The organism is Rathayibacter sp. AY1F3 (genome assembly GCF_002931975.1).
Lineage (GTDB): Bacteria > Actinomycetota > Actinomycetes > Actinomycetales > Microbacteriaceae > Rathayibacter.
In genome coordinates, this window is record NZ_PSVF01000004.1 from 1 (window position 1) to 57,238 (window position 57,238).

The window sequence follows — 57,238 nt, forward strand, 5'->3', positions numbered from 1 at the left end:
GCGGGGGAGGAGGACGGGGAGTCGGCGCCGGGGAGGAGCGTCAGGACGCGTCCTTCACCATCCCGCGGACCGAGAGCTGGACGACCAGCGGCCGGTGGTCGCTCCCGGCGTCGTCGCGGTCGTCGACGACCTGGTAGCCCGAGACCTCCCAGCGTCCGGAGAAGAGGACGTGGTCGATCGGGGCGCCGAGCGCGGGCGGGACCGAGGACGGCCAGGTGCCCAGGGCGGCGCCGCCCGCGACGGTCCCCGCGTCGCGGCAGCCGCCCAGCGCGGCCGTGCCCGGCAGCCCGGTCCAGTGGTCGACCGTGGAGTTCAGATCGCCGAGGACCACGACGTCCTCCTCCGCGGAGCAGAGCGCGGAGACCGAGAGCAGATCGCTCCGCCACTCCGCGAGGCGCGAGGGGATCGGCGCCATGGTGTGCACCGCGGCGAGGACGGGGCGCTCGGGAGTGTCGGGGCGTGCGACGAGGGACGGCGTCGATCCGGTGACGACCGCGGCGGTGTCGACGCTGTAGCCGCCGAGCGAGGGGGAGAGCAGCAGGGCCGCCCCGTCGTCGGCGCCCGACCCGGCGTAGTGGAGGGTCATCGACATCCCCTGGGCGCTGAGCGCGTTCACGACGTCCTGCGCGTGCGTCTGCGAGACCTCGAGGAGGGCGATGCCGTCGACCTCGCTCTCCCGGGCGAGCGAGGCGATCGTGTCGACGGGCACGCCGTCGTGCAGCACGTTCCAGGTCGCGAGGCGCACGTCGGCGAGGCGGTGGGCGCGCGGAGCGGCGGAGTCGTAGCCCCGCGCTCCCTGCACTCCCGCGAGCACGAGCGCGAAGACGACGCCGAGCGCCGCGAGGGCCAGCGCGAGGCGCCTGACCGGAGCGACGAGGACCGCGATCACGACCAGGACAGCGGCGAGCCCGACGGCCGCCGCGCCCGTCGCGAGCCGGAACGGCACCAGCTGGGCGAAGGGGGCCTCCCGGGCGATCCCGAAGAAGCCGGGCGCCGCGACCACCAGCAGAGCGATCGCCACGATCACCGCCACCGCGGTCTTCACCAGTCTCGTCCCCATCGCCGCCCAGGCTACTAGGGCATCGGAGGGCTCGCAGGCGGCGCGTCTACGATGAGCGCATGCATGTCGACGGGGGCCGTTACGACCTCCACACCCACTCCGTCGTCTCCGACGGCACCGAGGCTCCGGCCGTCCTGGTGCGGGCCGCGGCCGCGGCCGGGCTCGCCGGAGTGGCGCTCACCGACCACGACACGACCGGCGGCTGGGCCGAGGCGCTCGCCGCGGCCGAGGAGGCGGGCATCGACCTGCTGCCCGGCATGGAGCTCTCCTCCCGCGTCGGCTGGGCCAGCGTCCACGTCCTCGCATACCTCGTCGATCCGGCGGATCCGGGGCTCGTGGCCGAGACCGCGCGCATCCGCTCGGCCCGCACGCACCGCGCGGAGGCGATCGTCACCGCGATCGCGGCCGACTACGACCTCACCTGGGACGACGTCCTCGCCCAGACCAGCCCGGGCACCACCATCGGGCGTCCGCACATCGCCGACGCGCTCGTCGCCCGCGGCCTGGCCACCGACCGCTCCGCGGCCTTCGCGGGGATCCTCGACTGGCGCGGCGGCTACTACCGCCCGCACTACGCGCCCGACCCGGTCGACGCCGTGCGCCTGGTCCGCGCGGCGGGCGGGGTCCCGGTCATCGCGCACCCGGCCGCGAGCGCCCGCGGGATCGCGGTCGAGTCGATCCTCCCGCAGCTCGTCGACGCCGGCCTGTTCGGCCTCGAGGTCGAGCACCGCGAGAACACGGCCGACGGCAAGCGCCGCCTGCGCGAGCTCGCCGAGCAGTACTCGCTCGTCACCACGGGCTCGAGCGACTACCACGGCACGGGCAAGCCCAACCGCCTGGGCGAGAACACGACCGCGCGCGCGACCGTCGACGCGATCCGCTCCTCCGCCCGCTGAGTCGCGGAGAGCCGCTGACAGGCGGAGAGCCGCCGGATCACCGTGACCGCTGAGGGGCGGAGAGCCGCTGAGTCGCGTGGGGACACCGCTGAGTCGCGGGAGAGCCGCTGAGACGCCGGGAGCCCGCCCTCCCGCGACGGATCGCGGGGGGACGGGCTCGGGGCGCGGAGGCTCAGGCCTGCGCGTCGGGGCGCGGCGAGCGGCGGCGCGACCGGGTGCGGCGGCGCGGCTCGCTGTTGCCGTCGTGGTGCTCCTTGCTCTCGCTCGAGGGAGCGGGGCCGGTCTGCTGCGGAGCGGTCGAGTCGGCGGAGTCGGAGCGGGTGCGGCGACGCGGCGGCCGGTCGCCCCGCTCGGAGCGCTCGCCGCGGTCGGAGCGCTCGCCCCGGTCCGGGCGCGCGTCGGCCTTCGCCTCGGCGGGGATCGGGGTCGGCTTCAGCCGTCCCTTGGTTCCCGCGGGGATGTCGAGGTCGGTGTAGAGGTGCGGCGACGACGAGTAGGTCTCGACCGGGTCGGGCTGGCCGAACTCCAGCGCCCGGTTGATGAGGGCCCACTTGTGCAGGTCCTCCCAGTCGACGAAGGTCACCGCGATGCCGGTCTTGCCCGCGCGCCCGGTGCGGCCGACGCGGTGCAGGTAGGTCTGGTCGTCGTCCGGGATCGTGTGGTTGATCACGTGGGTGACGTCGTTCACGTCGATGCCGCGCGCGGCGACGTCGGTGGCGATCAGGATGTCCTTCTTGCCGGCCTTGAACGCCGCCATCGCGCGCTCGCGCTGCTCCTGGTTGAGGTCTCCGTGCACGGCCGCCGCGTTGAAGCCGCGGTCGTTGAGCTCCTCGACGATGCGGGCGGCGGCGCGCTTCGTGCGGGTGAAGATGACGGTCTTGCCGCGGCCCTCGGACTGCAGGATGCGCGCGATGACCTCGTCCTTGTCGAGCGAGTGCGCCCGGTAGACGATGTGCTTGATGTTCGCCTGCGTGATGCCCTCGTCGGGGTCGGTCGCGCGGATGTGGATGGGCTTGTTCATGAAGCGGCGCGCGAGCGCGACGATCGCGCCCGGCATCGTCGCCGAGAAGAGCATGGTGTGGCGGGTGGGCGGCGTCTGCGCGAACAGCTTCTCGATGTCCGAGAGGAAGCCCAGGTCGAGCATCTTGTCGGCCTCGTCGAGGACCATCACCTGCACGTTGGCGAGCGAGAGCAGGCGCTGCCCGGCGAGGTCGAGGAGGCGGCCGGGCGTGCCGACGACGATCTGCGCGCCGGCCTTCAGCTGCTCGATCTGGCCCTCGTAGGCCTTGCCGCCGTAGATCGAGACGATCTTGGTCGGCCGATTGGAGGCGGCCAGCTCGATGTCCTCGGTGACCTGCACGGCGAGCTCGCGGGTCGGGACGACGATGAGCGCCTTGACGCCCGGCTCCGGGTCGGTGCCGAGGGCCTGGATGAGGGGGAGGCCGAAGCCGAAGGTCTTGCCGGTGCCGGTCTTGGCCTGGCCGATGATGTCCTGCTTCTGCAGGGCCAGGGGGATCGTCTGCTCCTGGATGGGGAACGGCTCGAGGATGCCCTTGGCGGCGAGTGCGGCGACGATGTCGTCGTCGATGTTCAGATCGGAGAAAGTCACGGAGTGAAGCGCCTGTCGTGTCGAACGGTCTACGCCCCTGTACGACTCCGGGCGCAGGGTCACCGATCCAGCGCCGGTGACATCCCGGCGAGTCTACTGCTCCCGGCCCCGCCGGCCCCGGAACCCCGCTCCTCCGGCGCCCTATGCTGAGGAAATGGCTGCCTGGTTCCGACGTCGACGTCCCCTGCTCGAGGTGCCCCGCCTGACGCCCCGCGGGGAGTCGAGCCAGAAGCGCGACCGCGTCGACCTCGCCGACCTCACCCCCGAGGTGCTGCCCTACCTCGGCCAGGTCGCCTACCTCCAGCTCGCGGTGTTCGAGGTGCTGGCGCGCGCCGTCGCCGAGACCGACGACCTCGCGGACAAGGAGGCCATCTCCTCCGCCGCCGGCACGGCGCTCGCGAAGCACCACGCCGTCGTCGCCGAGCTGCGCCGCCGCGACGTGGAGCCCGGCGAGGCCATGGCGCCGTTCCGCCCCGCGATCGACACCTTCGAGCGGCTCACCCGCGGCGCGGACCTCCACGAGACGCTGCTCTCGGCGTACATCACGGCGGGCCTGCTCGACGACTTCTTCATCCGCCTCACCGGCGGGCTGCCCACCGACGTGGGGCCGCGCATCGCGCAGACGCTCGGCGCGGACACGGGCGTCGACGGCGTGATCGCGATCCTCCGCCGCGAGATCGCCGCGGACGAGCGCCTGGGCTCGCGCCTGGCCGTCTGGGGCCGCCGCCTGGTGGGCGACACCCTCCTCGTGGCGCGCTCCGCGCTGATGGGCTCGGGCAACCACGACTCCGACGAGTCGCGGATCGAGCCGGTGTTCACCGAGCTCATCGCCTCGCACACGCGCCGGATGGACGCGCTGGGGCTCACGGCCTGACGGTTCCCGGCGTCGCACTGCCCCGGAATCCGGAACGACGGAGGCGCGGAAGTCCGAGGACTCCCGCGCCTCCGGCTCGGATCAGGGGGCGACGCGTCCCGAGAGCATCGCCTGCAGGGAGGCCTCGTCGCGGCGGGCGCGGCTGCGCCCGAGCGAGAGGCCGACCGGGACGACGACCACGGCGGTCGCGACGAGGGACAGGACCCAGATCAGGCCGCCGTCCCACGGCAGGCCCGCCCAGGTCAGTGCGACCCAGACGACTGCGGCGACGAGGCCGCCGATCGCCGGGACCAGCACGGAGCCGTGCAGGTGCCGGTGCGGCAGCCCGTAGCGCGCGGCGAGACCGATCAGGACCCCGAACAGGGTGATGAAGAGGAGCTCCACGACGTGTCCGCCCGGGACGCTCTAGGCGACGAAGCCGACGCGGCGCGACTCCTCGGAGCCGACCTCGACGAAGGCGATGGTGGCGGTCGGGACGATGTAGATCTTGCCCTTCTCGTCGCGGAGGCGGAGGACGGCGGTGCCGGCCTCGAGAGCGGTGGTCACCGTCTTCTCGACCTCGGTCACGGACATCGACGACTCGAAGTTGAGCTCGCGCGGGGTGTTGACCATTCCAATACGGATTTCCACCAGCAGTGCCTTTCGGGAGGGGACGAGGGTGTCAGGATACGGGACCGCGCTCGGACGACCGCGCCGGTTTCGCGGTGAGCGGAGCGGGCTGCCGGGGCTCCCGGCGGGGACGGGCGGGAGTGTCGGACCCGGTGGCTACCGTGGTCGTGTGACCGCTCCCGCGACCCCCGCTCCCTCCACCGCAGCCTCCGTCGGCGAGGCGCTCCCGGGCGAGCCCGCGGTCGTGCTGGACGACTCCCAGCGCGCGGTGCTCGCGCTGCCCGAGGGCCGCAGTGCCGCCGTGCTCGGGGCGCCGGGGACGGGCAAGACCACGACGGTCGTCGAGCTGGTCGCCGAGCGCGTCCTCGAGCGGGGGTACCCGCCCGAGTCGGTCGTGGTGCTCGCGGCCAGCCGCACCGCCGCCACCGCCCTGCGCGACGTGCTCGCCCTGCGGCTGGGAGTGCCGACCCGGGGCCCGCTCGCCCGGACCGCGACCTCGCTCGCGTTCGAGGCGGTCACCTCCTCCGCCAAGGAGCGCGGCCTCGAGCGGCCGACCCTCCTGACCGGCGGCGAGCAGGACGCCCTCCTCTCGGAGCTCGTCGAGGGCCACCTCGAGGAGGGGACCGGCCCGCGGTGGCCGGAGGAGTTCAGCCCCGAGGTGCTGCGGCTGCGGACCTTCCGGACCGAGCTCCGCGAGTTCGGGATGCGGGCGACCGAGCACGGGCTCGACTCGGACGCGATCCGCGCCCTCGGGGTCGACGCCGAGCGCGGGGAGTGGAGCGCGGCGGCCGACGTGCTCGACGAGCTGCGCGAGGTGGTCGAGTGGATGGCGCCCCAGGCGGGCACCCGTCTGGACGCGGCGGAGTTCGCGGCCTACGCGGCCGAGGCGATCCGCGCGGGCGAGGGCGGCGAGCGGATCGACGCGCTGCGTCTGGTCGTCGTCGACGACCTCCAGGAGGCGAGCGAGTCGACGCTCGTGCTGCTGCGGGCGCTGACGGAGCGCGGGGTGACCGTGATCGCGCTGGGCGACCCGGACGTGGCGACCAGCGCCTACCGCGGCGCGGCCTCCGACACGCTCGGCCGGTTCGCCGCGAGCATCGGCGCGTCCGACGTCGAGACGCTGGTGCTCGCGCGCGTGCACCGCCACTCGGCCGCGCTGCGGGCGGTCGTGTCGGCGGCCACCGAGCGGATCGGCACCGCGGCGGCCGGCCGGCAGCGGGCGGCGGTCGCGGCTCCGGCCCCCGACGCGGGCCCGGCACCCGTCCTGGTGCTGCACGCCCCGACGGCGGCGCGCGAGGCGGCGACGGTGGCGCGGCTGCTGCGCGAGCGGCGGCTGCGCGACGGAGTGGCGTGGCGGCGGATGGCGGTCGTCGTCCGCTCCGGAGCCGCGGTCCAGCCGCTGGTGAAGGCGCTCGCGGTGGCGGAGGTGCCGACCCGCTCCGTGCTCGCCGGACGGGCGCTGCGCGACGATCACGCGGCCCGGGCGCTGCTCGTGCTGGTCGGCGTCGCGATCGGCGAGCGGCCCCTGGACGCGGAGCTCGCGGCGGAGCTGCTGCTCGGCCCGTTCGGCGGGGTCGACCGGCTGGGGCTGCGCCGGCTCCGGCTCGCACTCCGGGCGGAGGAGCTCGCCGGCGGCGGCATCCGCGCGAGCGACCCGCTGCTGGTCGAGGCCCTCGCCGCGCCCGGCCGATTCGCGACCATCGACTCCGCTCCCGCCCGGCAGGCCGAGCGGCTGGCCGTGACGATCGACCGGGTCCGCCGCCTGCACGAGGAGGGGGGCTCGATCGAGGAGCTGCTGTGGTCGGCGTGGGAGTCCAGCCGCGTCGCGTCCTCCTGGCGCGAGCTCGCCCTCGGCACCGGCCTGACCGCCGCCGAGGCCAACCGCAACCTCGACGGCGTGGTCGCCCTCTTCAGCGCCGCGCGCCGGTTCGTGGAGCGGGCGACCGGGCACTCCGCGGTCGGCTTCGTCACCGAGATCCTCGAGGCGGAGGTCCCCGAGGACACGCTCGCTCCGCGCTCCGTCGAGGACGCGGTCCTCATCGGCACGCCCTCCTCTGTCGTCGGCCTGGAGTTCGACGTCGTGGTGGTGGCGCGGCTGCAGGACGGCGTCTGGCCCAACCTCCGCCAGCGCGGCTCGCTGCTCGATCCGGACGGCCTGCTGCGGCACGCCCGCGGCGAGGGCGGACTGCCGCTCGACGCCCGCAAGGCCACTCTCGACGACGAGCTCCGGATGTTCGCCTTGGCCGCCTCCCGCGCCCGGCGGCAGCTCGTGCTCAGCGCCGTCGCGGGCGAGGACGAGACGCCCTCCCTCTTCTTCCGGCTCACCCCGCCGGACGCGCCGCGGCTCGATCCGGCCTCCGCGGTGCCGCTCACGCTGCGCGGGGCGGTGGCGGCGCTGCGCCGGACCGCCACCACACCGGACTCGACCGAGGCTCCCGCCGCCATCCGAGGGCTCAGCGCCCTGGCGCTCGCGGAGGTCCCCGGCGCCGACCCCTCCTCCTGGTCCGGGGTGCTCGAGCCCTCGACCACGGAGCCGCTCTTCGACGTCGGCGACCCCGAGCGTCCCGTCTCCGTCTCGCCGAGCCGCCTCGAGGCCTTCGAGCGGTCCCCTCTGGACTGGTTCGTCGACGCCGTCTCCGGCTCCACGACGAGCACGGCGATGGGGGTCGGCACCCTCGTGCACTGGGTTCTCGAGAACGCCGAGCGGCCCGATCCGCAGGAGCTGTGGGCGGCTCTCGAGTCGCGGTGGCCCGAGCTGGTCTTCGAGTCGCCCTGGCTGGGGGAGCGGCAGAAGCGCGTCACACGGCGGCTGATCGAGGGCCTCGCGGGCTACCTCGCCGACTTCGAGCGCGGGGGAGGCGTGGTGCTCGGCCGCGAGCAGCAGTTCGAGCTCGACGTCCCGCCCGCCCGGGTGCGGGGCTCGATCGACCGCGTCGAGCGCGCGGCCGACGGCTCCGTCACGATCGTCGATCTCAAGACGGGCCGCAGCACCCCCCGCAAGGACGACATCGCCGAGCACGCGCAGCTGGGCAGCTATCAGCTCGCCGTCGCCGAAGGGGCGATCGAGGCGGCCGACCCGGCCGACGGGGGAGGCGCGAAGCTGCTCTTCGTGGCGACGGGCGTGCGCGGGAAGCCGTACCGCGAGGTGGTCCAGGAGCGCTTCGGCGAGGAGGAGCTGGAGCGGCTGCGCGATCGCGTCCGCGCCGCGGCCCTGGGCATGGCGGCGGCGGGCTTCTCGGGCCTGCTCGACGCGACCCCGTTCTCCCCCGGCGACGCCCTGCGGTACCGCATCCACGCGGTGCCCGAGGTCCCGGGGGACGGACTCCTGGCGATCGACGAGGTCGACGAGACAGAGGACCCGGAGGACTCCGAGGAGCCGGGTCCCGATGCGCCGGCCGATCCTTCCGGCCCCGCCGACCCCGACCCCTCCGCCGTCCTCGAGGAGGAGCTGCCGTGATCGACGCCCTGACCATCGCCGAGCGCCTCGACCTGCGCCCGCCCACCGCCGAGCAGCGCGCCGTCATCGAGGCGCCGCTCGAGCCTGCCCTGGTGGTCGCCGGTGCCGGCAGCGGCAAGACCGAGACGATGGCGAACCGCGTCCTCTGGCTCCTCGCGAACGGCCACGCGGCGCCGTCGGAGGTGCTCGGCCTCACCTTCACCCGCAAGGCGGCGGCCGAGCTCGGCGAGCGCATCGGGCGGAGGATCGACCAGCTCGGCGCGGCGGGCCTGCTCCCGCTCGCGCCCGGGCAGTCGGCGCCCGACCCGTTCGAGGCCGCCACCGTCTCGACCTACAACGCCTTCGCGAACACGATCTTCCGCGACAACGCCGCCCTGATCGGCCGCGAGGGGGACGCGACCGTGCTCTCCGAGGCCTCCGCCTGGCATCTCGCGCGGGGAGTCGTGGCCGACACGGCCGATCCGCGCATCCTCGAGGTGGAGGCGGGGATCGACCGGCTGACCGACCTCGTCGTCTCGCTCGCGCACGACCTCGCCGACAACCTCGCCGATCCGGCCGCGGTCGCCGCGTTCGCCGAGGACTTCCTCCGCCTGGGCGAGCTGCCGCGCGGAGGCAGCGGCTCGGGGCTCTACCGCGAGCTCGAGAAGGCGCTGCAGGCCGTGGGCGCGCTGCCGGTGCTGACGGCGCTCGCCGAGCGGTTCCAGGAGGCGAAGGCCGAGCGCGGCTTCGTCGAGTTCTCGGACCAGGTGGCCCTCGCGCTGCGGATCGTCGACAGGGTGCCGCGGATCGTGGACGAGCACCGCGCGAGGTACCGGGTGGTGCTCCTCGACGAGTACCAGGACACCTCCGTGCTGCAGACCCGCCTCCTCTCGCGGCTCTTCGCCGGGCAGGGAGTGATGGCCGTGGGCGACCCGCACCAGTCGATCTACGGCTGGCGCGGTGCGAGCGCCGAGGGGCTCGGCCGCTTCGGCACCGATTTCGGGGGAGCGGGCCGCTTCTCCCTCAGCACGAGCTGGCGCAACGGCCGCCGCGTGCTGACCGCCGCGAACGCGATCGTGGAGCCGCTGTCGGCGGGGAGCGCGGTCGCGGTCGACACGCTGAGCGCGGGTCCTCAGGCCTCCGAGCACCCGGTCGAGCTCACCTTCCCCGAGACGATCGAGGAGGAGGCGGACGACGTCGCCGCCTGGTTCGCCGGGCGCCTGCGCCAGAACGCCGAGCCGCCGTCGGCCGCGGTGCTCTTCCGGGTGCGCGCGCACATGGACCGCTTCGCCGCCGCGCTGGCGAAGCACGGCGTTCGGTACCACATCCTCGGCATCGGGGGCCTGCTGCGGCAGCCCGAGATCGCCGACCTCGTCGCCGCGCTCACCGTGGTCGAGGACCCGGCCGCCGGCAGCGAGCTCGTCCGCCTCCTGGCCGGCGCCCGCTGGCGTCTGGGCGTCCGCGACCTCAAGGCGCTGCGCGACCTCGCCTCGTGGCTCGCGGCGCGCGACCACGCGCACCGGCTGCTCCCGGAGGAGGTGCGCGAGCGGATGCGCGCGTCCGTCACCGAGGGCGAGGGCGGCTCGATCGTCGAGGCCCTCGACTTCATCGCGGCGCGCCGCCCCGGCGACGACGGGCGGATCGACCACTCCGCGCTCGGCGGGTTCAGCGCCGAGGGCCTGCGGCGCCTGCACGAGGCGGGCACCCTGTTCGCCCGGCTGCGCGCCCGGGCCGGGCTCGACCTCCTCGACTTCGTCACCCTGGTCGAGCAGGAGCTGGGCCTGGACATCGAGGTCGAGGCGAACGAGTCGCGCGGGGACGGCCGCGCCAACCTCGAGGCCTTCCGGGAGGCGGTGGCCGGGTACCTGCAGACGGACGACCGCGGCGCCGGCACCGGCTCCTCCCTCCGCGGATTCCTCCGCTGGCTCGTCCTCGCGGACAAGCGCGACGGCCTGGCCCCGCGACCGGAGGACCCGGAGCCGGGGACGGTGCAGCTGCTGACGATCCACGGCTCCAAGGGTCTGGAGTGGGACCTCGTCGCCGTCCCGCGGATGGTCGACGGCGAGCTCCCCGGCACGCCGGTCGAGGGCTTCCGCGGGTGGGTCAGACTGGGTGCGATGCCCTACGCGTTCCGCGGCGACGCCGCCGAGCTCCCCGATCTCGCCTGGCGCGGCTGCAGCACGCAGAAGGAGGTCGTCGACGCGATCGGAGCGTTCGGCGACACCCTCCGCGAGCGCAACGAGGCGGAGGAGCGGCGTCTCGCCTACGTGGCCGTCACGCGGGCGCGTCACCACCTCCTGCTCAGCGGCTCGTGGTGGGCCGGCCAGGCCAAGCCGCGCGGACCGGGCGTCTTCCTCCGCGACCTCGAGGAGGCCGGCACGATCCCGCCGCTGCCGACCGAGCCCGCGAACGAGGAGAACCCGCTCGAGCGGGCCCCGCGCACGTTCCGCTGGCCCCACGATCCGCTCGGCTCCCGCGGCGACCGGGTTCGCGCCGCCGCCGCCCGGGTCCGCAGCGCCGAGCCCGCTCTGCTCGGGGCGCGCGGCGACGACATCCGCCTGCTGCTCGCCGAGCGGGCGGTGCGGCTGGCCGGGGGCGAGCGCACGCCGCTGCCCACCCGCATCCCCGCCTCCCGGTTCAAGGACATCGTCAGCACTCCGGACGAGGTCGCCGCGCAGCTGCGCCGGCCGATGCCGGAGCGCCCCTACCGGCAGACCCGGCTCGGCACGACCTTCCACTCCTGGGTCGAGAACCGCTTCGGCGTCCAGGGCGGGGCGGAGGCGGTCGACACCTTCCCCGACGAGCTCGACGACGCCGGCCCCGCGTCCGTCGAGCAGGAGCGGCTCGACGCCCTGATCGCCACGTTCGAGCGCTCGGAGTGGGCCGACCGGCGCCCGGAGGCGGTCGAGATCGAGATCCACCTCCAGCTCGCCGGCCACGTCGTCGTCTGCAAGCTCGACGCGGTGTACCCGACGGAGGACGGCGTGCAGATCGTCGACTGGAAGACCGGGCGAGCGCCGAAGGACGCTGCCGACCTCGAGCTCAAGCAGTTCCAGCTCGCGCTGTACCGGCTCGCCTACTCGCGCTGGCGGGGGGTGCCGCTCGAGAGCGTCGACGCCGTGTTCTACTTCGTCGCCGACGACCTCGTGCTGCGGCCCGAGCGGTTCTACTCCGAGCGCGAGCTCGCGGAGTCGCTCTCCTCGGCGACGGGAGCGAGCCCGCGGCCGTGAGCGGAGGAGCCCGTGCGGGCTCCCGGCGTGCGGTTGAGCAGCTCCTCGACCTCTGAGACCGCCAGCACCGGGCCGGTGTCGGTCGAGAGGGGCGCGGAGAGGTCGCCGAGCACGCTGTCGACCAGCGTGTCGAGCATGGTGACCGCGTCGTCCACGATGGCGGAGTCGTCGGTCTCGGTGCCGTGCAGCAGCCAGCGGGCGAGTTCGAGTTCGGCGTAGAGCTGGGCGCGCTGGCGGATCGTGCGGTCCACTGCTCCCGCGCGCATCCGGGAGTAGGCGGAGAGCGCCGTCTCGGAGCCCGGGGCGCTCAGCAGCCAGTGCAGGTCGCGCGCCGGGTCGCCGACCCGCAGCGCCGCCCAGCCGAGCACGGCCGCGACGACGTCGCCGGAGCGGAGGAAGGAGTCGGCGGTCATCGAGCCGTTCACCACGGTCGGGTCGAACTGCCAGAGCGCCTCGTCGGAGGAGGCCGACTCCCAGCGCGCGACGAGCGCCGCCGGGACGTGGCCGGTGTCGGCCGCGCGCTCGATCACCGCGACCGTCTCGTTCACGCTGTCGCGCGCGGTCGCGATCGGCAGGCCCGCCTCCTGGACGAACGACACCGGGAGCGAGTGGATCGCCCCGACGGCCCGGCCGATCGAGTCCGCGAGCCCGCTCTGCGCGGCCACGTCGTCGATGAGGACGCGATCTCCCTCGAGGTACTCGTAGACGACCGCGCGGGTGCCGTCGAACGGCGTCTGCCCGACACTCTCCTGCAGATCGAAGGGCAGGCGGCTGCGGATGCCGGCGGTCAGCGCCCGGAGCGCGACGAGGTCGCCGAGCTGCTCCTGCTCCGCGAGCGCGGACGTGGGCACGCGCACGACGAGGCGGGCGCCCTCGCGCGTCGTCAGCAGGGCGGAGTCGAAGTCGCCGTGCGTCGAGGACGTGAAGGGGCGCGCGGAGCGGACGTCGAGGCCCTCGACGGCCGAGGTGGCCAGCGCGGCTAGAGTGAGATGGGATCTGGCCATGGTTTCCAGGGTAGGCGGCTCGTGCCCGGCCGGCCCGCCGCCACGCGCTGTCCCGCCGATGCCGTCGAAGGCCCGCGACAGCGGTCCTCGCGGCCCCCGTCATGAAATGAGCCCCGGATGTCACTGCCCTTCGCCGATCGCCTCCCGCTCTCGCGACAGGCGGCCGACCGCGACGGCGTCGGACGCTCGAGGCCCGCGCTCTTCGACGAGCTGCTCGCCGATCCCGCCACCCGCGTGCTCGTCCTGCACCACGACCGGACCCTGGTCGAGGCCGACCGCCTCGTCCTGCGCCGCCCCGAGGACGTGACCGCCGGCACCCTCCGGATCTACCTCGGCCGCACGCTCGCCGAGGCCCCCGGCGAGCCGGTCGGAACCCCCGTCATCGCGACCGTCCTCACCGACGCGGCCGCCGCCGAGCTCGAGCCCGACGAGGAGCGGTGGAGCGGCCTGCGCCCGATTGCCGAGCGCCTGAGCGACCGCGACGCGGGCCTGTTCACCGAGGCTCTCGCCATCGCGAACTGGCACGCCTCGCACGGCTACTCGCCCCGCAACGGCGACCCGACCGTCGTCGAGCAGGGCGGCTGGGTCCGCCGCTCGCCCACCGACGGCAGCCAGGTCTTCCCGCGCACGGATCCGGCGATCATCGTCTGCGTCCTCGACGCGGACGACCGCCTCCTCCTCGGCTCGAACGCGATGTGGGGCACCGGCCGCTTCTCCCTGCTCGCCGGCTTCGTCGAGCCGGGCGAGTCGCTCGAGGCCGCCGTGATCCGCGAGATCGGCGAGGAGTCGGGCATGCGCGTCGTCGACCCGCAGTACCTCGGCTCGCAGCCCTGGCCCTTCCCCGCCTCCCTCATGGTCGGCTTCACCGCCCGCCTCGCCGAGGACCAGTCCCCGGAGGATCTGCTCCCGGACGGCGAGGAGATCGTCGAGCTGCGCTGGTTCACCCGGCAGCAGCTGCACGACTCGCTCGAGTCCGTGCTGCTGCCCGGCCGCTCGTCGATCGCCCGCGCGATGATCGAGGACTGGTACGGAGGCGAGCTGGAGAACGGCCCGATCGCGTGACCCTGCTCGACGGACTCGACGAGGGGCAGCGCGAGGCGGCGGAGGCGCTGCTGGGGCCGGTCTGCGTCCTCGCGGGAGCGGGCACGGGCAAGACCCGGACGATCACGCACCGCATCGCGCACGGAGTGGCGACCGGCGTCTACACGCCCGGCCGCGTCATGGCCCTGACCTTCACCAGCCGCGCCGCGGCCGAGCTGCGCTCGCGCCTGCGGGTGCTCGGCGCCGGCGGTGTCCAGGCCCGCACCTTCCACGCCGCCGCCCTCTCGCAGCTCGGCTACTTCTGGCCGCAGCTGGTGGGGGGCACGATGCCCCAGCTGCTCGACGGCAAGGCGCGCCTGCTCGGGCACGCGGCCGAGCGGCTCCGCCTGAAGCTCGACACGGCGACGCTCCGCGACCTCTCGGCCGAGATCGAGTGGCGGAAGGTGTCCGCCCTCTCGCTCGAGCAGTACGCCGTCGCCGCCCGCACGCGCCCCCTGCCCGGACGGCTCACCCTGGAGCAGACGGTCGCGCTCGTGGACGAGTACGAGGGGCTGAAGGACCAGCGCCGCCAGATCGACTTCGAGGACGTCCTGCTCGTGACCGCCGGGATGCTCGAGTCCGAGCCCGCGATGGCGATGCAGGTGCGCGAGCAGTACCGCTTCTTCGTCGTCGACGAGTACCAGGACGTCTCGCCGCTGCAGCAGCGGCTCCTGGAGCTCTGGCTCGGCGACCGGAGCGACCTCTGCGTCGTCGGCGACGCCAGCCAGACCATCTACTCCTTCGCGGGTGCGCGGGCCGACTACCTCCTCGACTTCCCGTCCCGCTGGCCGGCCGCCACCGTGGTGCGCCTGGAGGAGAACTACCGCTCGGCCGTGCCGATCGTGCAGACCGCGAACCGCCTCATGCGGGGCAGGCCCGGCGCCCTCTCGCTCCACGCCGTCGCCGCCGCCGAGGCGCCGGAGCCCGCGATCGACGCCTACCCGGACGACATCGCGGAGGCGCGCGGGATCGCGGCGCGGGTCGCGGCCGACATCGAGGCGGGGGTGCGCCCCTCCGACATCGCGGTCCTCTTCCGCACCAACAGCCAGTCGGCGGTCATCGAGCACGCCCTGCACGAGCGGGGAGTGAGCGCGCACATGCGCGGCGGCAAGCGCTTCTTCGACCTGCCCGAGGTGAAGCAGGCCGTGATGCAGCTGCGCGCGGCGTCCGTGTCGATCAGCGGCGAGCCGCTGTTCAAGTCGGTGAGCGACGTCCTCCGCTCGCTCGGCTGGAGCGCCGAGCCCCCGTCGGCGCCCGGTGCGGTGCGCGACCGGTGGGAGTCGCTGGACACGCTGGCCCGCCTCGTCGACGAGGCCCCTGCCGGATGGACCTTCCGCCAGTTCACCGACGACCTGATCGCACGCCAGCAGGTGCACCACGAGCCGGACCGCGGCGCGGTCACCCTCGCCACGCTGCACTCGGCGAAGGGCCTCGAGTGGGAGTCGGTGCACCTGATGGGGCTCGCCGAGGGCCTGCTGCCGATCTCGTACGCCGCCGGCCTCGAGGCGATCGACGAGGAGCGGCGCCTCCTCTACGTCGGCATCACCCGGGCCCGCCGGCGCCTGCGCCTCTCGTGGGCGCGCTCGACGGTCGGCCGCGTCACGCGGAGGGAGCCGTCGCGCTTCCTCGAAGAGCTCGGCACGCGCACTCGGGGTGCGGCTCCCGCTCCCGCACGGTGAACGCTCCGGAGGCGTCGCTGTAGACCCGCTCGGCCGCGCGGAGCCCTCGCCAGCCGGCGAGGAGCCGCCGCAGCACGGCGTCGGCGGCCGCCACGGCGATCGCCGCGCTCGCGAGCGGCGTGCGGGTGGGGGCTGAGCGGCCGAGCACCTGGATCACGAGGCGCGCGCGATCCGGGTCGAGGTCCATCCGGTCCCGCTCGGCGCAGTGCAGGCACGGTCCGGACCCCGGCTCCACCAGGGGTCCGACGCGCACCGATTCGTCGCCGAACACCACCGCCAGGTGCGGCACATCGGCCGCGAGCCAGTGCGCGGCGCGGGCGGGGGCGACCGCGAAGTCGGCGATCAGCACGGCGAGGTCCGGCGTCCCGTCGTCGGCGAGCAGCGAGCAGCCCTCGCTCCGGAGCAGCGTGCGCAGTGCGTCCGGTGCCGCGCCCGTCCCCTCGACGACGACCCGCGGTGCCGGGGGAGGGCCGGGCTCGACGCTGCGCAGCAGGACCGGCCGGAGCGCCTCGAGCACCTCGTCGACACGCGCCTCGCTCGCTCCGGCGCGCGCCGCGATCAGGCGGACGGTGCCGGCGCTGGTGCCCACGCGGAGGGCGTCGAGCAGCAGCTCCTCCGGGTAGCCGACGCCGTCCAGGACCGCGTGCGGCCGGTCGAGGCCGAGCTGCACCGCGGTCGCGGAGCGCCAGAGCAGGGGGAGTCGGGGATCGAGCCGGAGCACCATCCGGCGATCATGGCCGAGACCGGCCCGGCGCCGCGCGAGTTGTCCACAGGCGGGCGCCGGACGGGGGTCAGACGGGGCGGTCGCCCGTGGGGGAGGAGCCGCGGTCGTCGTCGTCCGGCGAGCCGGCGTCGTCGGTCGTGTCCGGAGCGTCTCCGGAGGCGCCGTCGCCCTCGCGCGGCATCGTGCCGTTCAGCAGGTCCTCCAGCGCGCGGTCCATCTCGTCGGGCTCCGGGGTCTCGCCGCGGGCCTCGGCCGTGAGCCGGGCGACGAGCGCGCTCGGGTCGTCCAGGTCCTCCGAGCCGGGGAGCAGGTCGGGGTGCGACCAGAGGGAGTCGCGGGCCTCGGGCCCGACGGCGTCGGTCACGGCCTGCCACATCGCGGCGGCCTCGCGGAGGCGGCGCGGGCGCAGCTCCAGGCCGACGAGGGTCGCGAAGGCGGATTCGGCCGGCCCGCCGGAGGCGCGGCGGCGGCGGACCGTCTCGGCGATCGCCCCGGCGCTGGGCAGGCGGGTGGTCGCCGCCGCGGTGACGACGTCGACCCACCCCTCGATGAGGGCGAGGACGGTCTCGAGGCGGCCGTGCGCGGCGAGCTGCTCCTCCGTCTTCGGCGGGATGAGCGCGCCGGAGGTCATCGCGTCGCGGAGCTCCTCGGGGTTCGACGGGTCGAAGCCCTCGGCCAGCTCCTCGAGGCGGGTGGTGTCGATGCTGATCCCGCGCGCGAAGTCGGTGATCTGCGAGATGAGGGCGAGACGGAGCCACTTGCCGTGCCGGAAGAGGCGGGCGTGCGCGAGCTCGCGGACCGCCAGGTACAGCTGCACCTGGTCCAGCGGGATGTCGAGGCCCTCGCCGAACGCGGCGACGTTCTGCGGCAGGATCGCCGCGTCGTTCTCCTCCAGCAGCGGGATGCCGATGTCGCCGCCCGAGACGACCTCGGCGGCGAGCTGCCCGACGACCTGGCCCAGCTGCAGGGCGAACAGGGTGCCGCCGATCCCGCGCATCATGCCCTCGGCACCGGCGATCATCGCCTGCATCTCCTCCGGGGCCTGCTCGCGGAGCACGCGGGTCAGCGCGTCCGAGATGCTCAGCGCCACCGGCTCGGCGAGCTGGGTCCAGACCGGCATCGTCAGGGAGATCCACTCGAGGCGGCTGATCGAGCGCGGCGTGCGGCTCAGCTCGGAGACGTACGCGACCTCGTCGAGCCAGAGCGCGGCGACGCCGAAGGCCGCGTCGATCGGAGCCCGCACGGAGTCGGACACCGGCGCGGACTCGGCGCGCGCGAGCTGCTTCGCCTGCTCGAGCGAGAGCGTCCAGTTGACGCCGCCGTCGCCGTTCTGCTGCATCGCGCTCTGCAGCTGCGAGAGCAGGTTCTGCAGGGCCACCGGGTCGTTCGGCAGTCCCGCCGCTCCGGCGAGCTGCGAGGGGTCGACCGGGCCGTTCCCCGAGAGGAACTGCCGCAGCATCTCCCGGAACTCGTCCTCGGAGCCGCCGCCCGCTCGGTCCGCACTGTCGCCATCGGCCATCGGGATCAGCCCTCCGTCGCTCACGTGAATCCGGTCGCCGCACCGCCTCCGCGGCCCTGCACAGGGCGCCGGTTCCGGCGCGACTCCCAGTCGTGCAAGCTACGTTAGCCCGAGCGCCCGGGGCCTCGGCGTGCAGAGCACCGCTCGGGCCCAGCCCGCTTCCGCCCGCCGCGAACATCCCGGCGGAGCCGCTCCACCCGTTGCCAGAAAGGCCCCCGTGTCGCTGTTCTCCGACGACCCGCGCCCCTCCTCCTCCCCGCGCCGCCCGTGGGTCGGACCGGTCGTCCTCCTCTCGGGTGTCGCCGTCGTGGTCGGTCTGGGCGTCGCGCCCGCCCCCTACGTGATCGAGCAGCCCGGCCCCGTGTTCGACACCCTGGGCAGCAGCAAGGACGTGCCCCTCATCTCGATCCCGGACCGCACCACCTATCCCACGGCCGGCACGCTCGACATGCTCACCGTGTCGGTCGTCGGCAACCCGCAGAGCCTGCCCACCTGGGTCGAGGTCGCGAGCGCCTGGTTCGACAGGACCAAGGCGGTCGTCCCGGTCGACGCGATCTTCCCTCCCTCCTCCACGGTCGAGGAGCGCGACGAGGCGAACCAGGCCGAGATGACCGACTCCCAGCAGGAGGCGATCGCCGCCGCGCTCACCGAGCTCGGCTACCCCGTCGAGCAGCGCGTCTCGGTCGTGCAGGTGCCCGAGGGCTCCCCGGCCGAGGGCGTCCTGGAGGCGGGGGACGAGATCCTCGCGGTCGCGGGCACCCCTGTCGCCGACGCGACCGCCCTGCGCGCGACCCTGCAGACCCTCGGCACCGGCTCCCCGGTGCAGGTCAGCATCGAGCGCGAGGGCGTCCGGCAGGAGGTGGAGGTCACGCCGCGCGACTCGAACGGCGCCGCCGTCATCGGCGTCCTCCCCGGAGCGGCCTTCGACTTCCCGTTCGAGGTCGACATCCAGCTCGACGACGTGGGCGGGCCGAGCGCGGGCATGATGTTCGCCCTCGGGATCATCGACAAGCTCACCGAGGGCGAGCTCAACGGCGGGCGGAGCGTCGCCGGGACCGGCACGATCGACGCGGCCGGCGAGGTCGGCGCCATCGGCGGGATCCGCCAGAAGCTCTACGGGGCGGAGGGCGCCGGAGCCGAGTACTTCCTCGCCCCCGCGACCAACTGCAACGAGGTCGTCGGCCACGTCCCCGACGGGCTCGACGTGCTCGCGGTCTCGACCCTCGACGACGCCCTCGCCGCACTGAAGGGCATCGCCGCGGGCGACACCTCCGGGCTGCCGGACTGCAGCACCGCCGCTCCCCTCGACTGATCCCGCCCGCCGACCCCGGGTCGACGCCCAGGTGAGCCGGACAGCCGTCGCATAGCATGGGTGGCCTCCCCTCACATCTCGACAGCAAGAGGCCCTCACGTGAGTTCCACAGCAACCGAAACCCCGCCGCGGAAGAGACGGAGCGTCCTCGCCGTCACTGTCGTGGTGGTGGCCGTCCTGGTGGTGGCGTTCTTCGTCTTCGCCGGTCTGTACACCGACATCCTCTGGTACGACCAGCTCGGCTTCCTCTCCGTGCTCACGACGCAGTGGGCGGCGGCGGGCGGTCTCTTCGTCATCGGCTTCGTCGCCATGGCGGTGCCGGTGTTCATCAGCCTGATGCTGGCGTACCGCCTCCGGCCGGTCTACGCGAAGCTCAACTCGCAGATCGACCGCTACCAGCAGGTCGTGGAGCCGCTGCGGCGCCTGGCCACCTTCGGGATCCCCGCGGTGCTCGGCCTCTTCGCCGGCGTCTCCTCCGCCACCCGCTGGCAGACGAGCCTCACCTTCTGGAACCGCACGCCCTCGGGCACCACGGATCCGCAGTTCGGCCTCGACACGTCGTTCTACCTCTTCGAGCTGCCCTTCTACCAGAGCATCGTCGGCTTCGCGTCGGCGGTCCTGCTGATCTCGGCGTTCGCGACCCTCGCCACCGGCTACCTCTACGGAGCGATCCGTGTGAACGGCCGCGAGATCCGCATCTCGAAGGCCTCGCGCATCCAGCTGGCGGTCATCGCCGCCCTCTACCTCGCCGTGCAGGCGGTCAGCCTCTGGCTCGACCAGTACGCGACGCTCGCGCAGCAGGGGCCCCGCATCACCGGCGCCACCTACTCCACCGTCAACGCGACGATCCCGGGCCTGCAGATCCTGGCCGGCATCGCGGCGCTGGTCGCGATCCTCTTCGTCGTCACCGCCTTCATCGGCCGCTGGCGCTTCCCGGTCATCGGCACCGCGCTGCTGATCGTGTCGAGCCTGCTCGTCGGCTCCCTCTACCCGTGGATCGTGCAGAAGTTCCAGGTCGAGCCCAACGAGCGCACGCTCGAGCAGCCCTTCATCCAGAACAACATCGACATGACGCGCCAGGCCTACGGCGTCAGCGACGTCGACGTCATCCCCTACGACGCGACCACCGACGCGGAGCCGGGCGCCCTGCGCTCGGACGCCGAGACCACCGCGAACATCCGCATCCTCGACCCCGCCGTCGTCACCGACGCGTTCTCGCAGCTGCAGCAGTTCCGCCAGTACTACAAGTTCGGCGACACGCAGAACGCGCTCGACGTCGACCGCTACTCCATCGACGGATCGACGCAGGACGCTGTGGTCGGCGTCCGCGAGCTGAACCTCAACGGCCTCGGCACCAACCAGACCTGGTACAACCAGACGCTCGTCTACACCCACGGCTACGGCCTGGTCGCCGCGTACGGCAACCAGCGCTCGGCCGACGGCGAGCCGGTGTTCATCGAGTCCGGCGTCCCGACGACGGGCGACCTCGGCGACTACGAGCCGCGGATCTACTTCGGCGAGAACTCCCCGCCGTACTCGATCGTGGGCGGCAACGACTCGCGCGACATCGAGCTCGACTACCCCTCGGGCACCGACGGCGCGCAGCAGACCTACACGACCTTCGACGGCGAGGGCGGCCCCGCTCTCGACAACGTCTTCAAGAAGCTCGTCTACGCGATCAAGTTCCAGTCGGAGCAGATCTTCCTCTCGGACGGCGTGAACGACGACTCGCAGATCCTCTACGACCGCGATCCCGTGCAGCGCGTCCAGAAGGTCGCGCCGTACCTCAAGCTCGACTCCGACGCCTACCCGACCGTCGTCGACGGCCGCGTGAAGTGGGTCGTCGACGGGTACACCACCTCGGCCGACTACCCGTACTCGGAGGTGCAGAGCCTCTCGCAGGCGATCGCCGACACGAACACGCAGCAGCAGTTCCCGACCGACGACGTCAACTACATCCGCAACTCGGTGAAGGCGACCGTCGACGCGTACGACGGCAGCGTCACGCTGTACGCGTGGGACACCGAGGACCCGATCCTGCAGACCTGGCAGAAGATCTTCCCGACCACGGTGAAGCCCGTGAGCGACATGTCGGGTGAGCTGCTCAGCCACGTCCGGTACCCGGAGGACCTCTTCAAGGTCCAGCGCGCGGTCCTCGGCACCTACCACGTCACCGACGCGGGCTCCTTCTACTCCCGCGAGGACGCCTGGGCGACGCCGAACGACCCGACGAGCGGAGCCGCGACCACGGCCGCCGCGACCGGCACCAGCCTGCAGCCTCCGTACTACCTGACCCTGCAGACGCCGGACCAGGACGTGCCGTCGTACTCGCTCTACTCGACGTACATCCCGGCGAGCGTCCAGGGCGCGCAGGCCAGCCGCAACGTGCTGACCGGCTACCTCGTGGCCGACTCCGACGCCGGCTCGACGGCGGGCTCCGTGGCTGACGGCTACGGCACGCTCCGCCTGCTCGAGCTGCCGAAGGACGACACGGTGCCCGGCCCCGGCCAGGTGCAGAACGCGTTCACCACCGACCCGACGGTCGCGAACGAGCTGAACATCCTCTCCCGCGGCGACACCACCGTCACGAGGGGCAACCTGCTCACGCTGCCGGTCGGCGGCGGCCTGCTCTACGTCCAGCCGATCTACGTGCGCTCCAACGGAGACACGAGCTTCCCGCTCCTGCAGAAGGTGCTGGTCGCGTTCGGTGACGACATCGCCTTCGAGGACACCCTCGACGCGGCCCTCGACAGCCTCTTCGGCGGCGACTCGGGAGCCGATGCGGGCGACACCGGCACGCCGACGACTCCGGACGCGGGCACCGGCACCTCGGGCGGCGACACCGGAGGCGACGCGGGCGGCACGACCGGCGGCACCGGCTCCACGCCGGCCACGGGCGACCAGACGGCGCTGCAGCAGGCGCTGAACGACGCGCGGGACGCCCTCACGGCTCGCGAGAACGCCCTCAAGGCGGGCGACCTCACCGCCTTCGCGGCGGCGGACGAGCAGCTGACCGAGGCGCTCTCGCGGGCGCTGCAGGCCGAGGGCGGCCAGTAGCCCGCATGGTGCAGGTCGACCGCGGCGAGCACCTCCGCTCGGGGGAGTGGCTCGAGCTGAACCGCACGTACTGGGAGGAGCGCACCGGCGAGGGTGCGCTCCACCCGGAGCTCGTCACCGCGGCGCTCCTCGACCCCGGTCCGAGGATCCTCCAGCTCGGCTCGGGCGACGGGCTCGACGCGCTCGAGCTCGCCGAGCGCGGCGCCCGCGTGGTGGGCGTCGACTTCTCGATGCCCGCGGTGCGCCGAGCACGCGCCGCCGCCGCGGACAGGGACCTCGCCGGCTCCGCCCGCTTCGTCTGCGCGAACCTCTACGAGCTGCGGCACATGCTGCCGGAGCCCGACTCGTTCGACGTCGTGCTCTGCAGCGCCGGCGTCGTCTCGTGGCTCCCCGACCTGGAGGAGTGGGCGCGGCTGGTGGAGTGGTTCGTCGCCCCCGGCGGCGCGGTGCTCGTCGCCCCGTCGTCGTCCGCTCCCGTCGACGCCGACGTCCGCACCTGGTCGCGCACCTCGTCCGAGCTCGCAGCCGCCCTGACGGCGGTCGGGCTGAGCGTGGACGGGAGCGCCGTGCTGCGCGCCGCCAAGCCCGCCTGAGACCGGAGCCCGCTCCCGCCGCCGCGTCGATTTGCACCGGCGCCGGAACGCGTGTAATGTCTCTTCTTGTGCCGCGGGGTGGAGCAGTTCGGTAGCTCGCTGGGCTCATAACCCAGAGGTCGTAGGTTCAAATCCTGCCCCCGCAACAAGAAAGCGAAAGCCGGTCCTGAGAAGGGCCGGCTTTCGTCGTTAACACGGGTCGCGGACGTGCTGCCCGCGGCTGACAGTGCGCGGGCGGAGACCTCAGTCGCCCTCGATCACGCTCAGCACGTTGCCCGCCGGATCGCGGAACCAGCAGATCGTCGGCCCGTGGCCGCGCATCACTCCGTCCGCATCGGTCGGCAGCGACGGGTCGTCGTAGATCGCCGTGATGACGCCGGCCGCGTGCAGCTCGGCGACCGCCACGTCGACGTCCTCCACCGAGAAGTTCAGGATCGTGAACGACGCCGGCTCGTGGTCCGGCTTCGGGTACGCGATCGCGCGGCCTCCGCCCGGCAGCCGGATGTCGAGGATCCCCATCGCGTTCAGCTCGACCTCGAGCCCGAGCACTCCGCCGTAGAAGGCCCGCGCCGCCACCACGTCGTCCACGCTGAAGCCGCTGAAGGCCCTCTCGCTCCGGATCATCGCCGTCCTCCGTCCCGCGGCCGCACGGTCGCGCCCGCTCCGCTCCGGACGCTACTCCGGTCGCCCGTCCGCGTCGCCGTCGGATCCGCCCGCGGCGCCGCCGACCGCGAGGCGGTCTTGCGCGACCCGCATCCGCGGACCGGCCTCCCGACGCTCCGCGCCGGCGCGTGTGCCGGACCGGCCCGCACGTTAGGCTCGACCCCGATGCGAGGGGTGCTGCTGTGAGTGACGAACGCGGGGACGACGGCTCGAACGAGGGGCTCGGCGACCGCCCGACCCGGCGGAGCCCGCGGCAGGCGCCGCACGCGCTGCCCGCAGCACGCGTCACCACTCCGGTCCTCACGCCCGTCCGCCCCGTGCGGCGCCGCCGGGGCCGTGTCTTCCGCGCGACCGTCAGCACGGTCGCCCTCGCCGCCATCGCGGGCCTCGTGGCGGTCTCCGCGCTCCCCGCCTACTCCTTCGACCCGGCACCCGATTCGCAGGCCGCCGTCGAGGCCGCCGCCCGCGTGCAGGCGCTCGGCAACCAGAAGCTCACCGTCGCGCCGACCGCGGTCCAGGAGCAGGTCATCCGCGACTCCTTCACCGCACCGACCCAGGCCCAGCTCGACGAGGCGGCCGCCCAGGCGCGCGCGCTCGCCGCCGCCGAGCAGGCCGCCCGCGACGCCGAGACCGCCCGCCTCGCCCAGGAGGCGCAGGCCGCGGCAGGCACGACCGGCGCGGACGGCGCCGCCGCAGGCAGCGGCGGCACCAGCACCTCGGTCACGCCCCGCGAGGAGGGCGACGACTACCCCTGGCGCGACCAGCTCACCGACGACCAGGGCGGCGGCCTCTCGCCGCTGCGGTACTACTACCGCGAGTGCGTCGACTTCGTCGCCTGGCGGATCAACCGCGACCAGGGCTCGACGAGCGCACCCTTCAAGTGGACCTGGGGCAACATGACCCCGGGCGGGGGCAGCGCCTACGCGTGGGCCGGCCAGTGGGCCTCCCACGGCTGGGTGACCAGCAGCACGCCCGTCCCCGGCGCGGTCGCCTGGTTCACCGGCAACCACGTCGCCTACGTGCAGGCCGTCAACTCCGACGGCACGGTCTCGCTCGAGGAGTACAACTGGGGCAACGACCACGCGTACCACAAGCGCACCATCCCGGCCTCCCAGGTCGCCCTCTTCCTCTACCCGCCGAGCTGATGACCGGCGCCGTCGGCATGGCCGTGGCGCAGTTCGCCCCCTCGACGGACCGGGAGGCGAACATCGCGACGATCGGGCGCCTGGCCCGGATCGCCGCCGAGCGCGGCGCGAGCATGGTGGTGCTGCCGGAGTACAGCTCCGCCTTCACCGATCCGCTCGGGCCCGAGCTGGTCGCGGCGGGCGAGGCGCTCGACGGCCCGTTCGTCACGGCTCTCGCGGCGCTCGCGCGCGGGCTCCGGATCCACCTCGTGGCGGGCATGGTCGAGGCGGTGGACGGGCGCCGCATCGCGAACACGCTCGTCGCGCTCGACCCCGAGGGCGCGCTCGTGGCCCGCTACCGCAAGCTGCACCTGTACGACGCCTTCGGCCAGACCGAGTCGGAGTGGGTCGCCGCGGGGGAGATCGCCGCACCCGAGACGTTCGAGGTCGGCGGCCTCGTCGTCGGGCTGCAGACCTGCTACGACCTGCGCTTCCCGGAGGTCAGCCGCTGGCTGGTCGACGCCGGGGTCGACGTCATCGCGGCACCGGCCGAGTGGGTGCGCGGCCCGCTCAAGGAGGCGCACTGGCGGACGCTGGTCACCGCCCGCGCGCTCGAGAACACGGTGTACCTCGTCGCAGCCGACCAGACCCCGCCGATCGGGGTCGGCACGAGCATGATCGTCGATCCGATGGGCGTCGAGACCGTCACCCTCGGCGAGGTCGAGGATGTCGCCGTCGCCTGGGTCTCGCGCGAGCGGATCGACGCGGCGCGCGCGAAGAACCCCGCTCTGGCGCTGCGGCGCTTCCGGGTGCTGCCGCTCTGACCGCCGCCCCCGGCCCGACGGCGCCGGGCATCCGTCCGCATCCGCTGAGGCCGGCTACTCAGCGCGCCATGCGCGCGAGGCCCGCGACCGCGGTCTCCAGCACCTCGAACCGCTTGCAGAAGGCGAAGCGGACGAGCGAGCGGTAGGGAGCGGCGTCCTCGGGGCGGCAGAACGCCGACACGGGCACCGCCACCACTCCCGCGAGCTCCGGGAGCGCCCGGCAGAGCGCGACCCCGTCGTCATAGCCGAGCGGTGCCGCGTCCGCGACGACGAAGTAGCCGCCCGAGGAGGGCGCGACGCCGAAGCCCGCGGCCGCCAGGCCCGCCGACAGCAGATCCTTCTTGGCCGCCAGCGTCTGCGCCGCGCCGGTGAAGAAGGCGTCCGGGAGCCCGAGCCCGAGGGCGACGGCCCCCTGGAACGGCGAGCCGCTGACGTAGGTGAGGAACTGCTTCACGGCGAGGACGGCCGTGATCAGCTCGCGCGGGCCCGTGACCCAGCCGATCTTCCAGCCCGTGGTGCTGAAGGTCTTGCCCGCCGAGGAGACGGAGAGCGTCCGCTCGAAGGCTCCGGGAAGGGAGGCCAGCGGGACGTGCGGAGTGTCGAAGCGCAGGTGCTCGTAGACCTCGTCCGTCAGGATCACGGCGTCGTGCCGCTCGGCGAGCCGCACGATCAGCTCGCGGGTCTCGGCCGGGAGGACGGCACCGGTCGGGTTGTGCGGGTCGTTCACCAGGATGACGCGCGTGCGGTCGCTCACTGCGGCGGTCAGCTCGTCGTGGTCGACCGCGAAGGAGGGGCCGCGCAGGAGCACGGTGCGATGCACCCCTCCGGCGAGGGCGATCAGGGCTCCGTAGGCGTCGTAGTGGGGCGTGAAGGTGACGACCTCGTCGCCCGGCTCGAGCAGGGCCAGCAGAGCCGCGGCCAGGGCCTCGGTGGCGCCCGTGGTGACGAGGACCTCGCCGTCGGGGTCGAGGGCGATCCCGGAGAAGCGCAGCCGGTGCGCGGCGATCGCCTCGCGCAGGACGGGGAAGCCGGGACCCGGCGGGTACTGGTTGAGCCCGGACGCGATGGCGTCGCGCGCGGCGTCGAGGATCTCGCGCGGGCCGTCCTCGTCCGGGAAGCCCTGGCCGAGGTTCACCGCTCCGGTGCGCAGGGCGAGCGCGCTCATCTCGCTGAAGACGGTGGCGGCGACCTCGCCACCGGGGCCGAGGAGGCCGGCGCCCGCCGCGGCGCGGGACCAGGATCCGGGAATGCTCACGTGCCCAGTGTGCCCGCTCGAGCAGTCCGGCCGGTTTCATTTCCCGCTCGCAGGCCCGTCATAAGAAACCCCCAGGTACGATCGCCAAGCTATCCCCGCTTGGAAGGAGCAGCACCCATGACCGAGAGTCACGAGGGTCCTCGTCAGCCGGAGGAACCCACCACGCCGACGGAGTCCGGCGCCCGAGAGGCGACCGAGCGCACCCCCGGCGAGAGCTCCGGAGCGTCGTCCTCGACCACCGGGCCCACCGAGCCGACCCACCGGGGCGGAGCGCACCGCGAGAGCGAGAACCCGACCGTCCCCTACCCCTCCTCCTCGGCCCCCCAGCCGCCGTACACGCCGAACGCGACGGCCGGCAACGAGGCGCAGCCCGTCTCCCAGCCCGCCCGCTACGGGCAGTACGCGCCGCCCGCCGCGAACACCCTGCACGGCTCCGAGGAGCCGCCCTCCTCGAGCCCCTTCGGCCCGGGCGCCGAGTACACCCCCGCCCCCACCGCCACGAAGCGCCGAGCCGGAGTGGGCGTCGTCGCGGCGCTCGCCATCGGCGCGGTCGTGGGCGGAGTCGCGGGAGCCGGCGTGTTCGGCCTCTGGTCCGCCTCCAACGGCGGCGGGACCCGCGTGGTCTCCGCCGGCGGCTCGCAGACGATCACGGTCAACAACGCCGAGGACGCGACGACCGCCACCGCGGTCGCCGCCAAGGCCACTCCGAGCGTCGTCACCATCGCGGTGAGCGGCAGCTCGTCCGCCGGCACCGGCTCCGGCATCGTGCTCTCGAAGGACGGCTACGTCCTGACCAACACCCACGTGGTCACCCTCGACGGCGAGATCGCGAACGGCACCGTCTCGGTCACGACCAGCGACGGCCGGATCTTCGACGCGACCGTCGTCGGCACCGACCCGACCCTCGACCTCGCCGTCATCAAGCTGACCGGCGCGACCGACCTCAGCCCGATGACGTTCGCGGACTCCACCAAGATCAACGTCGGCGACACGGCGGTCGCCATCGGCGCCCCGCTCGGCCTCTCCGGAACCGTGACCGACGGCATCGTCAGCGCGCTCAACCGCAGCATCCAGGTCGCCTCCTCGGCGGCTCCGGACGACTCGGGCGACAGCTCGAGCGGCGGCACCGAGAGCCCGTTCAACTTCGACATCCCGGGCCAGCAGGCGCCGACCCAGGCGAAGAGCACCATCTCGCTGCCCGTCATCCAGACCGACGCGGCGATCAACCCGGGCAACTCCGGCGGCGCGCTGCTCGACAGCGACGGCGAGCTGATCGGCGTGAACGTCGCGATCGCGAGCGCCGGCCAGTCCTCCTCGAGCGGCCAGTCCGGCAACATCGGAGTCGGATTCGCGATCCCCAGCGCGATCGCCGAGCGCATCGCGAAGGAGATCATCGCGAACGGCTCCGCCTCGCACGGCCTGCTCGGCGCGAGCGTCTCCGACTCGACCGCGGACGTCCTCGGCGCCCGCATCGAGGAGGTCTCCGGAGGCGGTGCCGCGCAGGCGGCCGGTCTCGCCAAGGGCGACATCATCACCGCGATCGACAGCACTCCGATCACGAGCGCGTCCGACCTCACCGCGCAGGTCCGCGCGCAGGCCGCGAACGCCGCGGTCGAGCTGACCTACGTCCGCAACGGCCAGAGCTACCAGGCGAAGGCGACGCTCGGCCAGATGGCCGCCGGCTGACCCTCCGCCGCCGCGCACAGCCCCTCGAGGATCCGTCCCCGGGGAGCTGTGCTCCGCCACCGCGCTCAGCCCCTCGAGGATCGGTCCCCGGGGGGCTGTTCCGCGTCCGGGCCGGGCCCCGGGGCGGGGCGGTCCCCGCTGGTAGGGTGGTGGATCCCTGCGCCCGCGCTCCTCCCGCACGAACTGGACCCATGCAGCACGAGATCCCGGAAGACGACCTCTCCGACCTGCCCGGCGTCTCCTACGTCATGCCCGTCCTCAACGAGGTCGCCCACGTGCGCGCCGCGGTCGACTCGCTGCTGCACCAGGACTACACCGGCCCCTTCGACGTCGTCCTCGCCGTCGCCCCGAGCATCGACGGCACGGAGCAGCTCGTCGCCGAGCTGAGCGCGGCCGACCCGCGGATCCGCGTCGTGCCGAACGAGGTCGGCTCCACTCCTGCGGGCCTCAACGCCGCGATCCGCGCCTCGCGTCACCCGGTCGTCGTCCGGGTCGACGCGCACTCCGTCCTGCCGCCCGAGTACGCGCGCACGGCGGTCGAGGCGCTGCAGCGCTCCGGAGCGGCGAACGTCGGCGGAGTGATGGCGGCGGAGGGCCTCACCCCGTTCCAGCGCGCGGTCGCCCGGGCGTACGGCTCCCGCATCGGCCTGGGCGGCACGCCCCACCACGTGGGAGGCGAGGAGGGCCCGGCCGACACGGTGTACCTCGGCGTCTTCCGCCGCTCCGCCCTCGAGCGCGCCGGCCTGTTCGACGAGCGCTTCAAGCGCGGGCAGGACTGGGAGCTGAACCGGCGGCTGCGCGAGCGCGGCGAGGTCGTCTGGTTCACTCCGCGCCTCACCGTCACCTACCGGCCGCGGCCCTCGATGCGCGCGCTGCTCCGGCAGTTCCTCTCGACCGGGATGTGGCGCGGCGAGCTCACCCGGATGTTCCCGGCCTCGCGGTCGCTGCGCTACTTCGCTCCGCCCGTGCTCGTCGCCATGCTCGCCATCGGGCTGCTCGTCGGGCTGGCGGGAGTCGTCCAGGCGCTCGCCGGAGCCGCGCCCTGGCTCCTGCTCGGGTTCGCGGTGCCCGCCGCCTACCTCCTCCTGGTGGCGGCGGCCACTCTCGTGGTCGCGCGGCCGAACGGTGCGCGTGCGATGCTGTGGTTCGCCGTGGTCATCCCGGCGGTCCACGTGGCCTGGGGGACCGGCTTCGTGCTCGGCTTCGCCGGGCTGACCAGCAACATCTCCGCCCACCGCCACCAGCCGCGGTCCGACTCGCCGAGGGGCGCATGACCACGACGACGAGACCCCGCTCCATCGCCGAGCTGCGCGCCGTCGCGCAGCCCCCGGAGGTGCGCGGGCGCCGCAACGCCGAGCACTGGACGGCGTCGCTCTACCTGCGCCGCTTCTCGCCCTACCTGACCTGGCTGCTGCTGAAGACCTCGATCTCGGCGAACGGCGTCACCGGGCTGATGATCCTGGTCGGCTGGAGCGCGGCGGCAGCCCTCCTGATCCCGGGGATCGCCGGAGCGGCGCTGGCGCTGCTCCTCGGCCAGCTGCAGATGCTGGTGGACTGCTGCGACGGCGAGGTCGCGCGCTGGCGCCGCACGTCCTCGCCGGCGGGCGTGTTCCTCGACAAGGTCGGGCACTACACGACCGAGGCGCTGATCCCGATCGCGCTCGGACTGCGGGCGGCGGGCGTCCCGTTCGAGGCGCCGGCGGACTTCCTCTGGACGACGATCGGCTTCGCCCTGGCCCTGGTGATCGTCCTCAACAAGGCGCTCAACGACATGGTGCACGTGGCGCGCGCGAACGCCGGTCTCACGAAGCTGGCGGACACGAAGGGCGAGGCGGTGCCGTCCTCGTCCGGACTGGCGGGGCTTCGCCGCGCGGCCCGCTTCCTGCCCTTCCACCGCCTCTACCACTCCGTCGAGCTGACGATGCTGGCCTTCGCGACCGCCCTCGTGGGCCTCGTCGTCGGAGCGGGCACGGCCGACCGGGTCCTCGTCGGGGCGCTGCTGCCGCTCGCCCTCCTCGCCCTGGTCGGCCACTTCGTCGCGATCATGGCGTCCAAGCGTGTCCGCTCCTGAGCCGCGGGTCGGCGTCGTCGTCCTGACGCAGGGGACCCGGCCCGACGACCTCGCCACGGGGCTGGCCGGCGTCCTCGCGCAGGAGGGCGTCGAGCTGGACGTCGTCTGCGTCGGCAACGGCTGGGAGCCGGACGGCCTGCCCGAGGGAGTGCGCGCCCTGGCGCTCCCCGAGAACCTCGGCATCCCGGCGGGCCGGAACGCCGGAGTCGACGCCGTCGCGGGGGAGTACCTCTTCTTCCTCGACGACGACGCCCGGATCCCGTCCCCCCGCTTCCTCGTCGATGCGATCGCGCTGCTCGCCTCGAACCGCCGCATCGGCCTGGTGCAGCCCCGCGTCGACAGCACGGACGGCACGCCGAGCCCGCGGCGCTGGATCCCGCGGATCCTCAAGGGCGACCCCCGCCGCTCCGGCCCCGTCTTCTCGGTCTGGGAGGGAGCGGTCGTGCTGCGGCGCGACGTGTTCGCCCGGACGGGCGGCTGGGCGGCTCCGTTCTTCTACGCCCACGAGGGCATCGAGCTGGCCTGGCGGGTCTGGGACACGGGTCGCACCGCTTGGTACGCGGGAGAGCTCGTCGCCCAGCACCCGGTCATCCAGCCGACCCGTCACGCCGACTACTACCGGCTGAACGCGCGCAACCGCGTCTGGCTCGCCCGCCGCAACCTCGCCGCACCTCTGGCGCTCGTCTACGTGGCGTCCTGGACCGCGATCCAGTGCGTCCGCTGGCGTCGCGACCCGGCCGCCCTGCGCGCCTGGTTCGTCGGCTGGCGGGAGGGATGGCGCTCGGATCCGGGCGGCCGGCGCGTCCTCTCGGCCCGCACGGTGCTCCGGATGGCGTTCGCCGGGCGTCCGCCGATCGTCTAGCATCGGGGAATCCGCCCCCGCCGGGGCCCCCGAAAGGACGACGGTGTTCGATTCGACCCAGCTCTCCCCGCCCGAGCGCGCCGAGGCGGAGGCGACCCCTGCCGGACCGGACCTCCTCACGACGGTCCGCGAGCGCCTCGGCGCCGTCGACGACGAGTTCTCCGGCCGCCTCGACGAGCACCTCCCGCGCCTGGTCGATCTGCTCGCCACGGTGTACGCCGGCCGCGAGGACCTCGAGGACCAGCTGGTCGCGATCGTCGAGCTCGCCGCCGCCTCCTGGGAGGAGCGGCCCGAGGAGCTCCGCGCGCTCGACCGCGCCCGCGAGCAGCACCCGACCTGGTTCCTCTCGAACAAGGCTCTGGGCGGGGTCTGCTACGTCGACCGCTACGCGGGCGACCTCGAGGGGCTGCGCGCCGAGATCCCATACCTCCGCGAGATCGGCCTGAACTACCTGCACCTGATGCCGCTCTTCGATGCGCCCGAGGGCGAGTCGGACGGGGGCTACGCGGTCTCGAGCTACCGGCGCGTGCGGCCGGACCTCGGCGACATGGAGCAGCTCCGCGGGCTGGCCTCCGAGCTGCGTGAGCAGGGCATCGCACTCGTGGTCGACTTCGTCTTCAACCACACCTCGAACGAGCACGAGTGGGCGCAGCGCGCGCTCGCCGGCGAGCAGCGCTTCGAGGACTACTACTGGATCTACCCGGACCGGGAGCAGCCCGACGCCTTCGAGCGCACGACGCGCGAGATCTTCCCGGACGACCATCCCGGCTCCTTCGTTCAGCTGGAGGACGGGCGCTGGGTCTGGGCCACGTTCCACCGCTACCAGTGGGACCTCAACTACTCCAACCCCGAGGTGTTCCGGGCGATGGCGGGAGAGATGCTCTTCCTCGCCAATCAGGGCGTCGACGCACTGAGGATGGACGCGGTCGCGTTCATCTGGAAGGAGCTCGGCACCACCTGCGAGTCGCAGCCGCAGGCGCACCTGCTGCTGCGCGCGTTCAACGAGGTCTGCCGCCTGGCCGCTCCGGCGCTGCTGTTCAAGTCTGAGGCGATCGTGCACCCCGACGAGGTGATCGAGTACATCGACGTCGAGGAGTGCCAGCTCTCGTACAACCCGCTGCAGATGGCGCTCACCTGGGAGGCGCTCGCCACCCGCGACGTCCGTCTCCTCTCGCAGGCCCTCGAGCGCCGGCACGCCCTCCCCGAGGGCACGGCCTGGGTCAACTACGTGCGCGGGCACGACGACATCGGCTGGACCTTCGCCGACGAGGACGCCGCCGAGCTCGGGATCGACGCGGCCGGCCACCGCCGGTTCCTCAACGACTTCTACACGGACCGGTTCGACGGCACGTTCGCCCGCGGAGTGCCGTTCCAGGAGAATCCGCGCACCGGCGACCGCCGCGTCTCGGGCACCACCGCGTCCCTCGCCGGAGTGGAGGCGGGCGACGCCTACGGGATCGACCGCGTGCTCCTCGCGCACTCGATCGCCCTGAGCACCGGCGGGCTGCCGCTGCTCTACCTCGGCGACGAGGTCGGCCAGCTCAACGACCACGGCTACCTCGACGACCCGACGACGGCCGGCGACTCGCGCTGGGTGAACCGGCCGCGCCGCCCCGCGGAGCGCTACGACGAGCGCGAGGTCCCGGGGACGGCCGCGAGCGAGGTCTTCGGCGGGCTGCTGCACCTCATCGCCGTGCGCAAGGCCGTGCCGATGTTCGCGGGCACCGAGCTGAGCGTCTTCGACCCGGTCAACGACCACGTGCTCGGCTACCAGCGCCCCGGCGACGGGGAGTCGGTGCTCGTGCTCGCGAACGTGTCGGACGAGGTCCAGGAGGTCGCGGCCGAGCGGTTCGGCGGGTTCGCCGCGGAGGCGGTCGACCTGGTCACCGAGATCGCGGTCGACCTGCGCGAGGGCTTCCGTCTCGCTCCGCTGCAGTTCGTCTGGCTGAGGGTGACCCCGGCCTGATCGGGCCGCGCGAGGCCCTCGGCGCGGGGGCCGTCGCCGGTACCCTGGGGCGGATGACTCCCGCTCCCCGTGCCCTGCTCGCCCGCCTCCGCACCGACGCGCGACTCGCGCGCAAGGTGGGCGGCGAGCTGCTCGCGGCCCGCCGGGCCCGCCACGCGGTGACCCGGCTGCTCGCGGAGCGCGGGCCGCTGCCCGAGGGCCGGTTCGAGATCGGCGTCTACTTCGCCGACGGCGACATCAACCTGTACCAGCTGCGGCAGTGGTACCGGCCGCTGGCCGAGCTGGCGGAGACGCATCCGGTCGTGCTCCTCAGCCGCAACGCCGGCGCCGCGGAGGTGCTGCTGCGCGAGAGCCCGGTCCCCGTCGCCTACGTCCGCTCCGTCGCCGACCTCGAGAGCACCATCGCGAGCCAGCCGCTGCGGATCGTGCTCTACGTCAACCAGAACGCCCGCAACTTCCAGATGATGCGCTACGGGCGCCGCTGGCACGTCTTCGTCAATCACGGCGAGAGCGACAAGATGTACATGACGACGAACCAGTTCAAGGCGTACGACTACAGCATGATCGCCGGGGACGCCGCCCTCGCCCGGCTGCGCCGTGTGCTCTGGGACTACGACTTCGACAAGCGCACCCTCGCCATCGGCCGTCCTCAGGCGGACCACTTCGCCGGCGCCGTGCCGTTCACGCCCGACGAGCGCCGCGTGGTGCTCTACGCGCCGACCTGGGAGGGCGACCGCCCCGCCGCGGGCTACGGCTCGATCCGGAGCCACGGCACGGCCCTCGTGCGCGGGGTCCTGGCCGACCCGCGGTTCCGGCTCGTCTACCGCCCGCATCCCCGCAGCGGCGCGGTCGACTCCGACTACGCCGCGGCCGACCGGGCGATCGTCGCGATGATCGCCGCCGCCAACGCCGCCGATCCGCGCGCCGGTCACGTGCACGACACCGGTGCCGAGCTCGGCTGGCAGCTCGCCGCCGCCGACCTCGCGATCCTCGACGTGTCGGCGATGGTCTACGACCGGCTCGCCACGGGGCGCCCGCTGCTGGTCACCCGGCCCGTCAGCGCCGAGGCGGAGGTCGACGAGAGCGGCTACCTCGGCGACGCGGAGTGGCTGCTCGCCGAGGACGCCTCCGCGATCATCGCGCGGATCGACAGCGCCGAGCACGATCCGGAGTCGGTCGAGCGGCTGGAGCGCTGGGTGCACCGCTACTTCGGCGACACGTCGCCCGGAGCGGCCACGCGGCGCTTCCACGAGGCGGTCGAGCACCTGCTCGCGGAGTGGGAGCGGCACGCCGCTCTGCACTGGGGCGACGGCGCGGTCGACGACCACGATCCGGAGGGCTGAGCGGGCGGGAGCACCGCTCGAACCGCCGCGTCAAGGGTCGGCCCGGTCGCCGGGCGGCCTCCCGGCGCCCCGCTACGCTCGTCCCATGATGACCCCGCGCGCCTTCGCCCGCTCCCGCCGGCGCCGGTCGGCACCCGCCCAGCCCGCGGTCGAGCCGGACATCGTGGTCTCCGCAGACCCGGAGAAGCCGGTCTTCACGATCCGTTCCTTCCGCATCGGCCTGTTCGGCGCGCTCGGCGTGCTGGTGGCGCTCGTCCTGGGCGGCCTCGTCGTGCAGCTGGGCACGGTGCTGACCTACATCTTCGTGGCGCTGTTCTTCGCGCTCGGCCTCGATCCGCTGGTCTCCTGGCTCGAGAGCAAGCGCCTGCCGAGGCCGCTGGCGATCACGGCGGTCTTCGCCGCGGTGGTGCTGATCTTCGCCGGCCTGCTGGTCTACATCATCCCGATCCTGGTCGAGCAGCTGACGATGTTCGTCACGAGCGCCCCGCAGATCGTCACCGACATCGCTTCGCAGCAGTGGGTGCTCGACCTCGAGCAGCAGCTGCGCGGCGTGATCGACATCGACGAGCTGATCGAGAGCGTCCAGAGCTTCATCGGCAACCCCAACAACCTGCTCTCGCTCGGCGGCGGACTGATCGCGGTCGGGACCGGGATCGCCAGCGGCGTGACCGGCGCCGTCATCGTGCTGATCCTGACGCTGTACTTCCTCGCGTCGCTCCGCTCGATGAAGGCCGTCGCCTACCGCTTCGCCCCCGCCTCGCACCGCGCGAAGGCGCACGAGGTCGGCGACGAGATCACCGGCGCCGTGGGCCGCTACGTGGTCGGCCAGGTCTCGCTCGCCGGCGTGAACGGCGTGCTCACGTTCATCCTGCTGCTCTCGATCGGCGCCCCGGTGCCGGCGCTGCTGGCCTGCGTCGCGTTCCTCGGCTCCCTGATCCCGCTGGTCGGCACGCTCTCGGGCGCCGTGATCATCTCGCTCGCCTGCCTCCTGGCCTCGCCGCTGACCGCGCTGGTCGCCGCGATCTACTACCTCGTCTACATGCAGGTCGAGGCGTACCTCCTCAGCCCCCGCATCATGAACAAGGCCGTCTCGGTCCCCGGTGCGGTCGTCGTGATCGCGGCGGTCGCGGGCGGCACCATCGCGGGCGTGCTCGGCGCCCTGGTCGCGATCCCGGTCGCGGCCTCGGTGATCATCGTCGTGCAGAAGGTCGTCTTCCCCCGTCAGGACGCCAAGTAGCGGACCGCACCGCGACGGCCGGTCCGCTCAGCGCCAGGGCGGCACCGCGCCGTCGACCGCAGCGCTGAAGCGGCGGACCGACTCCGGGACCGCGACGCCCTCCTCCGCCGGCACCGGCGCGAGCGTGCGGGTGACCAGCGGCACGACGCCCGCCCAGACCCCGGCCTCCGGCTCGTCGCCGGCTCCGTGCGCGCGCACCTTCAGGCTCGCCTCGGCCAGGGGGAGGCGCAGCACCAGCGTGGCCGCGATCTCGCGGGCGGTGCTCGCTCGCACCTCCTCGTCGCGCCCCGGGAGGAGGCGTGCCACCAGCAGATCGAGGGCCCGCGCCTTCTCCTCGCCCTCCAGCGCCTCGGCCCGGCCGATCACCATCGCCGAGCGGTAGTTCATCGAGCTGTCGAAGGTGGAGCGGGCGACGACCAGTCCGTCGACCAGCGTGACCGAGGCGGTGAGGAGCGAGTGCCGCGCCGCCTCCCGCAGCAGTCCTCCGCCGCTCGACCCGTGCAGCAGGAGGGAGTCGCCGTCGCGGGCGAAGAGGATCGGCAGCACGATCGCGGCGCCGTCCCGCACGACGGCGACGTGGGCGACGAGCGCCTCGTCGAGCAGGGCGTGCAGCTCGGCGGGATCGGTGCGCTGGCGGTCGCGGAGACGGGAGACGCGGGTGCGCTCGGTGACGGGGAGGCTGTCCATGTCGGAATCGTCCCGCGCCGACTGGATCTGCCAGGATGCCACTGGGCCGCGATCGGAGTGGTCCAGAGCGGAGCGGTCGATGGCGTCGGGCGATCTGGAGATCCCGCTCCTCCTCGGGCCGTCGCCGCGCGGCTCGGTCCGCGCCGGGCTCGCCGAGGCGCTGCGCCAGGCGGTGCTGGACGGGCGCTACCGGGCGGGCGATCCGATCCCGTCGAGCCGCGTGCTCGCCGAGCGGCTCGGCGTCTCGCGGGGCTCCGTCGTCGCCGCGGTGGACCAGCTGGTGGGGGAGGGCTACCTCGTCGCCCACCCGCGCGCGGCGGTGACGGTCGCCTCCGACGGACTGCTGGCGCCGGCGCCGGAGGAGCCGCGGCCGGAGTCCGGGGAGACCGTCGTCCCGCCCGCCGCGGCGGACCTGCGGCCCGGCAGGCCGGACACCCGCGCCCTCGACACCCCGGAGTGGCGGGCCGCCTGGCGCCTGGCGCTCGTCTCGCCGCCCTCGGCGCCTCCTCGGGGTTCCGGGGACCCGGCCCTGCGGGAGCAGATCGCCGAGCAGCTGCGCCGGTCCCGCGGCGTCGACGTGCAGGCGTCGGACGTGGTGGTGACCAGCGGCACCGCGGGCGCCGTCGCGCTCCTGGCCCGCGCCGCCTCGGCCTCGCTCGGACGCGAGGTGCGCGTGGCCGTCGAGGACCCCGGCTACCCGGCCGTCCGGCGCCGCCTGCGCGCCGACGGGCACGAGGTCGTCGGCGTCCCTGTGCGCGGCGACGGCATCGACCTCGACGCTCTCGCGAGCTCCGGCGCGAATGTGGTCGTCGTGACTCCGTCGCACCAGTACCCGACCGGCGGCAGGCTCGCGCTCGCCGAGCGCCTGGAGCTGGTGCGCCGCGCGTCGGCCGGCCCCCTGCTCGTGGTGGAGGACGACTACGACAGTGAGTTCCGCTACGTCGGCGCCCCGCTGCCCGCGCTCGCCTCGCTCGACTCCGGCGGCGGAGTCGCCCATGTCGGGTCGTTCTCGAAGACCGTCTCGCCGTGGCTCCGCATCGCCTACCTGGCCGTTCCGCGGGCGTCCTGGCTCCGCGGGGCGCTGGCCGGCCTCGACGACGAGAAGGACGCCTCCGCCTCGGGTCCGACGCAGGCGGCGCTCGCGCAGTTCATGGCGAGCGGGGCGTTCCGGAGGCATCTCACGCGCTCGAGACGGCGCTACGCCCACCGCCGTGAGCTGGTCCACGCATTCGCGGAGGCGGTGCCCTGGGGGCGCGCGAGCGGACTCGACGGGGGTCTGCACGTCGTCCTCTCCCTGCCCGCGCCTCTGGACGCGCACGCCGTCGCGGCCGCGCTGCTCCGGGAGGGACTGCTCGTCGCCACTCTGCACGAGTACGCCCTGTCGGGACGGGCTGCGACCGAGGCGCTGGTCCTCGGCTACGGCCATGTCGGCGACCTCGAGCTCGCTGCGGCGCTGGACCTGGTCGACCGGATCGTCCGCGCGCTCGCCGCCGGGGCCGTCCGTGGTATCCCTGGAGGATGACCCGCGACTCCGCCCTGCACATCACCGACGACCCCGACGCCGACGCGCTGCTCAGCCGCGACCCGCTGGCCCTGCTGATCGGGATGCTCCTCGACCAGCAGGTCGCGATGGAGACGGCCTTCTCCGGGCCCCGCAAGATCGAGGAGCGCCTCGAGGCGGAGGGCGCCTCCTTCGACGCCGCGTCGATCGCGGGCTTCGACGAGGACGCGTTCTCGGAGCTCTGCCGGACTCCGCCCGCGATCCACCGCTACCCGGCGAGCATGGCGGGGCGCGTGCAGGTCCTCTGCCGCGCTCTGGTCGACGACTGGGACGGCGACGCCGCGGCGGTCTGGACGCGCGACGAGCCCGACGGCCGCACGGTCCTCGCGCGTCTGAAGGCGCTGCCCGGCTTCGGCGAGCAGAAGGCGCGGATCTTCCTCGCCCTGCTCGGCAAGCAGCGCGGATTCTCGGGGGAGGGCTGGCGCTCGGCCGCGGGCGCCTACGGAGAGGAGGGCGCCTTCCGCTCGGTCGCCGACATCGTCTCTCCGGAGTCGCTGACGAAGGTCCGCGCCACCAAGCAGGCCGCGAAGGCCGCCGCCAAGGCGGAGAAGTAGGGCCGGGGGCGGCGGCCGGATGGATCGAGCGCTCGACGACGGTCCCGGTCGCCGTCTCCGCAGTCGCAGGCCGAGCAACCCGACCCGATGATCCCCGCCGCCACCGTCCGGCTGCGCTTCCGCGAGATGACCGCCGAGGACCTCCCCGACATGGCGGACCTGCTCGGCGACCCGGTCGTGATGCGGTACTACCCCGCGCCGAAGGACCGCGAGCAGGCAGCCGCCTGGATCGAGTGGAACCGGCGCAACTACCGCGAGCACGGCTTCGGGCTGTGGATCGTCGAGACCCTCGACGGCGAGTTCGTCGGCGACTGCGGGTTGACCTGGCAGCGCGTCGACGGCGGGATCGAGCTCGAGGTCGGCTACCACGTGCGGGCCGGTCTGCACGGCCGCGGCTACGCCACCGAGGCGGCTGCGGCCTGCCGCGACCTCGCGCTCGCCCACCGCCTCGCGGGACGACTCGTGGCGCTCGTGCACCCGGACAACGCCGCCTCGAGGCGCGTCGCCGAGAAGACCGGCCTCCGCGTGATCGCCGAGGACCGCGACGGCGGCGGACTCGTCCGCACCGTGCTCGGGATGCCGCTCGTCGGACCCGGGCGCCGGCCTCCGGAACGCTGACCGAACGCCTCCGACGGCTTTGGACCACAGCGCGCGGCCCGCGCCGAGCAGGATGGTCTGAGCTAGATCCGGTCCTCCAGCGCCGCGATCAGCGCCGCGCGGTCCTCACGGAGGATCGAGGCCCCGCCCCCCGGCACGGTCCGCACCTCGACGCCGCGGCCGGCGAGGACGCCGCCCAGCGAGCCGTGGCCCAGCGGGTCCTCCGGCATCACGGCGAGCGTCGCCACGGGGAACGTCTCGGGGGCCTCGGCCGCACCCCGAGCCGTCAGCCCGACGGCGGAGTCCTGCTCCCAGAGCGCGTGGGCCGACACGTCGAGCTCGATCTGCTCGTCCGTCCAGATCGGGTGGCGGTGGCGGAGGGAGTCGGCGTCGCCCTTCTCGACGTGCGCGACCGAGCCGCCGCGGTGGAGCGCGCTCGTCAGTCCGCGGGCGTCCGAGAACGCGGGGTCGAGCAGGACGAGCCGGGCGGCGCCGTACTCGGGGGCGAGCCGGGTGGCGACGACGGCGCCGAGGCCGTGGCCGATGACGAGATCGGGGGTCTGCAGCACCGAGGCGCGGACGTCCGACGCCCAGTGCTCCGGCGAGTACACGGGCGACGCCGGCGAGCCGCCGTGACCGGCGAGATCGGGGGCCACCACGCGGTAGCCGTGCTCGTGCAGCGTCGGGACCAGGGCGTACCAGATCCGGGAGTCGGAGCCGAGGCCGTGGAGGAGGAGCGCCGTCCGCTCGCCCGTTCCGCCGTAGTCGCGGACGAACAGCGCCAGCGGCTCGGCCGGCGCGGCGGCCAGCGCCTTCCGCTCGGCACGGGTCGGCTCGAGCACGAGGGTGTTGCCGAACGCCTGCGGTGCCGGCCCGAACGCGTCGCGCGCGCTCTGGATCACCTTGCGGCCCAGCATCGCGTTGCCGACGCCGCCCAGTGCCGCTCCGATCCCGAACGGCATCGCCCGGCCGACCAGGCCCGCGCCCTGCTGGGCGAGGAAGTGCTTGGCGAAGGACTTCTTCGCGCGGTCCGCCAGCTCGCCCACGAGGAAGGACGGCAGGCCCTTCGTGACCACGGAGCCCCAGTACTGGTTGAGGCCGCTGCCCCCGCCGACGGCCTGCCCGGCCACCTGGCGCACCATCTCGCTGCCGGAGGAGCCCATCATCAGCGTGAGCACGAGGGCCCGCGCGCGGTCCGGGTCCTCGAGCGGGATCCCGTGCACCTCCGTCACCGACTGCGCGAAGAGCGCGCTCGCCTCCAGGAACCCTGCGGCTCCCGCGCCGGAGAGGGCCACCGAGGCGGCCGTGCCGATGCCGGGGACGACGGCGGTCGCCCCGATCGCCGCGCCTCCCGCGGCCACGCTCGAGAGGTACTGCCGCTCGAGCGACGTGATGATCTGCTCCGGAGTCGCCCCGGGACGCCGGCGCCGCAGCAGGCGGATGTTCGCCAGCACGGCCGGGCGCTGCACCGCGAGGAGCCGGTCGAGCAGCTTCGCCAGCTGAGCGTTCTCGGAGCCGTCGGCCTGCTCCACCTCGCCGGCCCGCTCCACGGCGCGCTCGCGCTTGCGGTCCTTCTGGGCCATGTCGTGCACTCCTGCGTCCTCGGGCGCCGCGTGCGGGAGGGGTCAGTCGTCGGAGACGGTGCCCTGGACGGGCGGGCCCTCGGCCGGCGCCGTGCTGCTCCGCGGTGTCGGCGCGTAGTCCTCAGCGTAACGCGCGAGCACCTCCTCGATCGGCGCGTCCAGCACCAGGCGGCCCTTGTCCAGGTAGAGGCCGCGCGTGCAGAAGCGGCGGAGGTCGCGCTCGTTGTGCGAGACGAAGAAGAGGGTGCGGCCGGAGGCGAGCAGCTCCTCGATCCGCGCGTAGCACTTCTCGCGGAACGCCCTGTCGCCGACCGCGAGCACCTCGTCCACCAGGATGATCGGCTCCTCGAGCCGCGACACGACGGAGAAGGCGATGCGCACCTTCATCCCGCTCGAGAGGTGCTTGTAGGGGGTGTCGAGGAAGTCGCCGATCTCGGCGAACTCGATGATCGAGTCGAAGCGCGCGTCGACCTCGCGCTTGGACATCCCGTGGAGACCCGCGGTCAGGTAGACGTTCTCGCGGACGCTCAGGTCGGCCACGAAGCCGCCGGTGATCTCGATGAGCGGAGCGACGCCCCCGCGCACCTCCACCGCGCCCTCGTCCGGCAGCACCACGCCGGCGACGAGCTTGAGCAGCGTCGACTTCCCCTGACCGTTCCGGCCGACGACACCGATCGCCTCGCCCGCCCGCACCTGCACGTCGAGCCCGCGCAGCGCCCAGAACTCGCCGGGCCGCGAGCGGCGGGAGCGGCCGGCGAAGAGGTCCTTGAAGGAGCGGCGGCCCCGCCGGTTGCGGCGGAAGCGGATCCCGAGGCCGCGGCACTCGATGACCACCGGGGCGTCGGCCATCACAGCTCCTTCAGCACCGCGCGCTCGGAGCGGCGGAAGACGACGAGGCCCAGCGCCAGCACGAGCACCGAGAGGCCCGCGGAGGCGAGGATGAGCGGGACGTCGAGCTCGCTCTCGAAGAACGCGGAGCGGTAGAGGGCGAAGATCCCGCTGAGCGGGTTGAGCGCCGCGAGCGGCCGGATCTGCTCCGGCAGGTTGGCCGTGGAGTAGATGATCGGCGACGCGTAGAAGAGGAACCGGAGCACGAGCTTCACGGCCCGCTCCAGATCTCGGAAGAACACCACGAGCGGGGCCACCAGCAGACCCACGCCGAGCGTGAGCACCGCCTGCAGCAGGATCGCCACGGGGAACAGCAGCGCCGCCCAGGTCAGGTGCGCGCCGGCGATCACGGCGAAGAGCACCAGCACCGGCAGGCTCGCCACGAACTCGATGCCCTTCGAGAGCACGATCCGCCCGACCCAGATGGTCCGCGGGATCGACGTCGACCGCACCAGCTTCGCCTCGCGGAGGAACGCGCGGGTCGCGTCGGAGGTCGCCTGGTTGAACCACATCCACGGCAGCAGGCCTGCGAGCAGGAAGACGATGTACGGGTCCTCGCCGACGGTCCGCTGGAAGACGACGGTGAAGACGAAGAAGTAGATGCCCGACATCACGAGCGGGTCGAGAACCGACCAGACGTAGCCGAGCGCGCTCGTGGCGTACCGGACGGTGAGGTCGCGCCTGGTGAGCAGCCAGAGGGAGTGACGGTAGCGCCAGGCCCGGGATCGCCGGTGGCGCAGGGCCGTCTCGGTCGCGAGGGTGTCGGCCGTGCTCACTGCGCGACTCCTCCCGTCGGCTCCGCTCGAGCCGGGGGAGGAGCCGGGAGCGTCAGACGAAGAGGTTCGCGCGCTCGAGGTCCTCGGCGAAGTCCACCTCGACGGCGTAGAGGTCGGAGATGTCCATCGGCTCGACGAGCAGGCGGTCCTGCTCGATCGCCAACTCTATGCCACGCTCGAAGTAGTCCTGGGCGTCGACCCGGGCGAGCTGGCGCACCAGCGCGGCCTTGTCGGAGGCGGACACGTAGTTGATCCCGACCGCCTCGCCGAGGCCGCCGCGCACCGTCTTGGAGAGCTCCTGGATGAAGCCCTCGGCGCTCGTCGTGTACTTGACCTCCTCGTCCGACACCTTCGAGGTGTTGACGGTGACGAAGGAGACGTCCTTCGCGATCAGCGCGGCCGCCCGGTCGAGGATGCGCGGGTCGAAGACGACGTCGCCGTTCATCCAGAGCACGCCGCCCTGCCCGCTCGCCTGCAGCGCGCGGAGGAGGCTCTTGGAGGTGTTGGTCTGGTCGTACTGCTCGTTGTAGACGAACGTCGCCGAGGGGAAGGCCTCGATGATGTGCTCGAGCTTGTAGCCGACGACGATGCTCACCGGGACCTTCGTGCCGAAGGCGTGGTGGATGTTGTCGAACTGCTGCTGCATGATCGTGCGCCCGTCGCTGAGCGGCGTGAGCGGCTTGGGGAGGGAGCGGCCGAGCCGGCTGCCCATCCCTGCGGCGAGGATGACGACGGTGGCGGGGCTGCTGCTCGTCGAACCTGTGTGCATCATCGTGTGTTCTCCTCGAATTAACCGCTGCGTCTCGATCTGATCGACTCCTCGGGTAGAGACCTAGTGTACAGTTCACGCCCCCCGGGGCCAGGGTGGTTGACCTCTCGCCGTGTCGCCGGGTGTCGGCGCGGGCGCCGGGGGCCCGCGGGCGAGTTGGTACCGTAGCCGGATGACGTCCGTGACGAACGCCGAGCCCGCTGAGGGTGCCGCGGATCCGGACGGCGCCTCGCCCGTCGTCTTCGAGCTGCACCAGCTGACCCGGAGCTTCGGGAGGACGGTGGCGGTCGACCGCATCGACCTGGCCGTCCGCGCGGGGACCTTCTACGGGATCATCGGCCCGAACGGCGCGGGCAAGACCACCACGCTCTCGATGATGACGGGCCTCCTGCGACCCGACACCGGCCGCGTCCTCGTGCACGGCGTCGACGTCTGGAAGGACCCGTCGGCCGCGAAGCCGCTGATCGGGGTCCTGCCCGACCGCCTCCGGCTGTTCGACCGGCTCACCGGCGCCCAGTTCCTCGCCTACTCCGCCGCGCTGCGCGGCATCGACCTCGCCACGGCGAAGCAGCGCACGGTCGAGCTGGCCGAGGCGCTCGGCCTCTCCGACGCGCTGGAGCGCCTGATCTCGGACTACTCCGCGGGGATGGCGAAGAAGGTCGCCCTCGCGGCGGCGATGATCCACGCCCCGCGCGTGCTGGTCCTCGACGAGCCGTTCGAGTCGGTGGACCCGGTCTCCTCGGCCGCCGTGATCACCGTGCTGCGCCGCTTCGTCGAGGGCGGCGGCACCGTCGTCCTCTCCAGCCACGGGCTCGACTTCATCGAGCGCGTCTGCGACGACGTGGCCGTGATCGTCGGTGGGCGCGTGCTCGCCTCCGGGACGGTCGCGGAGGTCGCCGGCACCGCGACGCTGGAGGAGCGCTTCCTCGAGCTCGCGGGCGGCAAGCAGATCGCCGAGGGGCTGCAGTGGCTGCACGACTTCTCCGGCTGAGGGTCGACGTCCTCCTGGGCGCGTTCCGCTCCGGGCCCGCGCGCTCGGCCGGCGCCGTCCTGGGCGTGCTCGTGGTCGTCGCGGTGACGGCCCTGCTGATCGCGGCGATCGGCGCTCTGCGCTCCTCGGACGCGGCGGCGGGCGCTCTCGTGACCGCCGGCGGCCTCGTCTCCGTCGGCTTCCTGGTGCTGCCCTTCCTGCTCGGCCCGCTCGACCCGATGGATCCGCGCGCGTTCCGCCTCTTCGGCCTTCCGCCGCTCCGCCTCGCCGGGGCGCTCGCCCTGGCCGGCCTCGTCTCGGTCCCCACGCTCGCCCTGCTGGTGGTCGGGCTCGCGAGCGCGCCGCTCGTCCCGGGCGCAGGCGCCTTCGCCGTGGTCGGCCCGCTCCTCGCGGTGGCGACGGCCTCGCTCTTCGCGCGGATCGGCCTCGCCGCCTCCGCCGCACTCGTCCCCTCCCGGACCGCCCGCGAGCTGCTGGCCGTCCTCGGCCTGGTGCTGATGCTCGGCGGTCCCGCCGCCCTCGGTGCCGCCGCGCTGGTCGACACGGGGGACACCCCGGTGCTCGAGCGCTGGGGTGCGGCGATGGGGGCCACTCCGTTCGGTGCGGCGTGGATGATCGCCCCGGCCGCCCGGACCGGCGACGCGCTCGGCCCGCTCCTGCTGGCCCTGGTGACGCTCGTCGCGGCGGGCGCGGTCTGGTGGCTCGTCGTCCGCCTGCTGACGGAGCGCCCCGAGCGCACGCACCGGCCGCCGCGCGGCCTCCGGCTGGGCTGGTTCGACGTCCTCGGCTCGACCCGGACCGGCGCGATCGCGGCGCGCAGCATCACCTACTGGCTCCGGGATCCGCGCTACCAGGCGTCGCTCGTCGCCGTGCCGGTGCTGCCGGTCGCGGCCCTGCTGCTGCTCGCGGTCGTCGGCGTCCCCTTCCCGCTGCTCTCGCTGCTCCCGGTCCCGCTGATCGCGCTGTTCCTCGGCTGGTTCCTGCACAACGACGTCGCCTACGACGGCTCGGCGTTCTGGCTCCACGTGGCCGCGGGCGTCCGCGGCTGGTCGGACCGGCTCGGCCGCGCCTTCCCGACCCTCCTGCTCGGCGTGCCGGTCGTCGTGCTCGGCTCGCTGATCAGCAGCGCGACCTCGGGGCTCCCCGATGCGCTGCCCGTCGTGCTCGCGGTGAACACCTGCCTCCTGCTCGTCCCCGCCGGCGTCGCCAGCGCCGTCTCGGCACGGCTCGCCTATCCGGCTCCGCGCCCGGGCGACAGCGCGTTCACGCAGCCCCAGGCCCCCGGAGCCAGCGGCGCCGGTCCGCAGTCCCTGGCGTTCGGCCTGGGGCTGCTCCTCTCGGCTCCGGCCGTGGTGCTCGGCGTCCGGGCCCTGTTCGTCGACCCGGAGGCGGCGGGCGACGCCGTGCTCGTCGGCTTCGGCAGCGCCGTGGTCGTCTTCGCCCTCGGCGTGCTCCTCGGCGGCCGGCTGTTCGAGCGCCGCGCGACCGAGCTGGTCGCGTTCACCAGCCGCTACTAGCGCCGCCCGATCCGGAGCGCACGGCCGCGGGCCCGGGCTCCGCGCGTAGGATCGTCGGCATGATTCCGCGCGTCCAGAACAGCAGCACCGACCCCCTCGAGGGAGGCGGAGGAACCGCCACGCTCGACCGCGAGCTCGAGGAGCTCCTCAACCAGGAGTCCATCGAGCCGGGCGACCACGAGCGCTTCTCCCACTACGTGCCGAAGGACAAGATCCTCGAGAGCGCCATCACCGGCAAGCCGGTCCGCGCGCTCTGCGGCAAGAAGTGGCTCCCGGGCCGCGACCCGGAGAAGTTCCCGGTGTGCCCGGCCTGCAAGGAGATCTACGCGAAGATGAAGTGAGCTCCCGCCCCGCTCACTCGTAGCGGGTCGGGATGACGGGCTCGCCGCGGCCGAGCCGGAGCGCGTCGATCGGAAGCTCGAGGACCGCATTCGCGTGGTGAGCGCGGGCTGCCGCCACTCCCTCGATGCCGAGGTGCTCGGGACGGATCGTCCCGTCCTCGATCAGGGGGACGAGCAGCGCCCGCTCGTCCTCGCCGACGGCGCCCTCGGGGCCGGCGCCCACGTGCACGACCTCGGCCTCGGCGACCCCGTCGTCGGAGAGCAGACGGCCGGCGGCCTTCCGCCCGCCGATCGACGCCTTCGAGACCGACTTCTTCGCCACCGCGACCCATTCGCCCGCGTCGTCCTCGTGCGCGACCAGCTTGTAGACCATGCCCGCGGTCGGGTGGCCCGAGCCCGTCGCCACCGAGGTGCCGACGCCGTAGGAGTCGACCGGTGAGGCCGCGAGCGCGGCGATCCCGTACTCGTCGAGGTCGTTGGTGACGGTGATGCGCGTGCCGGTCGCGCCGAGCGCGTCCAGCTGCTGCCGGACGGCGGCCACCTGCTGGGGGAGGTCGCCGGAGTCGATGCGCACGGCGCCGAGGCCGGTGCCGGCGACGCGGACCGCCAGGTCGACGGCGGCCGGCACGTCGTAGGTGTCCACCAGGAGGGTCGTGCCGGGGCCGAGCGCGGCGACCTGCGCGCGGAAGGCCTCCTCCTCCGAGTCGTGGAGGAGCGTGAAGGAGTGCGCGGAGGTGCCCATCGTGGGCACGCCGAAGCTGCGGCCCGCCTCCAGGTTCGAGGAGGCGCCGAATCCGGCGATGTAGGCGGCGCGAGCCGCCGCGACGGCGGACCGCTCACCGGCGCGGCGCGAGCCCATCTCGGCGAGCGGTCGCCCGTCGGCGGCCGAGACCATCCGCGCGGCGGCGCTCGCCACGGCGCTGTCGTGGTTGAGGACGCTGAGCACCAGGGTCTCCAGCAGCACGCCGTCGGCGAAGGGCGCCTCGACGATGAGCACGGGGGAGCCCGGGAGGTAGACCTCGCCCTCGCGGTAGCCCCAGACGTCGCCCCGGAAGCGGTAGTCGGCGAGCCAGTCCAGCGTGCGGGAGTCGACGACGCGGTTCTCGCGGAGCCAGGACAGCTCGTCGTCGCCGAAGCGGAAGCGCGAGATCAGCTCGAGGAGCCGGCCGGTGCCCGCGAGCACGCCGTAGCGGCGTCCGGGCGGGAGGCTCCGGGCGAACACCTCGAACATGCAGCGGCGGTCGGCGGTGCCGCTGCCGAGGGCGCCCTCGACCATCGTGAGCTCGTACCGGTCGGTGAGGAAGGCCGTGGAGTCCATCCGCTCAGTGTTCCACGGCCGCCCCCGCGCGGCCCAGGCGCGGGTGCCGGGGCTTGCGCACGCCGCCGGGCCCGGGAACGGCGTGCGGCCGGGACCGGGCCGCAGGGCGCGGGTAGGCTGTTCCTCCGTGACGGACGCACCGCTGGGCATCTTCGACTCCGGGGTCGGCGGGCTCACCGTCGCCCGCTCCGTGATCGACCAGCTGCAGAACGAGTCGATCGTCTACCTCGGCGACACCGCGCACTCGCCCTACGGTCCCAAGCCGCTCGCCGACGTCCGCGCCTACGCCCTCGACACCCTCGACACGCTGGTCGACCAGGGCGCCAAGCTGCTCGTCATCGCCTGCAACACCGCCTCGGCCGCGATGATGCGCGACGCCCGCGAGCGCTACACGCTCGGCCGCGGCATCCCGGTGATCGAGGTCATCCAGCCCGCCGTCCGCAGCGCTGTCCGCGACACCCGCAACCGCCGCGTCGGGGTGATCGGCACGGTCGGGACGATCCGCTCCCGCGCCTACGACGACGCCTTCGTCGCCGCGCCCGACCTGCAGCTGTTCACCGCCGCCTGCCCGCGCTTCGTCGAGTTCGTCGAGGCGGGCGTCACCTGGAGCGACGAGCTGCTCGCGGTGGCGGAGGAGTACCTCGCGCCGCTCAAGGCCGCGGGGGTCGACACGCTCGTCCTCGGCTGCACCCACTACCCGCTGCTGCGCGGTGCGATCGCGTACGTCATGGGGCCGGACGTCCGCCTCGTCTCGAGCGCCGAGGAGACCGCGCTCGACGTCTACCGGACCCTCGTGGCGCACGGCCTGCAGCGCACCTCCGCCGCGCCTCCGACCTACCGGTGGGAGGAGACGGGCTCGAGCGACTTCGTCCGCCTCGCCCGCCGCTTCCTCGGTCCGGAGGTCTCGAGCGTCGACCTCGTCGAGACCGGCACCATCAACCTGCGCGAGCTCGACCGGGCCGCGCTCCCGCACGATCGAGGGAGACCCGAGTGACCGACAGCACCGCATCGAAGGCCGCGCGCAAGGACGGGCGGGCGCCCGACGAGCTGCGCACCGTGACGATCGAGCGCGGCTGGAGCACCCAGGCGGAGGGCTCCGCGCTCGTCTCGTTCGGGAACACCAGGGTGCTCTGCACCGCCTCCTTCACGAACGGCGTGCCGCGCTGGCTGCAGGGCAAGGGCAAGGGCTGGGTCACCGCCGAGTACGCGATGCTGCCCCGCTCGACCAACTCCCGCATGGACCGCGAGTCGGTCAAGGGGAAGGTCGGCGGGCGCACGCACGAGATCTCCCGGCTGATCGGCCGGAGCCTGCGCGCGGTGGTCGACACGAAGGCGCTCGGCGAGAACACCCTCGTCATCGACTGCGACGTCCTCCAGGCCGACGGCGGCACCCGCACCGCGGCGATCACCGGCGCCTACGTGGCGATGGCCGACGCGATCGAGTGGGCGCGGGGCAAGAAGTACGTGGGGCAGAAGGCGCAGCCGCTGATCGACAGCCTCTCGGCGGTGTCCGTCGGCATCATCGACGGCGTGCCGATGCTCGACCTGGCCTACGTCGAGGACGTGCGCGCCGAGACCGACATGAACGTCGTCGTCACCGGACGAGGCCTGTTCGTCGAGGTGCAGGGCACCGCCGAGGGGGCCCCGTTCGACCGCCGCGAGCTCGACGCCCTGCTCGACCTCGCGGTCGCCGGTGCCTCCGACCTCGCCCGCATCCAGGCCGAAGCGCTCGCCGCGGAGCCCGGAGCGTGAGCCTGGACCTCGTCCTCGCCACCCACAACGCGGGCAAGGTGGAGGAGTTCCGCGCCATGCTGGCCGGTGCGCTCCCCGGAGTCGGCATCCGCGCCTACGACGGACCCGAGCCCGTCGAGGACGGCGTGAGCTTCGCCGAGAACGCGCTGATCAAAGCGCGCGCGGCGGCGGCGCACACCGGCCTCGTGGCGCTCGCGGACGACTCCGGGATCTGCGTCGACGTCCTCGGCGGCGCGCCTGGCATCTTCTCGGCCCGCTGGTCGGGACGCGCGCACGACGCGACGGCCAACCTCGAGCTCCTCCTGGCCCAGCTGCACGACGTGAAGGCGGAGCACCGCGGTGCGCACTTCAGCTGCACCATCGCCCTCGTGGTGCCGGACTCCGTGCTCCCCGGCGGACAGGAGACGGTGGTCGAGGGCCGCTGGGACGGCGCGATCGCGACGGCGCCGCGCGGTGCGAACGGCCACGGCTACGACCCGGTGTTCGTCCCCGAGGCCGGGGCGCTCACGGCGGCCGAGCTCGCTCCCGAGCAGAAGAACGCCCGGAGCCACCGCGCCCGCGCCTTCACCGCGCTGCGCGCCGAGCTCGCCGCCCTGTCCGCCCGGCTCTGACCCCGGCGGGATGCCACTCCGGTGCACGCCTGTCGGCGTGCCGCGTGCCGGAGTGGCGTTCCCCGGAGGCGGAGGTCAGGACTTCGGGTGCTTGTCGTCCAGGGTGTCGGCGTCGAGCACGTAGGCGGCCGACTCGGTCGAGTCGGTCTCGGGGTCGGCGGCGAGCTTCGCCTTGCGCTGCTGCTGGAAGAAGTGGAACAGCGTCGGCACCAGCGCGAGCACGACCGCGCCGATCAGGATCACGTCGATGTAGTGCGAGACGAAGTCGGCGACCGGCGGGATGAAGGCGAGCAGCCACCCGATCAGCGTGACCCCGCTGCCCCAGATCAGGGCGCCGATGAGGTTGTAGAGGCTGTACTTGCGGTAGTTCATGTGGGCCACGCCGGCCGCGATCGGCGCGAAGGTGCGGACGATCGGCACGAAGCGCGCGAGGATCACGGCGAGGCCGCCGAAGCGCTCGAAGAACGCGTTGGTCCGCTTCACGTTCTCGATGCTGAAGAAGCCGGACTCCTTGCGCTCGAAGATGCGCGGGCCGGCCTTGTGCCCGATCAGGTAGCCGACCTCGCCGCCGACGAAGGCCGAGAACCCGACGGCCAGGCAGATGAGCCAGATCGGGACGCCGAGGCCGCCGTTCGACGCGTTCTCGTGCGCCAGCAGGCCCGTGATGATCAGCAGCGTGTCGCCCGGGAAGAGGAAGCCGATCAGCAGTCCGGTCTCGGCGAACACGATGAGGCAGACCACGAGCACGCCCCAGGGGCCGAACGAGGTCAGGATCGTCTCCGGATCGAGCCAGGGGACGAGGGCGGCGTGGTTCAACGGATCTCCAGTCGACGGGGGCCGGTGGCCGGTCGGCGGTCACGCGAGCGCGCTCAGCGTACCGGCCGATCCCGTGCGGAAGGAGGGACTCGAACCCTCACGCCTCTCGGCACAGGAACCTAAATCCTGCGTGTCTGCCATTCCACCACTCCCGCGTGCGGGCTCCAGTGTAGGAGGAGGGCCCCGCGCCTCAGCCGCGGGAGGCCGCCCGGGGGAGGTACCGCGGGATCCAGCGGGCGAGCGCCCCCGCTCCGCCCAGACCGAGCACCCCCATCACGACGGCGGCGAAGGGGAGGGAGACGAGGGCGGTGAGCGCCGACACGACGATCGGGGCGGCGGCGTTGCCCGCGTCACCGGTGAAGCGGAACGCGCCGAGGAACGGGGCCGGATCGGCCGGGGGCGCGAGATCGGCGCCGATGGTCATCAGGATCCCGGAGCCGATGCCGTTCGCGGCCGCGAGCACGCAGGCCACGGCGACGAACCAGGGCACCGGATCGAGGGCGAGCACCGAGGCGGCGAGGGCGAGGTGGCCGAGCCCGAGGCCGATCATCGAGGGGATCGCGGTGGCGCCCCGGCCGAAGCGGTCCATCAGCTGGCCGCCGGCGTAGAAGAGGGCGAAGTCGAGCGCGCCGGCGATGCCGATGATGATCGCGGTGTCGGTCTCGGCGAGCCCGATGCTCACCGCCCAGAGGGGGAGGATCAGCGTCCGGCTCGCCCGGAGCGCCCCGATCACGGCGGCGCCGGTCCCCATCCGAGCGAGGACCCCGCGGTGCTCGCGCAGCGTCTCGAGCAGCGACTGCGGCGACTCCGGGACGGTCGCCGACGCCTCCGCGGCGACCACGTCCTCCGGAGCGGCGCGGTCGGCCGCGGCCTGCGCCCGCCGCAGCACCGTCGCGGGGTCGGGCACGAGCAGCAGGACCACGACCGCCGCCACGCAGCAGACGATGTGCACCCAGAAGACGGACTCGACGGAGCCGGTGAGGTGCACCACCCCGGCCGCCAGGAACGGGCCGATCAGCCAGCCCGCGCGGAACGCCCCGGCGAGGGCGCTGAGCGCGCGGGCGCGGTGCGTGATCGGGACGAACGACGTCATGAACGCATGGCGCGCCAGCGCGAAGACCGCGGTCGCGAGGCCGATCACGAAGACGCCGATCGTCAGCCCGACCCACGACGTCGAGAGCAGGCACACCACGAGCCCCAGGATCGACGCGGCCGAGGCTCCGAGCATCGCGCCGCGCTCGCCGATCCGCGAGACGATCCAGCCGCTGGGGATGTCGCCCGCCAGCTCGCCGATCATGATCATCCCCGCCACGAGGCCCGCCAGGGCCAGCGTCGCGCCGAGGTCGCCGGCCGCGGCCGGCAGGAGGGGGATGATCGCCCCCTCGCCGATGGAGAAGAGGAGGGTGGGGAGGAAGGTCGACAGCAGCAGCGGCCCGACGGGGAAGGGGCGCGGAGCGGTGCTGGTCACCGTCCCCAGGGTACGCCCGGGCCGGAGGGCGGCCCCCGGCCCCCGGTAGTCTGGACGCACCATGCTGGACAACGACTTCACCGAGCAGATCACTGCTCTCCGCTCCACCTTCGCCGACATCCGCGCCGTCATCGACGTGGACGGTCTCCGCTCGAAGATCGCCGAGCTCAGCGAGCAGGCCGGCGCCCCCGACCTGTGGGACGACACGGCCAACGCGCAGAAGGTGACCAGCGCCCTCAGCCACCGCCAGTCCGAGCTCGCGCGGATCACCGCGATCGACCGGCGCCTGGACGACCTCGAGGTGCTCGTCGAGATGGCGAACGAGGCCGAGGACGCCGAGTCCGAGCAGGAGGCGATCGCCGAGCTCTCCTCCCTCCAGAAGGTCATGGGCGAGCTCGAGGTGCAGACCCTGCTCGACGGCGAGTACGACGACCGCCCCGCCGTGGTCACCATCCGCGCGGGAGCGGGCGGCGTCGACGCCTCCGACTTCGCCGAGATGCTCATGCGCATGTACCTCCGCTGGGCCGAGAAGCACAAGTACGCGGCGACCGTCATGGACGCCAGCTACGCGGAGGAGGCGGGCATCAAGTCGGCCACCTTCCAGATCGACGCCCCCTACGCCTTCGGCACGCTCTCGGTCGAGGCCGGAACCCACCGCCTCGTGCGGATGAGCCCCTTCGGCGCCGCGGGCAAGCGCCAGACCTCTTTCGCCGCGGTCGAGGTCATCCCGCTGATGGAGGAGGCCGGGGCGATCGAGATCCCGGACAACGACATCCGCGTGGACGTCTTCCGCTCCTCCGGCCCCGGCGGCCAGTCGGTGAACACCACCGACTCCGCGGTGCGCCTCACCCACCTGCCCACCGGCACCGTCGTGTCGATGCAGAACGAGAAGAGCCAGATCCAGAACCGCGCCGCGGCGATGCGCGTGCTCCAGTCGCGGCTCCTGCTGCTGCAGAAGGAGCAGGAGGCGGCCACCAAGAAGGAGCTCGCCGGCACCATCACCGCGAGCTGGGGCGACCAGATGCGCAGCTACGTCCTCGCTCCGTACCAGATGGTGAAGGACCTGCGCACCGACCACGAGGTCGGCAACCCCTCGCACGTGTTCGACGGCGATCTGGACGGCTTCATCGCCGCCGGGATCCGCTGGCGGAAGTCCTCCTAGCGCGGCGCGGGCGCGTCCCCACCGACGCGCCGCGCGCCCCCTCGGCGGACTCTTCGGGATCGTCGCTTACCCTCGTACCGACATGATTCGCTTCGACAACGTCTCCAAGCAGTATCGGGGCGGCACGAGACCCGCCCTCAACGCCATCGATCTCGAGATCCTCCGGGGCGAGTTCGTCTTCCTCGTCGGCGCCTCCGGCTCCGGCAAGTCGAGCTGCCTCCGCCTGATCCTCAAGGAGGAGCGCCCCTCCTCCGGGTCGATCCACGTGCTCGGGCAGAACCTCGGCAAGATCTCGAGCCGCAAGGTCCCGTACTTCCGCCGCAACATGGGCGTGGTGTTCCAGGACTTCCGGCTGCTGCCGAACAAGTCCGTCTTCGACAACGTCGCGTTCAGCCTCCAGGTGATCGGCAAGTCGAAGGGCTACATCCAGGAGGCCGTCCCGGACACGCTCAAGATGGTGGGCCTCGCGGGCAAGGCGTCGCGCCTGCCCCACGAGCTCTCCGGCGGCGAGCAGCAGCGCGTGGCGATCGCCCGTGCCGTCGTCAACAAGCCGGCCGTCCTGCTGGCCGACGAGCCCACGGGCAACCTCGACCCGACCACGAGCGCCGGCATCATGGCACTGCTCGAGCGGATCAACGCGGGCGGCACGACCGTGATCATGGCGACCCACGAGGCTGGCATCGTCGACCAGATGAAGCGCCGCGTCATCGAGCTCTCGGCCGGCAGCATCGTCCGCGACGAGAGCCAGGGCGGCTACGGCCAGACCGAGAGCATCACCGTCGTCCACGACGGCGTCGTGGTCGTGGCGGCCGACGACCACGCGGTCGCCGAGCAGCCCGCGCCCCCGGCGATCATCGACAGCGAGCTCGCGCCCGCCGAGGTCCCCGAGATCGACCTGCGCCAGGAGGCTCCGGCCCCGCCGTCCGAGCCGGCCCGCCTCTCGCAGACCGCCGCCCAGCCCCGCGTCCCCGAGGGCCGCCGCTCCGCCGCCGTCGAGCCGGAGCGCGAGCGCGAGCCGGAGCCGGCCGCCGGGCCGGCCGCCGCCCAGCGCGTCGTCGAGCTGCAGAGCCAGACCGGTCCGATCTTCCTCCCCGCCGACACCGGCGCCCTGCCCGAGGAGTCGCTCGCCGCGCGCCTCGGCCTCCGCGCCCACGCGGGCGAGGGCGACGAGACCGGCGACGACCAGCAGAACGTAGGACCCGTCAAGTGAGATTCGCACTGATCTGGTCGGAGGTCGCCAGCGGCCTCCGGCGCAACGTCTCCATGGTCGTCTCGGTGATCCTGGTGACCTTCATCTCCCTCACCTTCGTCGGCACGGCGATCCTGCTCCAGATGCAGATCGGCCAGATGAAGAACTTCTGGTACGACAAGGCGCAGGTCGCGGTGTACATGTGCACCGCCACCTCCGGCGGCTCGAACTGCAGCGGCTCCGACGCCACCGCCGAGCAGATCGACGCGGTGCAGGGCCAGCTCGAGGGCGCCACGCTCGCGCCGTACATCGACCGCTCCTACTTCGAGGACCACGACCAGGCCTACGCGAACTTCCAGGAGCAGTTCGCGGGCAACCCGGTCGCCGAGTACGTCACTCCCGACCTGCTCAACCAGACCTTCTGGATCAACCTGAAGGACCCGACCCAGTCGGACGTCATCGTGGAGAGCCTGTCGAGCGTCTCGGGAGTCGAGAGCGTCACCGACCAGCGGCAGTACCTCGACCAGATCTTCTCGATCCTCAACGCGGCGAGCTACACGGCGATCGGCATCGCCGTCCTGATGCTCGTCGCGGCCGTGCTGCTCATCGCCACCACGATCCGCCTCTCGGCGTTCTCGCGGAGACGGGAGCTGGGCATCATGCGGCTGGTGGGGGCCTCGAACAGGTTCATCCAGACCCCGTTCATCCTCGAGGGGGTCTTCGCCGCGCTGGTCGGCTCGATCCTCGCGGGAGTCGCGGTGGTCGCCATCGTGCAGGTCTTCGTGCAGGGGTTCCTGGCGTACCGGATCCCGCTGACCTCCTTCGTGGGACTCGACGACGCTCTGATCGTCGTGCCGATCCTGATCGTGGTCGGCATCGTCCTGGCCGCCGTCTCGGCGAACGTCGCGATCGCGCGGTACCTGCGGGTCTGATCCCGGACCGGACGTATACTGGTGGGCTGTCCCGTTCGGGGCGGCCCACCGGTGCATCGCCCCGACGATGCCCGCCCCCTTCATCCGCTCGCGACCCGAGGAGCAGCCGTGCCCAGAGAACAGGGACAGAAGGTCGTCGCGACCAACCGCAAGGCGCGCCACGACTACCTCATCGAGGACACCTACGAGGCGGGCCTCGTGCTCACCGGCACCGAGGTGAAGTCCCTCCGGGCCGGCCGAGCCTCGCTGGTCGACGGCTACGCGTTCGTCGACGGGGGAGAGGCGTGGCTCGACGCCGTCCACATCAACGAGTGGGCCCAGGGCACCTGGACGAACCACCCGCCGCGCCGCAAGCGCAAGCTGCTGCTGCACAAGGCGCAGATCCTCAAGATCCACAACAAGGTGAAGGAGGGCGGGTACACACTGATCCCGCTCTCGCTGTACTTCAGCGACGGCAAGGCCAAGGTCGAGCTGGCCGTGGCCAAGGGCAAGAAGGACTACGACAAGCGCCAGGTCCTCCGCGAGCGCCAGGACCGCCGCGAGGCGGACCGCGCGATGTCGACCCGCCGCCGCCTCGGCGAGTAGGCCCCGGCGGGCACTGTCCGACGGGTGCCGCGCAAGCCTCTTCTTCGCGCGCCGTGCTTTGGGAGACTGGGGCGCGTGACCTCCCCCGAGAACAGCGCCCCCGCCGCCCTGAGCGCCGCCGACGAGAAGACGCGGTGGCGCGCCTTCGCGGTGAGCGTCGGAGTCGCGGCCATCACGATCCTCGACCTCTCGAAGGTCAACGTCGGCCTGCCGTCGATCGAGCGCTCGCTCGGAGCGGACGCGAGCCAGCTGCAGCTGATCGTCGCGGGCTACGCGCTCGCCTTCGGACTGGCGCTCGTGCCGGCCGGTCGGCTGGGCGACATCCGCTCGCGCCGCCTGCTGTTCCTCATCGGGCTGACCGCGTTCACGGTGACGAGCCTGCTCTGCGCGCTCGCGCCGTCGATCGAGCTGCTCGTCGTCGCGCGCTTCCTGCAGGGCGTCGCCGCGGGCATCCAGATGCCCCAGGTCCTCGGGCTGGTGCAGCAGATGTTCACCGGCGCCGAGCGTGCCCGGGCCTTCGGGGTCTTCGGCGCGACCATCGGCCTGTCGACCGCCTTCGGCCCGACCCTCGGCGGACTCCTGATCGCGATCGGCGGCGAGCAGGACGGCTGGCGCCTGCTGTTCTGGATGAACATCCCGCTGGGCGTCGCCGCGCTGGTCTTCGCCTGGAAGCTCATCCCGAAGAAGCGCTCGCGGCCCGAGGGAGACCGGTCCCTCGACCCGGTCGGCCTGCTCCTGCTGGCGATCGCGATCTTCGCGTTCATGCTGCCGTTCCTGCTGACCACGGGCTCCTCCTCGGACTCGCCCTACCGCTGGTTCTGGCTGGTCCTCGCCGCGGCCGCCGCCGCCGTCTTCGTACGCTGGGAGGCGCACTACGCCGCGTCGGGGCGGACGCCCGTCATCGACTTCCGCATCTTCCGGACCAGCTCCTACCGCAACGGCATCCTGGTCGCGACCTCCTACTTCGCCGCGATCCCGGCGACCTTCCTCCTCACCACGCTCTTCCTCCAGCAGGGGCTCGGCCTCGAGCCGGTGTTCGCCGGCATGGTGAGCATCCCGTTCGCGCTGACCTCGGCGGTGACAGCCTGGTACGGCGGCAAGCTCGTGCAGCGCTACGGCCGCGCACTGGTGGTGCTCGGCATCGTGCTCGTGGTCATCGGCTTCACGCTCGTGCTGCTCGCCGCCGAGCTCCTCCCGGCCGAGACCGCGGCCTACGGCATGGGTGCCGCGATGCTCGTCGCCGGGGCCGGCGGCGGCTTCGTCGTGTCGCCGAACCAGACGCTCACCCTCGCCGAGATCCCGCCGGCGCAGGGCGGCGTGGCGGGCTCCGTGGGCCAGCTCGGCCAGCGCGTGGGCACCGCGGTCGGCACCGCCTGCGCCTCCGCCGTCTTCTTCGCGACGCTGGCGAGCGAGCAGGGGATGGCGGAG

Annotated in this window: 49 protein-coding genes and 2 tRNA genes (1 of these 51 cut by a window edge); 33 read left to right on the forward strand and 18 right to left on the reverse strand. The window is 73.3% G+C overall.

What is annotated here, in order from left to right; translation table 11 throughout:
- Positions 1–40: 40 nt before the first annotated feature.
- Positions 41–1,060 carry an endonuclease/exonuclease/phosphatase family protein gene (locus C5C39_RS03795; protein WP_146083871.1) on the reverse strand — a complete coding sequence of 340 codons (1,020 nt, stop codon included), beginning with the start codon at positions 1,058–1,060 and terminating at the stop codon, positions 41–43.
- Between the two features lie 59 nt (positions 1,061–1,119).
- Between C5C39_RS03795 and C5C39_RS03800 the strand changes: the two genes are divergently transcribed.
- Complete coding sequence (locus C5C39_RS03800; RefSeq protein WP_104224845.1) at positions 1,120–1,956, forward strand: PHP domain-containing protein; 837 nt, start codon at positions 1,120–1,122, stop codon at positions 1,954–1,956.
- 172 nt (positions 1,957–2,128) lie between these two features.
- Here the strand turns inward: C5C39_RS03800 and C5C39_RS03805 are convergent, their stop codons facing one another.
- Positions 2,129–3,565, reverse strand: a complete 1,437-nt coding sequence (locus tag C5C39_RS03805) for a DEAD/DEAH box helicase (RefSeq protein WP_104224844.1) — start codon at positions 3,563–3,565, stop codon at positions 2,129–2,131.
- Between the two features lie 154 nt (positions 3,566–3,719).
- Here C5C39_RS03805 and C5C39_RS03810 point away from each other — a divergent pair, with 154 nt between their 5' ends.
- On the forward strand, positions 3,720–4,439 hold the full coding sequence (locus C5C39_RS03810) for a ferritin-like fold-containing protein (RefSeq protein ID WP_104247820.1): 720 nt from the start codon (positions 3,720–3,722) through the stop codon (positions 4,437–4,439).
- Positions 4,440–4,520: 81 nt separating this feature from the next.
- Here the strand turns inward: C5C39_RS03810 and C5C39_RS03815 are convergent, their stop codons facing one another.
- Both C5C39_RS03815 and C5C39_RS03820 read right to left on the reverse strand, forming a co-directional pair.
- Positions 4,521–4,823 carry a hypothetical protein gene (locus C5C39_RS03815; protein ID WP_104226942.1) on the reverse strand — a complete coding sequence of 101 codons (303 nt, stop codon included), beginning with the start codon at positions 4,821–4,823 and terminating at the stop codon, positions 4,521–4,523.
- 21 nt (positions 4,824–4,844) lie between these two features.
- Positions 4,845–5,069, reverse strand: coding sequence for a DUF3107 domain-containing protein (locus C5C39_RS03820; protein ID WP_104224841.1), 225 nt, complete (start codon positions 5,067–5,069; stop codon positions 4,845–4,847).
- Between the two features lie 148 nt (positions 5,070–5,217).
- Here C5C39_RS03820 and C5C39_RS03825 point away from each other — a divergent pair, with 148 nt between their 5' ends.
- Complete coding sequence (locus tag C5C39_RS03825; RefSeq protein ID WP_104352711.1) at positions 5,218–8,505, forward strand: ATP-dependent DNA helicase; 3,288 nt, start codon at positions 5,218–5,220, stop codon at positions 8,503–8,505.
- Positions 8,502–11,714: an ATP-dependent DNA helicase gene (locus C5C39_RS03830; protein ID WP_104352712.1), complete on the forward strand. Its 3,213-nt coding sequence runs from the start codon at positions 8,502–8,504 to the stop codon at positions 11,712–11,714. Before C5C39_RS03825 ends, C5C39_RS03830 begins: the two co-directional genes overlap by 4 nt.
- On the opposite strand, the gene C5C39_RS03835 is transcribed toward C5C39_RS03830, so the two are convergent.
- A complete protein-coding gene (locus tag C5C39_RS03835; protein WP_104352713.1) occupies positions 11,651–12,718 on the reverse strand; it encodes a phosphotransferase in 1,068 nt (355 codons plus the stop codon). The genes C5C39_RS03830 and C5C39_RS03835 overlap by 64 nt on opposite strands.
- A gap of 117 nt (positions 12,719–12,835) precedes the next feature.
- Between C5C39_RS03835 and nudC the strand changes: the two genes are divergently transcribed.
- A complete protein-coding gene (gene nudC / locus C5C39_RS03840; protein WP_104261196.1) occupies positions 12,836–13,780 on the forward strand; it encodes an NAD(+) diphosphatase in 945 nt (314 codons plus the stop codon).
- Positions 13,777–15,477 carry an ATP-dependent helicase gene (locus C5C39_RS03845; RefSeq protein ID WP_104224836.1) on the forward strand — a complete coding sequence of 567 codons (1,701 nt, stop codon included), beginning with the start codon at positions 13,777–13,779 and terminating at the stop codon, positions 15,475–15,477. Before nudC ends, C5C39_RS03845 begins: the two co-directional genes overlap by 4 nt.
- On the opposite strand, the gene C5C39_RS03850 is transcribed toward C5C39_RS03845, so the two are convergent.
- Both C5C39_RS03850 and C5C39_RS03855 read right to left on the reverse strand, forming a co-directional pair.
- Entirely contained in the window at positions 15,398–16,201 is an 804-nt protein-coding gene (locus C5C39_RS03850; protein ID WP_104352714.1) for a hypothetical protein, read from the reverse strand. The two genes, C5C39_RS03845 and C5C39_RS03850, sit on opposite strands and share 80 nt — an antisense overlap.
- 67 nt (positions 16,202–16,268) lie before the next feature.
- Positions 16,269–17,720 carry a zinc-dependent metalloprotease gene (locus C5C39_RS03855; RefSeq protein WP_104238192.1) on the reverse strand — a complete coding sequence of 484 codons (1,452 nt, stop codon included), beginning with the start codon at positions 17,718–17,720 and terminating at the stop codon, positions 16,269–16,271.
- Between the two features lie 217 nt (positions 17,721–17,937).
- On the opposite strand from C5C39_RS03855, the gene C5C39_RS03860 reads away from it, so the two are divergent.
- From C5C39_RS03860 to C5C39_RS03875, 4 genes are all read left to right on the forward strand, one after another.
- Positions 17,938–19,032 carry a PDZ domain-containing protein gene (locus tag C5C39_RS03860; protein ID WP_104233183.1) on the forward strand — a complete coding sequence of 365 codons (1,095 nt, stop codon included), beginning with the start codon at positions 17,938–17,940 and terminating at the stop codon, positions 19,030–19,032.
- A 99-nt stretch (positions 19,033–19,131) separates the two neighbouring features.
- Entirely contained in the window at positions 19,132–22,089 is a 2,958-nt protein-coding gene (locus C5C39_RS03865) for a UPF0182 family protein (protein WP_181027225.1), read from the forward strand.
- A 5-nt stretch (positions 22,090–22,094) separates the two neighbouring features.
- Positions 22,095–22,682 carry a bifunctional 2-polyprenyl-6-hydroxyphenol methylase/3-demethylubiquinol 3-O-methyltransferase UbiG gene (locus tag C5C39_RS03870; RefSeq protein WP_104352715.1) on the forward strand — a complete coding sequence of 196 codons (588 nt, stop codon included), beginning with the start codon at positions 22,095–22,097 and terminating at the stop codon, positions 22,680–22,682.
- Between the two features lie 72 nt (positions 22,683–22,754).
- Positions 22,755–22,828 (forward strand) — tRNA-Met (locus tag C5C39_RS03875).
- Positions 22,829–22,925: 97 nt separating this feature from the next.
- Here the strand turns inward: C5C39_RS03875 and C5C39_RS03880 are convergent.
- Positions 22,926–23,306: a VOC family protein gene (locus C5C39_RS03880; protein WP_104352716.1), complete on the reverse strand. Its 381-nt coding sequence runs from the start codon at positions 23,304–23,306 to the stop codon at positions 22,926–22,928.
- Between the two features lie 221 nt (positions 23,307–23,527).
- Here C5C39_RS03880 and C5C39_RS03885 point away from each other — a divergent pair, with 221 nt between their 5' ends.
- Both C5C39_RS03885 and C5C39_RS03890 read left to right on the forward strand, forming a co-directional pair.
- The gene (locus C5C39_RS03885) at positions 23,528–24,490 is read left to right on the forward strand and encodes a CHAP domain-containing protein (protein ID WP_181136307.1); all 963 of its coding nucleotides are present in this window, start codon (positions 23,528–23,530) and stop codon (positions 24,488–24,490) included.
- Positions 24,490–25,293 carry a carbon-nitrogen hydrolase family protein gene (locus C5C39_RS03890; protein WP_104352718.1) on the forward strand — a complete coding sequence of 268 codons (804 nt, stop codon included), beginning with the start codon at positions 24,490–24,492 and terminating at the stop codon, positions 25,291–25,293. The genes C5C39_RS03885 and C5C39_RS03890 overlap by 1 nt, the downstream gene beginning before the upstream one ends.
- Before the next feature lie 58 nt (positions 25,294–25,351).
- Here C5C39_RS03890 and C5C39_RS03895 read toward each other — a convergent pair whose 3' ends face one another.
- Positions 25,352–26,548, reverse strand: a complete 1,197-nt coding sequence (locus C5C39_RS03895) for an aminotransferase class I/II-fold pyridoxal phosphate-dependent enzyme (protein ID WP_104352719.1) — start codon at positions 26,546–26,548, stop codon at positions 25,352–25,354.
- A 117-nt stretch (positions 26,549–26,665) separates the two neighbouring features.
- Between C5C39_RS03895 and C5C39_RS03900 the strand changes: the two genes are divergently transcribed.
- The 7 genes from C5C39_RS03900 (at position 26,666) to C5C39_RS03930 (ending at position 35,713) form a co-directional block, all read left to right on the forward strand.
- The gene (locus tag C5C39_RS03900) at positions 26,666–28,234 is read left to right on the forward strand and encodes a S1C family serine protease (protein ID WP_104352720.1); all 1,569 of its coding nucleotides are present in this window, start codon (positions 26,666–26,668) and stop codon (positions 28,232–28,234) included.
- A 191-nt stretch (positions 28,235–28,425) separates the two neighbouring features.
- Positions 28,426–29,508, forward strand: a complete 1,083-nt coding sequence (locus tag C5C39_RS03905; RefSeq protein ID WP_181136308.1) for a glycosyltransferase family 2 protein — start codon at positions 28,426–28,428, stop codon at positions 29,506–29,508.
- A complete protein-coding gene (locus tag C5C39_RS03910; RefSeq protein ID WP_104223579.1) occupies positions 29,505–30,305 on the forward strand; it encodes a CDP-alcohol phosphatidyltransferase family protein in 801 nt (266 codons plus the stop codon). Before C5C39_RS03905 ends, C5C39_RS03910 begins: the two co-directional genes overlap by 4 nt.
- Positions 30,292–31,167, forward strand: coding sequence for a glycosyltransferase family 2 protein (locus C5C39_RS03915; protein WP_104352721.1), 876 nt, complete (start codon positions 30,292–30,294; stop codon positions 31,165–31,167). The genes C5C39_RS03910 and C5C39_RS03915 overlap by 14 nt, the downstream gene beginning before the upstream one ends.
- A gap of 43 nt (positions 31,168–31,210) precedes the next feature.
- Positions 31,211–33,133 carry an amylosucrase gene (locus C5C39_RS03920; protein WP_104352722.1) on the forward strand — a complete coding sequence of 641 codons (1,923 nt, stop codon included), beginning with the start codon at positions 31,211–31,213 and terminating at the stop codon, positions 33,131–33,133.
- 53 nt (positions 33,134–33,186) lie between these two features.
- Positions 33,187–34,476: a CDP-glycerol glycerophosphotransferase family protein gene (locus tag C5C39_RS03925; RefSeq protein WP_258075767.1), complete on the forward strand. Its 1,290-nt coding sequence runs from the start codon at positions 33,187–33,189 to the stop codon at positions 34,474–34,476.
- An 85-nt stretch (positions 34,477–34,561) separates the two neighbouring features.
- A complete protein-coding gene (locus C5C39_RS03930; RefSeq protein ID WP_244229611.1) occupies positions 34,562–35,713 on the forward strand; it encodes an AI-2E family transporter in 1,152 nt (383 codons plus the stop codon).
- A 27-nt stretch (positions 35,714–35,740) separates the two neighbouring features.
- Here C5C39_RS03930 and C5C39_RS03935 read toward each other — a convergent pair whose 3' ends face one another.
- Positions 35,741–36,400 (reverse strand): pyridoxamine 5'-phosphate oxidase family protein, encoded by a 660-nt coding sequence (locus tag C5C39_RS03935; protein ID WP_104352723.1) that lies wholly within the window; start codon positions 36,398–36,400, stop codon positions 35,741–35,743.
- Positions 36,401–36,479: 79 nt separating this feature from the next.
- Between C5C39_RS03935 and C5C39_RS03940 the strand changes: the two genes are divergently transcribed.
- From C5C39_RS03940 to C5C39_RS03950, 3 genes are all read left to right on the forward strand, one after another.
- Entirely contained in the window at positions 36,480–37,922 is a 1,443-nt protein-coding gene (locus C5C39_RS03940) for a PLP-dependent aminotransferase family protein (RefSeq protein WP_181136309.1), read from the forward strand.
- Positions 37,919–38,515, forward strand: a complete 597-nt coding sequence (locus C5C39_RS03945) for an HhH-GPD-type base excision DNA repair protein (RefSeq protein WP_104223574.1) — start codon at positions 37,919–37,921, stop codon at positions 38,513–38,515. Before C5C39_RS03940 ends, C5C39_RS03945 begins: the two co-directional genes overlap by 4 nt.
- 87 nt (positions 38,516–38,602) lie before the next feature.
- Positions 38,603–39,133, forward strand: a complete 531-nt coding sequence (locus C5C39_RS03950) for a GNAT family N-acetyltransferase (RefSeq protein ID WP_104352725.1) — start codon at positions 38,603–38,605, stop codon at positions 39,131–39,133.
- Positions 39,134–39,195: 62 nt separating this feature from the next.
- On the opposite strand, the gene C5C39_RS03955 is transcribed toward C5C39_RS03950, so the two are convergent.
- The 4 genes from C5C39_RS03955 to C5C39_RS03970 are packed head-to-tail and all read right to left on the reverse strand — an operon-like array spanning position 39,196 to position 43,128.
- On the reverse strand, positions 39,196–40,695 hold the full coding sequence (locus C5C39_RS03955) for an alpha/beta fold hydrolase (protein ID WP_104352726.1): 1,500 nt from the start codon (positions 40,693–40,695) through the stop codon (positions 39,196–39,198).
- Positions 40,696–40,737: 42 nt separating this feature from the next.
- A complete protein-coding gene (locus C5C39_RS03960; protein ID WP_104223571.1) occupies positions 40,738–41,544 on the reverse strand; it encodes an ABC transporter ATP-binding protein in 807 nt (268 codons plus the stop codon).
- Entirely contained in the window at positions 41,544–42,359 is an 816-nt protein-coding gene (locus C5C39_RS03965) for an ABC transporter permease (protein ID WP_374953537.1), read from the reverse strand. Before C5C39_RS03965 ends, C5C39_RS03960 begins: the two co-directional genes overlap by 1 nt.
- Before the next feature lie 52 nt (positions 42,360–42,411).
- Entirely contained in the window at positions 42,412–43,128 is a 717-nt protein-coding gene (locus tag C5C39_RS03970) for an NTP transferase domain-containing protein (protein WP_104226983.1), read from the reverse strand.
- A gap of 172 nt (positions 43,129–43,300) precedes the next feature.
- Between C5C39_RS03970 and C5C39_RS03975 the strand changes: the two genes are divergently transcribed.
- The 3 genes from C5C39_RS03975 to C5C39_RS03985 are packed head-to-tail and all read left to right on the forward strand — an operon-like array spanning position 43,301 to position 45,977.
- Positions 43,301–44,119: an ABC transporter ATP-binding protein gene (locus tag C5C39_RS03975; RefSeq protein ID WP_104352727.1), complete on the forward strand. Its 819-nt coding sequence runs from the start codon at positions 43,301–43,303 to the stop codon at positions 44,117–44,119.
- Positions 44,095–45,636 carry an ABC transporter permease gene (locus tag C5C39_RS03980; protein ID WP_104352728.1) on the forward strand — a complete coding sequence of 514 codons (1,542 nt, stop codon included), beginning with the start codon at positions 44,095–44,097 and terminating at the stop codon, positions 45,634–45,636. Before C5C39_RS03975 ends, C5C39_RS03980 begins: the two co-directional genes overlap by 25 nt.
- A gap of 59 nt (positions 45,637–45,695) precedes the next feature.
- Entirely contained in the window at positions 45,696–45,977 is a 282-nt protein-coding gene (locus C5C39_RS03985; RefSeq protein ID WP_104223568.1) for a DUF3039 domain-containing protein, read from the forward strand.
- Positions 45,978–45,990: 13 nt separating this feature from the next.
- On the opposite strand, the gene C5C39_RS03990 is transcribed toward C5C39_RS03985, so the two are convergent.
- Positions 45,991–47,295: a nicotinate phosphoribosyltransferase gene (locus tag C5C39_RS03990; RefSeq protein WP_104352729.1), complete on the reverse strand. Its 1,305-nt coding sequence runs from the start codon at positions 47,293–47,295 to the stop codon at positions 45,991–45,993.
- A 127-nt stretch (positions 47,296–47,422) separates the two neighbouring features.
- Between C5C39_RS03990 and murI the strand changes: the two genes are divergently transcribed.
- Genes murI through rdgB form a run of 3 tightly spaced genes read left to right on the forward strand, consistent with a single transcriptional unit; the run spans position 47,423 to position 49,658 of the window.
- Complete coding sequence (murI, locus tag C5C39_RS03995; RefSeq protein ID WP_104223566.1) at positions 47,423–48,289, forward strand: glutamate racemase; 867 nt, start codon at positions 47,423–47,425, stop codon at positions 48,287–48,289.
- Positions 48,286–49,047, forward strand: coding sequence for a ribonuclease PH (gene rph / locus C5C39_RS04000; RefSeq protein WP_104233199.1), 762 nt, complete (start codon positions 48,286–48,288; stop codon positions 49,045–49,047). Before murI ends, rph begins: the two co-directional genes overlap by 4 nt.
- A complete protein-coding gene (rdgB, locus tag C5C39_RS04005) occupies positions 49,044–49,658 on the forward strand; it encodes an RdgB/HAM1 family non-canonical purine NTP pyrophosphatase (protein ID WP_104352730.1) in 615 nt (204 codons plus the stop codon). Before rph ends, rdgB begins: the two co-directional genes overlap by 4 nt.
- A gap of 75 nt (positions 49,659–49,733) precedes the next feature.
- Here rdgB and C5C39_RS04010 read toward each other — a convergent pair whose 3' ends face one another.
- The 3 genes from C5C39_RS04010 to C5C39_RS04020 all read right to left on the reverse strand — a co-directional run bounded on the left by C5C39_RS04010 (position 49,734) and on the right by C5C39_RS04020 (position 51,942).
- On the reverse strand, positions 49,734–50,474 hold the full coding sequence (locus C5C39_RS04010; RefSeq protein ID WP_104238166.1) for a DedA family protein: 741 nt from the start codon (positions 50,472–50,474) through the stop codon (positions 49,734–49,736).
- Between the two features lie 74 nt (positions 50,475–50,548).
- Positions 50,549–50,629 (reverse strand) — tRNA-Leu (locus tag C5C39_RS04015).
- Positions 50,630–50,664: 35 nt separating this feature from the next.
- Positions 50,665–51,942 carry an MFS transporter gene (locus tag C5C39_RS04020; RefSeq protein ID WP_258075768.1) on the reverse strand — a complete coding sequence of 426 codons (1,278 nt, stop codon included), beginning with the start codon at positions 51,940–51,942 and terminating at the stop codon, positions 50,665–50,667.
- Between the two features lie 61 nt (positions 51,943–52,003).
- Between C5C39_RS04020 and prfB the strand changes: the two genes are divergently transcribed.
- The 5 genes from prfB to C5C39_RS04045 all read left to right on the forward strand — a co-directional run.
- Positions 52,004–53,104: a peptide chain release factor 2 gene (prfB, locus tag C5C39_RS04025; protein WP_104226967.1), complete on the forward strand. Its 1,101-nt coding sequence runs from the start codon at positions 52,004–52,006 to the stop codon at positions 53,102–53,104.
- Positions 53,105–53,186: 82 nt separating this feature from the next.
- Positions 53,187–54,314, forward strand: a complete 1,128-nt coding sequence (gene ftsE, locus C5C39_RS04030) for a cell division ATP-binding protein FtsE (RefSeq protein WP_104352732.1) — start codon at positions 53,187–53,189, stop codon at positions 54,312–54,314.
- Entirely contained in the window at positions 54,311–55,225 is a 915-nt protein-coding gene (gene ftsX / locus C5C39_RS04035) for a permease-like cell division protein FtsX (protein ID WP_104223559.1), read from the forward strand. The genes ftsE and ftsX overlap by 4 nt, the downstream gene beginning before the upstream one ends.
- A 108-nt stretch (positions 55,226–55,333) precedes the next feature.
- Complete coding sequence (gene smpB, locus C5C39_RS04040) at positions 55,334–55,810, forward strand: SsrA-binding protein SmpB (RefSeq protein ID WP_104223558.1); 477 nt, start codon at positions 55,334–55,336, stop codon at positions 55,808–55,810.
- Between the two features lie 75 nt (positions 55,811–55,885).
- Positions 55,886–57,238, forward strand: the 5' portion of a protein-coding gene (locus C5C39_RS04045) for an MFS transporter (protein ID WP_104352733.1). The gene runs 135 nt beyond the window's last position; the window shows 1,353 of its 1,488 coding nt (coding positions 1–1,353); it begins with the start codon at positions 55,886–55,888; the stop codon falls past the right edge of the window.

Bases quoted from the DNA above. Each gene is read 5' to 3' on its own strand.
- C5C39_RS03795 (WP_146083871.1), bottom strand. From the start codon at position 1,060: ATGGGGACGAGACTGGTGAAGACCGCGGTGGCGGTGATCGTGGCGATC.
- C5C39_RS03800 (WP_104224845.1), top strand. From the start codon at position 1,120: ATGCATGTCGACGGGGGCCGTTACGACCTCCACACCCACTCCGTCGTC.
- C5C39_RS03810 (WP_104247820.1), top strand. From the start codon at position 3,720: ATGGCTGCCTGGTTCCGACGTCGACGTCCCCTGCTCGAGGTGCCCCGC.
- C5C39_RS03835 (WP_104352713.1), bottom strand. From the start codon at position 12,718: ATGGCCAGATCCCATCTCACTCTAGCCGCGCTGGCCACCTCGGCCGTC.
- nudC (WP_104261196.1), top strand. From the start codon at position 12,836: ATGTCACTGCCCTTCGCCGATCGCCTCCCGCTCTCGCGACAGGCGGCC.
- C5C39_RS03850 (WP_104352714.1), bottom strand. From the start codon at position 16,201: ATGGTGCTCCGGCTCGATCCCCGACTCCCCCTGCTCTGGCGCTCCGCG.
- C5C39_RS03855 (WP_104238192.1), bottom strand. From the start codon at position 17,720: ATGGCCGATGGCGACAGTGCGGACCGAGCGGGCGGCGGCTCCGAGGAC.
- C5C39_RS03870 (WP_104352715.1), top strand. From the start codon at position 22,095: ATGGTGCAGGTCGACCGCGGCGAGCACCTCCGCTCGGGGGAGTGGCTC.
- C5C39_RS03880 (WP_104352716.1), bottom strand. From the start codon at position 23,306: ATGATCCGGAGCGAGAGGGCCTTCAGCGGCTTCAGCGTGGACGACGTG.
- C5C39_RS03890 (WP_104352718.1), top strand. From the start codon at position 24,490: ATGACCGGCGCCGTCGGCATGGCCGTGGCGCAGTTCGCCCCCTCGACG.
- C5C39_RS03900 (WP_104352720.1), top strand. From the start codon at position 26,666: ATGACCGAGAGTCACGAGGGTCCTCGTCAGCCGGAGGAACCCACCACG.
- C5C39_RS03905 (WP_181136308.1), top strand. From the start codon at position 28,426: ATGCAGCACGAGATCCCGGAAGACGACCTCTCCGACCTGCCCGGCGTC.
- C5C39_RS03910 (WP_104223579.1), top strand. From the start codon at position 29,505: ATGACCACGACGACGAGACCCCGCTCCATCGCCGAGCTGCGCGCCGTC.
- C5C39_RS03925 (WP_258075767.1), top strand. From the start codon at position 33,187: ATGACTCCCGCTCCCCGTGCCCTGCTCGCCCGCCTCCGCACCGACGCG.
- C5C39_RS03930 (WP_244229611.1), top strand. From the start codon at position 34,562: ATGATGACCCCGCGCGCCTTCGCCCGCTCCCGCCGGCGCCGGTCGGCA.
- C5C39_RS03935 (WP_104352723.1), bottom strand. From the start codon at position 36,400: ATGGACAGCCTCCCCGTCACCGAGCGCACCCGCGTCTCCCGTCTCCGC.
- C5C39_RS03940 (WP_181136309.1), top strand. From the start codon at position 36,480: ATGGCGTCGGGCGATCTGGAGATCCCGCTCCTCCTCGGGCCGTCGCCG.
- C5C39_RS03945 (WP_104223574.1), top strand. From the start codon at position 37,919: ATGACCCGCGACTCCGCCCTGCACATCACCGACGACCCCGACGCCGAC.
- C5C39_RS03950 (WP_104352725.1), top strand. From the start codon at position 38,603: ATGATCCCCGCCGCCACCGTCCGGCTGCGCTTCCGCGAGATGACCGCC.
- C5C39_RS03955 (WP_104352726.1), bottom strand. From the start codon at position 40,695: ATGGCCCAGAAGGACCGCAAGCGCGAGCGCGCCGTGGAGCGGGCCGGC.
- C5C39_RS03960 (WP_104223571.1), bottom strand. From the start codon at position 41,544: ATGGCCGACGCCCCGGTGGTCATCGAGTGCCGCGGCCTCGGGATCCGC.
- C5C39_RS03970 (WP_104226983.1), bottom strand. From the start codon at position 43,128: ATGCACACAGGTTCGACGAGCAGCAGCCCCGCCACCGTCGTCATCCTC.
- C5C39_RS03975 (WP_104352727.1), top strand. From the start codon at position 43,301: ATGACGTCCGTGACGAACGCCGAGCCCGCTGAGGGTGCCGCGGATCCG.
- C5C39_RS03985 (WP_104223568.1), top strand. From the start codon at position 45,696: ATGATTCCGCGCGTCCAGAACAGCAGCACCGACCCCCTCGAGGGAGGC.
- C5C39_RS03990 (WP_104352729.1), bottom strand. From the start codon at position 47,295: ATGGACTCCACGGCCTTCCTCACCGACCGGTACGAGCTCACGATGGTC.
- prfB (WP_104226967.1), top strand. From the start codon at position 52,004: ATGCTGGACAACGACTTCACCGAGCAGATCACTGCTCTCCGCTCCACC.
- ftsE (WP_104352732.1), top strand. From the start codon at position 53,187: ATGATTCGCTTCGACAACGTCTCCAAGCAGTATCGGGGCGGCACGAGA.